The sequence below is a fragment of the Vibrio sp. Isolate25 genome (assembly GCF_022398025.1).
Classification (GTDB): Bacteria; Pseudomonadota; Gammaproteobacteria; order Enterobacterales; family Vibrionaceae; genus Vibrio; species Vibrio coralliilyticus_A.
Window position 1 is genome coordinate 1464452 of record NZ_JAKEUT010000001.1, and the last position, 57671, is coordinate 1522122.

Below are 57671 nucleotides of genomic sequence, written 5' to 3' on the forward strand. Positions count from 1 at the left end.
CAAAACTCTTTTCGGTCGATTGAAGCAAAGGCAATGAATAGAGTAGAGTCTCGCTATTGTTACTCAATACAACAGGTAAGCATTGGCTATCCATCACCTGACTTAACCATAATACATAATCATCAACGGCTCCTTGCAAATTGAAATGACCGCCATGTTGCCATGGATAACCACTTTCCTGACACATCCACTCAAACATCTCTTCTAAGTTTTGATCGGCCACTTCAAAGTCGATTTTTGACATGGGCTTAAGGTATTCACTGACACTGGCTAACGTTAAACACTGTGGAGCGATTAACGCAGGAATACTTTGATGACGACGAAATAGCCCAAACATACACAATTTACCTCTCTGGGGGCAAAGCCCTCGCTGCCTGTAGAACATGCAAAATAATTCTTTGCTGATTCTGTTGGACACGATGAGCAGGCGCCATTACGGACACCGCCCCCATCAGCTTAGAGCCTTTCATGACTGGTGCGCTAATACCGGATACACCAGCATCAGTCTCTGATGTGCTGAGGGCATAACCTTGATAGCGAATTTGATCTAACTCCAATTGCCATTGCTCAAAGCGATGGTACTCACCAAAATGATGTAGAATCTTCTCGCATCTTGGTGCAGGCATATATGCAAGCATCACTTTGGACGATGCACCTTTAAGCAACGGCTGACTCTGCCCTTCCACATAACTGCATCGTAATGCTTGCATACTTTCCTTACGGCTAACACATAACGCGCGATAGCCAACTGGCACCATGTAAGCCGCCATTTCTTGAGTCTGTTTTTGTAAGCGATTCAATACTGAGTCGACCGAATCAAGGTTATGCTGCTTACTCTCGTAGCTCCTCATCAGCATCAATGCTGCCGGACCTATGATCAAGGTTTTGTCACTTGCACTTTCTTCAATCAAATTCCATTCTCTGAGCAATTTCAGATGACGATATAAACTGCTGATTGGCGTCCCCAGCTGCTCACTTAACACTTTCGCTGTGACTGGCTGTTCATTGACGGCGACCTGCATCAAAAGCTGGAGTACCTTCTCATTCACTTGCCCTGAGCTTTGCTTCATCGTGTTCACTTTCGGTTTTACCGCCTTATTGGATTGACGCGCAAATTATATTCTCACTCGATGAGGATTTATAAATAAATCAAACCTATCATTCTCATTTAATGGGAAACAGACCGCTACTCAGTATCTTTCAGCTCACTCATTGCTGTACCAATGGATACAGTAAAGGAGCCAAATGGCTCCTTTAATTCAAGATTTCAGCGATGCTCCGTGAGTTCGGATAACGTCCTGATACCAGAAAAAGCTTTTCTTGCGCTTACGCTCTAATGTGCCACTTCCATCGTCATGGCGATCAACATAAATGTAGCCGTAACGCTTACTCATTTCTGCAGTGGAATTAGCTACTAAATCAATCGGTCCCCAACTGGTGAAGCCCATCAGCTCCACTCCATCCAATACGGCTTCTCTGGCCTGAACCAAGTGGTCATTGAGATAGGCAATGCGATAATCATCTTCTATCTCCCCATTGGCGTTGATTTCATCGCGCGCCCCAAGCCCATTTTCAACAATGAACAACGGCTTCTGATAGCGGTCATAAAGAAAGTTAAGCAAGATGCGTAGCCCTTTAGGATCAATCAGCCAACCCCACTGACTTTTCTCTAAATGCGGATTTGGCACGCTGTCGACAATGTTACCGACCTCTTTCTGCTTGGGATCCGCACTAGCACAGCCACTCGCATAATAGCTGAATGAAATGAAGTCAACGCTGGCGCTCGCCAGTTCCTCTACATCACCTGGCTGCATGTCAATCTCAATCCCTTTTTCACGGAAATAGCGAAGCATGTAACCTGGGTAACGACCACGAGTCTGGACATCACCAAAAAACAGCCATTTGTTATTTTCCTGCATCGCCGCGATGACATCGTCAGGATTGCAGGTGTACGGATAATTGATCGCGCCAAGCAGCATGTTGCCTATCTTGGCATCTGGAATAATCTCATGACACAATTTCACCGCTTTTGCATTAGCGACAAGCTGATGATGTATTGCCTGATAAATGGCCTGCTCACTGGCCTCTTCAGCCAATCCCACACCGGTAAACGGCGCGTGTAGGGACATGTTGATCTCATTAAACGTCAGCCACAGTTTAACCTTGTTCTGATAGCGCTCAAACACGCTACGAGCATAGCGTTCAAAGAACCCAATCAGCTTACGGCTTGCCCAACCGCCATAGTTTTCTACCAACGCATAAGGCATCTCGTAATGAGACAAGGTGACAAAAGGCGTAATGTTATGTTTCGCTAGTTCGTCGAAGATACGATCGTAATACGCCAATCCCGCTTCATTAGGCTCTGATTCGTCACCATTCGGGAATATACGCGTCCAAGCAATGGACAAACGCAAACAGTTGAACCCCATTTCATTAAACAGAGCGATGTCTTCTGGGTAACGCTGGTAAAAATCTATCGCCAGATCTTTGATACCATCAGTGCGTTGCTGACGCGTCTGATGCGGACTGAGAATCCCATTGGGTAACATGTCAGACGTCGATAGCCCTTTGCCATCGAGGTCAAAACTGCCTTCCACCTGATTCGCCGCAATCGCGCCGCCCCACAGAAAATGCTTAGGAAAAGTTGTCATCATATTCTCTCTCACTTCGAGCCTAAACTGAGTGTAACTCACATTTTAGGAACAAAATGAGGCTGAGGTGTCTGAGCGTTATTTCCTAGTTTTACTGACTATCAACACGCGCCAACCAATGCAATTTGTCGCATTTCCGCGATCTCTTAGACAACATTTTTCGGTAATTCGCTCTATGATGAAATGAGTCAGTTCAATAGGAGGACATGGTAATGAAATATCGACATATTCTGGTCGCGCTAGAGCTTTCTGAAGAGAGCAATGTGTTGATTGAAAGAGCGGTATTTATGGCTAAGCAGCATGACGCGGAGATATCGCTCATCCACATTGATGGCACCCATGGAGAAATCTATCCAGAGCTGGTCGACATTCACGCCGACGCCAGCGTCAGGCCACTCAATGAACACTCAATGGAATGGTTGCGAGCGTTCCAAGCCAAGCTAGATTTTCCTGTGAAGCATTTTTTAGTCGGGACTGGCGATCTGGGCGATAAGCTTAATGACACCATTACAGAAAACGGCGTTGATTTGCTGATATGTGGCCACCATAAGGACTTCTGGAGCAAGATCATTTCTTATTCAAGGCACCTGATCAACAAATCTCCGGTCGACATTTTGGTTGTGCCAATTCCAGATTAAATCAACGAGTAAGAGAACCAAAAAGCCATCCTTCACGGATGGCTTTGTCATTTTATGTGCGGCTACACAAGGGCTTGCTCAGTATCGATATCAAAAATATGACACTCAGAGACATTAAAATTCAATAACGTCTCTTCACCATTAAACACCATGCGATCTGCATCAAACGGCACACGAGCAATCAATTTATCTCTGCCAACTTGGAAATAGAGGTATAGTTCATTGCCCATCGATTCCACAACGTTAATAGAGTGGTGCTGAGTGTTAACATCTGAGAATGGCGCATCATGGTTCGCCAGTTGAATATGCTCTGGGCGAATACCAAACCACACCCACTGGCCGATTTTTTGCCTTGCTAAGTCTTGCTTACTTTCTGGCAACGTCCATCGAGTACCGCTTTCTGCGAGTACATTGATGACACCATCAATTTCCTCAATACGCGCTTTAATGATGTTCATCGCCGGAGAGCCAATAAAACCTGCCACAAATTTGTTGGCTGGGTAGCGGTATAAGTTCATTGGGGTATCCACTTGCATGATTTCCCCCTGATTAAGCACACAAATGCGATCCCCAAGCGTCATAGCTTCCACCTGATCATGGGTCACATAAATCATGGTTGCATTCTGCCCCTCCGCTTTGAGGTCCGAATGCAGCTGAGCAATGCTTACTCTGGTTGACACTCGCAATTTGGCGTCAAGATTCGACAACGGCTCATCAAACAGAAAAACATCGGGCTTGCGCACCATCGCACGTCCAAGTGCAACACGCTGCCTTTGACCACCCGACATTTCACCCGGTTTGTTTTGCAATAAATGTTCAATCTCTAACGTTTTTGCCGCTTCAGAAATGCGCTGATCAATTTCCGACTTTGCCAGTTTTTGCTGTTTAAGCCCGAATGCCATGTTTTCATACACTGACATATGTGGGTATAGCGCGTAGTTCTGAAACACCATTGAGATACCACGGTCTTTCGGCGGTAAATCGTTGACGCGTTTGTCACCGATGTAGACATCACCATGAGAAATCTCCTCCAGACCAGCGATCATTCTTAAAGTGGTCGACTTAGCACAGCCAGACGGGCCAACGAACACCATAAATTCGCCTTCGCGAATGTTCAGGTCAACACCATGAACCGCTTTGAAACCATTGGGGTAGATTTTTTCCACCCCTTTAAGCGTGACTTCCGCCATAGCTTATCCTTAAATCAACTCGTTAAATGCGTGTGGGTCAAAATGGGCTACCGATGGAATCACCAGATCTGCAACAGGCGTCAGTTCGCTTTCCAATGCGGTTCCAGTCAGAACACCGATTTTCTTCGCCCCTGCATTAGTGCCAAACTCCATATCTGACACCGTATCGCCAAACATGATCACTTCGTGTGGCTCAACACCGCATTGCTGACAAAAAGCATTCAACAGTGCTGGGGCTGGCTTTGGTTCAATGTCACCGTCCGAGTAACCGACATAATCAAACATTTCGCTCAAACCAGATTGCTGCAAAGTGTAAAGTGTTGAGTCTTTGGTATCTGCGGTAGCAATGCCAAGAATCATGCCTTGCTGTTTAAGTGAATTCAGTTTTTCTGTTACCCCGGGCAGTGCTTCAATCCATTCAGGATGATTGGCGACATGATGGTTAAACGCCTCTTTGGTCACACGGGTAAACATTTCCAGAGAAACGACTGGGCGTAGGATCTCGAACCAAGCTTTGGCCGTGTCTTCCACCGGATTAGACGCCAACAGACCATGGTTATCGACTGAGTCGCCCTCTACGCCGATGGCTAAGAGTAACTCCGCAACTGTGACGTTTTGATGACCCTGGTTTGTGTCACTGAAATCCTTTACCGTCTGACACGCACTGCGTGAAGCGTTGAGCCACATGTTGTGGAATTCCAGCAGAGTGCCATCTTTATCAAACAATAGTGCTTTAAACTTCATCACTATTAAATCGCTCCATAAGTTCACCCCAGGTTTGGACCAGAGGCGTAGTAAAAATAGGTTGGTCGCCGTCATAAACGGCGTTAATGCAACCTTCAAATTCATCATTCTCAGCGCGGCGGATATCGATGCGGCACCAAGAGTAGCCTGCTTCTACAAACAGCATTTGCTCAGTGCTTTGCAGTGTGATGTTGGCAACAACAACGCCATCGACAACGCATTCGGCGTAATAAGTATGCTCAACATCGTCCACAGCCAATTGGTAGCACAATGCCTGCCCTTTAGAATCGCAGCCAGGTAATAATTCACTGTTGTTGATAGCAAAAGATAAGCCGCAGCGACGCTCTAAATAGACATGTCCACTACGTAGCCCAGCGAGAATACCTTCACCACTGAGCCCATGACTAAACACAAAGGTCGACGGGTCACCGTAGAGTGAAGGTTCCGTCGCTTTCGGATTGCGCTCATGAGGTTCTAGGTGGGAATCACTGCCGCCAATGGCGCTGATTCTATGACCGCAATTCCACATTTCGCTCAATACCTTAAGCGCTGAGTTTGTCGCTTTAGGTGATGTTGACCAAGTCGGATCGCAACACACCTCAAATGTCGATACTTTATCGAGTTCAAGTGAGGCATATTTCCAGTGCCATGGCTTCATCATCGGGTGGTTGACACTGATAGAGCTATGAGAAGCGTTGGCCAATGCCAATCCTGCTTCCATCACACTTTGGCTGCTATGCTCAACATGACGCAAATCCAGCGCAGATTGTGGACCATGAACATTGAAGTGCCCAAGGTCTGTAGTCACTTCAAGGGCAGGCATAAACAGGCATTGCTCAGACAAAGGTAATCTTGGCTGGCAGATGTTGTGCTCCGTAAGAAAGAAAAAATCTAAGCCCTGCGCTTCGACTATCTGCTTGGCTGCCGCAAGGGTGTTGTGTCCATCCGATAACTGAGTATGTGCATGTAGATCACCTCGATACCAGCGAGACTCTGAGCTTAATAACCGGCTGTAATCAAAAGAAATCTGATGATCCAAACCTACAGTCGCGACACTGTCTATAGCTAGAGTATCAACCGGTTGATCAAACGCGATATTCACCTGATACTGCATCGCCCGCTCAGAGCGAAACTCACCTTCAAGATTATACAGCTCCAGAGACCACTCCCCAGCAACCAGCTCACCGTCAATCGCGCCAAAACCTGACTGCTCTGCACAGATATTCAGTGACTTATGAGCCTTTTCAAACAATACCTTGCCGCGAAAATGACCATGACTATCGTACGCTGCTGCGTATAAGAACCCTTTAGTCACGGTCGTGCCCGTAATTTGAACGGCCTCAGCACCGTGCGGAACCCTAAACGGCAACGACACTCTGCCGAAGGTCAGTTCACCTTGAAATTCTGTCATCGGTTTCACCAATTAAGTCCACTGTAGGATGGAGGAGCCTACCCAAGCAGGCTCCTTATCAAGATTAAGAGCGGTTGACTCTGTCCAGCGCACGCTGCGCTTTCTTCGCCGCTTGTTTCAGCGCTTTCTCAGCAGGTACGTTCTGAATTTGAATCTGATCGGCGGCCACTTTCAGCGCATCCATGATCTTGCCATTGGTTGGGTCTAGGAAATCCTGGCTGGCGAAGCTTGCCTGCTTTAACGGAATCAGCGCTTGTGGGTTATCTTTGGTGAACGCCTGATACTCAGGCACGCTTTCTACACTCATACGTACAGGGATGTAACCTGTGAACATAGACCACTTCGCTGTGTTCTTAGCGTTGGTATAAAATTCCATAAACTCAAACGCACCTTGTGCTGCCTTGTCGTCGGTCCCTTTCGGCATTACATAGACAAGAGCACCAGCTTGAGGTGCGGATGGGTGAGAACCCCAACCTGGCTGCGTGGTTGCAGCAAGTTTAGTGAAATCGAGATCGCCCTGATCACCCGATGAACCTGTGTAACCTAGTGCGTTGTCTTTCATGACATCATCAATGGTCTTGTACCAGTACTCCCAGCCCTGACCACCGTGGTGAATACGCATGATTTGGTCTTCGTGAATCCATTTGCGGAAGCTGTCCCACACTTCAACCCATTGCTTTGAGTCAATCAGTACTGTTTTGCCATCATCGCTGATCACCTTAGCGCCATTAGAGAACGCGGCGTCGATCATATTGTCCTGACCCCACATCGGTTCCCAGCCATAAAAAGTCGTGTTGCCTTTCGCATCTCGCTGAGTCACTTTCTCAGCAACTTTAGCCACACCCTGCCAGGTACTCAGGTCTTTCTCTGTAAAGCCATTGTCTGCCAACACTTTCTTGTTGTAGTAAAACACCTGAGTCGTACCATAAGCTGGTAAGCCAATCACTGTTCCATCTTCAGCCGTCACCTGATCTTTAAACGCCCCGACAAAATCCGAGAAGTTGAACTCTGCGTCCATATACGGTTTAAGATCACGACTCAAGCCACGCTCATACATCGCCTCAGCTCGGACTGAATCAAGCAGAACCACTTCCGGAGCGGTTTTTGAAGCCAAACCTGCCTGCAGTTTCTGATACGTTTCGGTGTAGTTTCCTTGCAATGCTGGCTTGATGACATATTCATCTTGGCTGGCATTAAACTCTTCAATCAGCTGAGTCATCAGCTTCTGAGGTTTTGTACCGCCGGAATACCAGAAATTCACTTCCGTTTTTGCCAGAACGCTACCCGAGACCATTGAAGCGCTCGCTGCGCCAGCACACACTAGTGCGAGAGTTTTTAGTTTCATTTCCATTTACTCTTTTACGCCGTTATCGGCGATACCTGAAAGAATCGTCTTTTGACACAAGACGAATAGAATCAACAAAGGCAATACGGCAATCGTGCTGGCTGCCATGATTTGCGACCAGTTAAGACCGTAATTGCCTTCGGCGATGAAGTAGTGGCGAATCCCCGTTGCAATCAGGTTCAGATCTTGTGAAGTGATCACCAGACTCGGCCACATGTAGCTGTTGTAGTTCGTGATAAAGGTAATCAAGAACAAGGTTGCGACTGCTGCTCTGCATTGAGGCAGCAAAATCGCCCATAAGATTTTCAACTCACCCGCACCATCAATACGTGCCGCTTCGATCAGTGACGGATGGATTTTGATGAAGACCTGACGCAGGTAGAAAACGCCAAAAATAGACGCAGCATTGGACACTACTAGCCCCATGTGTGAGTCGAGCAGCCCCAACTTCGCCAGCGTGATGTAAGATGGAATGTAAGTCACCGCCCCCGGCAACATGTAACAGCCCATCACAACAAAATAGAGCACCGTCTTTGAGCGGAACTTCAGCTGAGTCAAGGCATAAGCGAACATCGCTGAATTGATGATCACTAGCAATGTCGTAAAAAGCGCGACACTGAAGCTGTTGAAAATGTACAAACCAAATGGTGCACTTTGGAACGTCTCAACAAAAGTCTCCCAGCGAAATTGCTCCGGAATCAAATTCAGTGGGCTGGCGAAAATCTCATCGTTCGATTTCAGAGAACCAGACAACATCCAGAGAAAAGGGAACACCATTAACGTGCCGCATATAGCAAGAAACAGGTGCTTACCTATCGAAGTCAGTGTTTGTATTTCCAATCGCTTGCTGGTCTTTTCCTGAGTAGCCGGTATTGACTTGTCAGTTATCACCGCTTGAAGTGACCCATTTGTCTGGCGTAATCGTGGCGCGCTACCCATAACTTGTGTCGTCATATTCCTATCCTCAGTAGTAAACCCAGCGTTTACCAATGTAGGTATTTGCCAAGGCCAATAATCCAGTGATCAGGAAAATCACCAATGATGTCGCCGCTGCCGGCCCCATTTCATAACGCTCAAAAGCTTGCTGATAGAAGAGGTAAAGTAGTGTGCGAGTCTCACCACCAGGCCCGCCTTGGGTCAGGATCTGGAACTGGTCAAACGCCTGAACCGCATTGATAATGTTGACCACCAACAAGAAAAAAGTGGTCGGCGACACTAGCGGTAACGTGATTTTGAAAAAGCGAGTCAGACTGCTACAACCGTCAATCAGTGACGCTTCATAAAGGGAACTGGGGATTTTGTTGAGCGCGCTGATGTAAAACAGCATGGTCCAGCCGATGGCCTGCCAAATAGTGACAATAATCACCGCGACCATGGCAGTATCGCCCTGCTCCAGCCACGCAATCTTGTCGAACCCTATCGACATCAGTATTTGATTCGCCAGACCGGATTTGGACTCAAACACCCAAGACCAGACAATCGACACCGCAACCGTTGGTGTAATCCAAGGTGAGAAGATCACTGCACGATAGAATTGGCTGCCCGCAAAGTTTTTATGCAGCAGTAAAGCAAAGATCAGCCCCAACACCACAGTCGGAATAACCACACCAAGAGAAAACCAAAATGTGTTGAGTAACGCCTGAGTGAACTCAAAGTCCTCGATCATATACTGATAGTTTTCCAAGCCGATGAAATCGTATTCAGGCGAAATGTAATCCCAATCTGTAAAGCTTATATAAATGGAGTAGCCGAACGGCACTAACCAAAAAGCCACCAGTGGAATCAGCAGTGGTGCAGTGAACAACAGCACTTTGAGATGGTTCGATATTTGTTGTGAGATGGTACTCATGGTTTGACCTTAGTACTTCCGTGATATGTCAATAAACTAAGTGCGCTATATGACAAGCCTGTTGGAGTGCCCCTCATTTTTTTTATGGGCACTCATAAGAAAATCTTTAAGCCAAGCCATCATCTTTGATCTGATGGTGCAGCCAGTCACAAAAGAAATTAACCTTGGCATTACGACTGTTTTTGGTGATCAGATAATGGCCCGATTCCGCTGGCATAGAGGCATCCACCGCCAATACCAGCTCTCCACTCTTTAACAGTTCTGACACCGCCAGCGACCTTACCAACAACACACCGACACCATGTTTGACCGCTTCCAAAGCATGCAGAGAGTTACTGATTTCGAGTTGAACCTTAGGCAGCACCGCATCGAACTGATTGTGACTGAGCCACTGAAGCCAATTCTCCTGATACCCCTTTACTTGCACGGCAGGAAGCTGTGAAAAATCACGCTCATCAAGCTGAGTTTGATAGCCACGTTTGAACTCAGGACTGCACACCAGTTGCCAGTGTTCCTGAAAGAGTCGCTCAGCACTGGTGTCTTCACTTTCCACTTTGCCATTGGTCAATTCGATATCAACGTTCTGGCAAGGGGTAGTTGAAGGCCAATCGACCAACTGAATATCAAGGCGAATGAAAGGGTATTTGTTATAAAAATGCGGTAAGCGCGGTAGGAGCCAGTTATGGCAAAGGGTGTGGTTTACTCTGAGGCTCAGTACGTCAGTTTCCTTTTCACCAAACAACAGTTGAGTCTGAAGTTTAAGGTGAGCTAGGGAGCCAGAAACAATCGGTTGGTACTGCTGAGCAGACGACGTCAACCTGACGCCCTTTTGTGTTCGCTCGAACAACGTCGTATCAAGAAACGCTTCCAGACTTTTCAACTGTTGACTCACAGCGGCCTGCGTAACACACAGCTCCCGAGCGGCAGCGCCAATTGAGCCAAGCCGGGCAACTGCTTCAAAAGCGACCAAAGCACGTAAAGGAGGTAACATGGCGTTCACCTGATTGAAATAAAAGTGAAAATTACTTCAATCAGGTTGCAGATTTTCGACGCTAAGATGACAGATTAATGACTAATGGAGGTGGAGAACAGATTTATGATCACCGTCCCGCACAGGATAAAGCCGATACCAACCAAAGCATACACATCCAATTTTTGCCCATAGACCAGCCAAGAAAGTGCTGCGACAAGAACAATACCTGCGCCACACCAGATCGCATAAGCCACGCCTAACGCCATGCTCTGCACCGTCAACGAAAGTAGATAAAACGCTAATCCATAACCCACTAACACGCCTAATGTAGGATATAACGCCGTAAACTTCTGCGTTTTTGGCAACCAAGAAGTAGCAAAGACTTCAAGGACAATAGCGATAATTAGGGTCATTACAGGTGGAAAGGACAACAACATATTTAACCCGCATTTATAGTGTAAATAGCACAGGGTAATGACTTTGCATGTCATTACTGTGTCGAAACTCAATAGAAAATATAAGCCAAGTACCTAAGATTGCTTAGATTAAAATAACACGAATCATACAAAAAGCTCATTTGGTGTTGAATTAATTAATGAACCAATCTACATTTATGAACCATAACATCAAATAAACCATAAATTTCTTTGTATGACTATGTATCTTTACTCTCGGTTTTCTCCAAAAAACCAGGCTTATTCGCAACACCTAGAGCAAATGCAAGCTGCCGCTCCTGAAGCTATACATTTTCAGGACAAGGTATATGGGTATATTCCACCTATGGAAAGACCTGAATTCGTCAAACTTTTCAATGTATTAAAAGCGAATGATACGGTTGTAGTCTGGTGGCTAAGTGTATTTGGTCATGATTTTAGTCAAGCGCTTCATGTCGTAGAACGACTTTATAAAAAGGGCGTTAATGTACAAACCGTATGTGAACCATTACGACTTGAACCAAACACAATACAAGGCCAAACCGTACTCTCATTGTTGTCTGGTTACGGACAAGTACAGACTCAACACCGCTTATTTGCCGCAGAGATGGGGCGAAAACAACTCAAAGAAAACCCTGAATTATGGAAACAAAAATTCCGCGGTCGCCCTGCTGATAAGCAGAAACACCGACAAATCGCTGAACTCTTGATGCAAGGTGAAACCCTGCAAAACGTCGCCGAACAATGTGGTGTGAGCCTATCAACAGTAAAAAGAGTCAAAGCCAAGTTACAGAGCCATGATGACGAAGGCTGTCTTAAACGTCGTGTAAAAGGCCAGCCAGCTTGTGGAGAGAATGATGAGTAACACAATCCAACCAAGAACCATTCTACTCGCCTGTTTGATCATCAGTATCGGCCAATTAAGTATGGGGTTGGTATTCCCATCCTTGCCTTGGATAGCTCGCGACTTCAATATTTCTCTCGACCAAGCTCAGTTATTAGTCAGTGTGTACTTACTCGGCTTTGGACCTTCACAATTCTTATATGGTCCCATTTCTGATTCACTGGGCCGCAAGAAGGTGTTGCTGGCAGGGCTACTACTCGCGCTAACGGGCTTGATACTCATCCTCTTACTCAGCGACTCCTTCACTGGAATGGTATTCGGAAGGCTACTTCAAGGTTTGGGAACCGGTTGCTGTGCAGTGTTAGCACGCGCTTCGACCAGAGATCGCTACAATGGAGCTCAGTTGCCTACCGCCCTTTCTTATATAGCCATGGTAGCGTCAATCACGCCTTTGATCGCTCCTGTTTTAGGAGGCTTCATCAACTTCCATTTTGGCTGGAGTATGGTGTTTGTCTCATTACTCGGTTATGTGGCGATTGCTTGGGCTACTTTGGCGATATTTTTCGACGAAACATTAAGTCACACTAAACCACTGCTTTCACCGACCAGCATGCTGAGACAATATCGTGAACTGCTCACCTCTCGGTATTTCATAAGTTTCGCCAGTATTGGCTGGTTAAACTTCAGCCTGATGATCACCACAGTCTCCGTGATGCCCTTTATCATGCAAGATCAGATTGGAATGACATCCGATGAATACGCCATGTGGGCGTTAATTCCAGCGTTAGGCATGTTAACGGGGACCAGTATCTGCAATCGGATAAGGCCCGTGACGGGCAGTAAGAAAATGCTCCTGTGTACACCTGTATTGCACCTTGCTTCCGCACTATGGTTTTTCTTCTGTCCGCTTGAGCCGCTCTATTTAATGCTTGGCCAGCTACTGATGATCTTAGGCAATGCAATAGCCCTTCCCTGTGCGCAAGCGATGGTGATGCAGCCATACAAAAAACAAGCAGGGGTCGCCGCCGCTATGTCTGGTGGCGGTCAAATGATCATCTCATCTATCGTCAGTATGGCGCTGGTAACATTGGGCTTGAATCAAGCATGGCACTTGAGTTTTGTCATTATTGCCTTCGCTGTCATTACCCTGAGCAACATAGTGCGTGGATTCAGCACTCAGGAGGCCGTAGCTCAAAATGAGGATCAACTGGCTTAAAATCAAAACGCCCAATGAGGGACATCGGGCGTTTTAGTCAACAATATCAACCCATAATAAATGGGTCATTCTAAGCAAAAGCACTTATTCTTGCTCGAGCGCTTCTTCATCTATAGCGTAAGCACAACGAATCTCATACTGGTTAAAAGAAAATGTACTCGCACCATGTACTCGCTTAGTGATGACTTTTTCATCACCAAACTGAACTGTAACGTGAGTAAAAACTTTACTTTTCACCTCAACAACATTCTCTTCAAGAGCTTGCTCAAACTCTAGTTCATGTCTATCTCGCGCCGCTTTCACTTTCTCTAACCGAGCATTCGATTCTGTCTTGAGTTTCTCGATGTTGGCTTCTTCTTCATCACTTCGTTCAGATTTCGGTGTTTTCTTGAACTCTAACTCCTTGCGAACCACATCCATGGTCGCCTCTTGAGCAAGCTTATATTGCTCTTTGTACTTTTGCTGACGCTCTTTGAAATTTTGATAACGAGCAAAGGCATTGACATAAGTCGGTGTATCACCTTCGACACCAAGGTTTACACAGGTAACTTTGCCACCCACCTTGGCTTGCCCCCCACTTAAGGTGCCTTGCTTCTCTGCCTCATCTGATACCATTAGGTCTTTGCCACAACGGATTTCGTTATTCATGCAATGTACTGACAGGTTAATATTCTCCGCAGCTTGCAGCTCTGAGAATTGAGCATAGTTTGCAGTAATAGAGCCGCCCGCTTTTACATGGCAGCTTTTGGCTTCATCTTCTGAAACATTGTGGCCAATAATACCTTTGGCAACATCAATATTGCCCTGCGCCTGAACATCCGCAGACTCTATGAACCCCCCCACAGTTAAATTACCGGTAGCTCGAACCATCATGTCAGACTCGATATTACCCGTAACAACAACATTGCCTTTGAATTTTATGTGCCCCGTAGCAACACCTATGGTCGGTAAACAAAGCGCATCTTCAACTTCGACGGTACGCTCTTTAATCACAGGCATTCCTGACACCGCTGCAATCAGCACATTCGGGTCATCCGGAGAGATTTCTGAGCCTTTGCCGGCTTTGAGCATTGCATCATTACCAGCTTTGGGAGGAATAGGTTTGCCTTGAACTGTGACACCAGGTGTACCTTTTGTGGCCGGAATGCGCTTCATCAAACGAGCTTTTTCTTCGACCGTTACGGTTCCTCCAAGATCAAGCATATCTACTTTACCATTCTGATCTTGTGTAGGAGCGAGAACTTGCTTGGTGACGTCTTTTACGAGTGGAATAAATTTGGCGTCTTGCCCTTGAACAGGATCCTTACCTTTTGCAACAGGTTGTGTAAAAGTTTCTCCCGGTTTTAGCTGATGGCTCATCATTAGCACTTTTTTGAGGGCTAATTTATTGATTCCTTTCGTGACGTGCGCTTGAGCTAAGGCGTGTACGATCTGAGGGCCTTTAAGTGGTGACCCTCGATAAGCACCGGTGACAACCATACTGGCCAACATGTCATGCTCAGAGAGTACGACTTCGACCATTGCATCTCTGACTTCAGCGATAGGAAAACCTACCTGAGCTTCACTCTTACCTTCCTTTGCACAATTAATAAACCGAGTAATTTCTTCCTCTAATATGCAAAAGTCCGTGGCACCTATCTGCTCTAATGCCTCTTCAACACCCTTACTGTCAAAACGACCGTCAATGTTCATATCTGGTCTTAATTTAGCAATAACCTGTTGATTATCATCAGATAAGCTGACTAATTTTTCCCACATTTACAGCCTACTTAGTCAATCCCTATAACTTTAGTTTATATAATCCTCACGAATTACAGTATCAAAATTGTGACAAAGTAGGGCGTAGGTCACTTCTAGGCTCCGTTTACAGTGTAAATGTCATCAAGCAGAGCTCGGGAAGTGATGCTGAGCATCTAAACTATACACCGCTGTCACGCATTTCCCTTGTTTTGAATACTCCAAAGAGTCACATAATTCAGAAGCAAGAACTATTCCTCTCCCATGAGTGAGTGTTTTCTCATCTGGTTCACGATTTATTTCTTCATAATCGAAGCCAGTACCGTTATGCTCTAAATTCATAACCAACTGCTTCTGCTCTGGCTTATAGTCAATAGCCAAAGAAACCCACAGATCTTCAGGCAACTCTTTCAATTTATCTTCACGCATCTGATAAAAAGTAAAAAATCCGTCCGGTTCCTCCTTAATCTTAGAATCAAGTCGCAATAGACCATGCTCTATCGCATTAGCAAAGAGTTCAGAAAGAACTGAACAGACCAAATCTAAATGAGGTCCAGACATTACTCCTGTTAATATCTGACGAACTTCCGTCATGATCGTTACCGATTTTAATACTGAAGCTGGAAATTGCATCTTAGATTGAGTCGGTGTTTTACTCAGGTAAAAGCTATTTTGCTTAACAACGTGATCATTACTATTAGAGATTGGGAATTCCATATCCAGAATAGAAAGATCATCACCGACATTGCGATTAGCAAATTTTCTCACAGATTCAAACAGGGTAGGAATGAGAGCTCGCCCAGAGGTGATCGCTTCTTCCAACCTTTCTTGACCAAACTGCTCCCCAGTACCATTCCCTGCCTCAATAACACCATCTGTATAACAGACGATTTTCTGATCAGGCTCCATTTTTAAATGAATAAGGTCTGTTTCAAATTCATGAGCTTCGAGCACCCCCAGCGGCATATGCCTAGATACCAACTTGCGGACAATTGAACCATCTTTATCAAGAAGGTAACCGTCAGGAAGACCGCCCCCCCACCAAGAGACTTCAAATCCATTAGCCCTGACCTCAAACACACTCGCGGCAAGCATCATTCCCATAGGAAGAAAGCGCACCAGTACATCGTTGAGTTCTCGCACAATCTCCCCTAACGATAAACCTTTTGATGCCATTGAAAAAAATGCTCTCGTGGCAGGTATTGCCGATATCGCAGCGGGTAAACCATGTCCGGTAGCATCGGCGATCATGACGTAAACACCACCATGCGGGCGATTGGCGACAACAATCAGGTCCCCGTTAAAGATCGTAGAGGGTGTAGAAATGTAGTTGACGCCATAGATGCTTTTCACTTGGGCGCTCATTTCATCCATCAAATTGGAGAAAATGGACTCAGCGATGGCATAGTCATAGCGGACCTGTTCATGGAATTTACTCAACTCATCCCTTTGCTCCTTAACCTCATTGTGCATCTTCACGGTTCGATAATGCGCCTGCACTTTAGCAACAAGTACACTTCTTTCGACAGGTTTAGGGATAAAGTCTTCACCCAAGGTCAGGCAACGCTCAAACGAGTCGTGGTCATCTAAAACGGTCAGAAAAATAATAGGGATATGTAAATTTGGAAATGCATCTCGGATTTCCTGAGCAGTAGCAAAACCATCTTTGACTGGCATCATTACATCAAGCAAAATAACGTCAGGAAGCGATGACATCTCCTGCATCGCCTCAACCACACCTTCGCCATTTTCAAACGTTGTGACTTCCTCAGCCATCTCACCAAGCATGAACCGACATAATTCTCGATTTGTCGCGTGGTCGTCAACTATCATGACGTGCATACGACCCTCCTTAACCGCTATTCAATAGCAAATTTTTTATCAAAACGAGAAATTGTCAGTATCTTTCGTACCTGTGGTAGCGTATTAGTAATACGGATCATCCCATCATCCTGTTCGAGATAGTTGTGCATATTAAGCAGCATCCCTAGCCCGGCGCTGTCGATATAGTCGACTTTGCGCAGATCGATAGTAAATTGAAAATCTCGTTTATCTGAATAACAGCGACGAAACTCCTGCACTAAGTTAAAACCAAAAGCGCCCTCAATCAGGATGGTAACGTGCTTAGCATTCACATCGACTTCCGACTCTACTGACATAGTATCTCCTTGTTTACGACAAGAGCCTTACTGGCTCATGCAGACTCAAACTCACTTGCTTAAAAAAGTTCAACTTCACCTTCTTCAATACTTTCTTGGGAAGCGGCTGGCGCCCCTCTATTCTCAAGGCTGTTCTTTAGCTCATAAACCGCAAGGTTAAATTCTTCACCGCTAATTTTCCCATTGGCGTATTCCACAAAGAGATGGGCCATTTGCTCAAGGAACCCGACACTCATCTTGGCATAATCGCCTTGCTGAACAATAATATCGGTAAATTGAAGAGCTCGGACACCATCTCCAACACGGCGGTGAAGGGTGACACCAATGGATTTAATTTTTTGCACTTCTTGCTCAACGGACTCATTCGCTCTTTGCACTCCCTTCAACATATCATCGACCTTATCTTTAGATTCGATGGCCTCTGTCATGTCGATGGATGCCATTTCACCAACCGTCTTATTCGCTTCCTCGACCGTGTTCTGAGCAATGTTAATCTCTTTCTCAATCTGGCTATTAAGCTCCTCGGCTTTAACAGACAGATTTCTCACTTCTTGAGCGACGACAGCAAACCCTCTCCCAGCTTCCCCCGCCCTTGCCGCTTCTATGGCAGCGTTCAGTGCAAGTAAGTTGGTTTGTTCTGATAACCCTCTAACTTGCGCTAATAATTTGAAAACCGAGTCCAACTTTTCGGACATATCATGGATACTGTGCACCGCAGAGATGCTCTTTTCTGACACATTGATTAGCGTATCGACAAATTGGCGAATAATGCCTTCAGTTTTAGGTAGGACTTGCGCAATGTCGTAATCCCCTTGCTTATTCCCAACCATGTTGCTGACGAGCGCCTCAGCTATCTCATTCTGTCCTTCAGCAAGCTTTTGCACCTCAAAGAAGCTTTCATTCAACGTTTCAACGGACTCATCCACAACGCTATGCTGGTGATCAAGTGGTTCATTAAGCTGCAAGGAGATTTTGCCGAGAAGTTCACTAATATCCTTAGCGGCCGTTTTGGTATTTGGGACCGGTTTAGTCTGTTGAATAGACGGCTCATCTTGATTGTGCTGCGCTTCTCGGCGAGGAATCACAAACCATGGAACCGCAGCAGCCAGTACCATGACAGCGACATGTGCGATCGAGGAAGAAAGGGTCATTCCAATGGACAGCAATATGACCTGCGTGCTAATCGCAATACCATATCGATATTTTGGTGCCCTTATTATTTTGCTCATAGTTCTTTCCTGACGTTGTTTCTCATCACTCAATCGCTTGCTTTAAACAGTCACAAATCTGTTGAGGTATTTTTTTCAGGCCTAATACTTTTTGCGCAGCATTAAGCTCAACAGCGACTCTGGGCATTCCCCAAACAACAGAAGAGGCTTGATCCTGAGCAATGGTCACTGCTCCTGCTTGCCTCATTCTCAACAAACCTTTTGCTCCATCCTGCCCCATCCCTGTCAAAATGATACCAATCGCATTACTCCCCACCGTCTCTGCCACGGCATCAAACATGACATCAACTGAAGGCTTGTGCCTGTTAACCGTGGGTCTATCATCAAGCTGGCAATACAGGTGCACACCTTGCTTGACCACCACTAAGTGCTTATCTCCAGGCGCCACATACGCACAACCATTAACTAGTGGTGCTTTACTCACAGCCAGCTCCTTGACTTGAATATTGCTGTTGTCATTTAGCCGTTGTGCAAAAGGCGCGCTAAACATAGCGCTAATATGTTGCGTGATCACAATTGGTGGTAATCCTACGGGTAAGGCTGACAAAACCAACCTGATAGCTTCAGTTCCTCCCGTTGACGCACCAATGGCGACTAACTCAAACTTGGTTTTTCCACTATGGGCATTCACAAGCTTCGAAGGCATAAGCCTCGCTTTGTCTTGGAGCACATTCGCCCCTGCCGCCATTTTTATTTTGTCATTAACCAAATCTTTATAGGTGACCATCTCACCCGTGTTATCAACCGAAGGTTTAGGAAAGTAATCAACAGCCCCGAGTTCTAGAGCCGTCAATGTTGGTTCCGCACCATGTTGCGTCAAGGTTGATATCATCACCACTGGCATAGGGCGTAAGCGCATCAAATTCTTGAGAAACTGTACGCCATTCATTTTGGGCATTTCTATATCTAAGGTTAGTACATCTGGGTTATGAACCTTGATTAAATCACGTGCTTGATAAGGGTCTCCGGCCATCGCAACTACTTCAAGTTCAGGATCCGAGTTAATGATCTGTTCAAGCAATGCTCTAAACACTGGGGAATCATCGACGATCAACACCTTAATTTTTTTCATGAAAACAACTCCACATCGTCGTCATGAGGGCGATGGCTTTCTTTATCCAATTGACTGGCATACTTGTCTTCTTCTTGCTGAAGATGATGAACCTCGGTATAAGGGATTCGCTTGAGCCAAGCCTGACCTGTTAAGGGATTAAAAATAATCTTTCGGGGCTCTAGCCCACCGAGATCTTGGGCAATAACATCTAGGTTCTCCTGCTTTACGTAATTTAAAATGAATGCGATGTTCTTCTCTCCAATCATAGAATGATGTCCCAGCATCTGAGCCCCACCAAACAGCTTAACTTTGAGAGATGAGCGCGTTGCCCCATAGGCAATCAATGCGTTAATTAACATTTCCATCGCATGGCTGCCATATCGAGAAGCGGTAGACACAACTTCATCAGGGCTCCACGAGTTGATTTCTGAGTGATTATGAAATGGCAGCAGAAAGTGATTCATCCCTCCGACAGCAGCAGAGTCATCCCAAATACAAGCCGCGATGCATGAGCCTAACCCCGTTGCAATCAATTCATCTTCTTGTGTCCAATAGACCCCTCCAGGAAATACCTTAATCATATGCCTCTCTTTTTGAGGGTGATAAAAGCGATTGAAATGGCTATTTTCATATTTTGGTTTCGAATCTTTTAGCCCAATCATAATTCCCCCTACTGTTTCACATAGATGGTTTTGCCTAAGTGACGGAAGATATTGCTACACGAGCCGACACTTTCCGAATGACCAAGAAATAAAATACCATTAGGTTTAAGTTGTTGGTGAAAGCGCCGAATCAATTTCTCTTGGGTAGGTTTATCAAAATAAATCATGACATTACGACAAGAAATCAAATCAAAAGGCCGTTGCCACCCCCATCCATCTAACAGGTTTAACTGCTCAAATTGAACGTACCTCTGCAGGCCATTGGCAATTTTGATTTTTCCTTCCTGAGCCCCCCTTCCTTTAAAAAAACAGCGCTGTAGATACTTAGCCGGAATGGTAGAGATCGCCTCTTCGCTATAAATGCCCTGCTTCGCATGAGACAACACTTTGGTATCGAGATCTGTCGCAGAAATTTCAACTTGCTGAAAACGGCTGAATGCGTTTGCACAATACAAAGAAGACACAAAACTGTAGGGCTCCTCTCCAGTTGAACACCCTGCCGACCAGATGTTCACTCTATCGATGCCTTGCTGCTGCCACTCTTCTAACAAAATTTTTTCGAGAAACTCGAAGTGATGATATTCGCGGAAAAACTGCGTCTTATTAGTGGTGAGACTGTTGATAAACCTAACGCGCTCTTTACTGTCTTGCTCTATCAGCAGCTTATATTCAGAGAATCGCGTCAGGCCAAGCCGCCTAAGCTGGCGGCTTATGCGGCCGTACACCATAGTTCGTTTTCGATCAGAAAAGTAGATACCGGCGTGTTTATGCATGAACCACTGGATAAACTTGAAGTCTCTATCCGTCAGTTCAAATTCTTCACTCGGTAGCGCCCCCTCGTCTCGGCTTAGAACTCTTCCCATTCGTCCCCTTCCTCACTGGCCTTAAATCCTGAGTTTGCTACACGCGGTGTTCTTATCTCCCTAACATTACTACTCTGCCCAGAGTCTGCCGTCCTTCTGGAGTCAAATGTCGCGACGTTATCATCTGTCGCGAAGAAGTTCATTAGATGAAGCAGCTGTTTGCCTTCATCTTTCAAGGACTGACTTGCTGCCGAAGTTTCTTCAACTAAGGAAGCATTCTGCTGTGTCATTTCATCCATCGTCGTGATGGCACGATTTATCTCATCAATCCCCGTCGACTGCTCTAAGCTAGACGAAGCAATCTGAGCAATCAGCTCTGTGACTTTCTCGACGGCATCGACAATTTCATTCAAAGTTTCGCCGGACTCATCAACAAGTCGTGAACCCTCATCGACTTTTTCTACGCTGTCTTTAATCAGCCCTTTAATTTCTTTGGCAGCTGCGGCACTTCGTTGAGCCAAGTTACGAACTTCGCCTGCTACAACCGCAAAGCCGCGCCCTTGCTCACCCGCTCTTGCTGCTTCTACCGCTGCATTCAGAGCTAATAGGTTAGTCTGGAAGGCAATTTCATCAATTACACCAATAATATCGGCAATTTTCTTACTCGCGGTGTTAATTTCGGACATAGCCGACACTGCCTGACCAACCACTTCCCCACCTTTGCTGGCTTTCTTGGTTGCATCCTCCGCTAGTGTATTGGCTCCTTTAGCGTTGTCAGCATTCTGGCGTACAGTTGCCGTCATCTGTTCCATGCTTGCCGCGGTCTCTTCTAGGTTTGAGGCTTGAGCTTCAACACGCTGACTCAAGTCATTGTTCCCCTCTGCGATCTCAGTAGAAGCAGTGGCCACCCGAGCCGAAGAATGGGTGATTTTTTCAACCATATTGCGAAGGTTAATGATCGAAGTGTTTACCGCATCAGAAAGCCTGCCGAACTCCCCTTTGTTATCGGACATATTGGTATTGAGATCGCCGTCTGCGACGCGACTCATAACATCAATACACTGACCAATAGGTTCTACCATGGTATCCAGCAAATTATTGATACCATCACCTAGCTCTTTCATAAACCCACTGTAGACTGATGTATCAATACGTTCATTAAGCTCACCAGAGATGGCACGTTGGATCAAAGCCTCAACCTGACGCTGGCCATCTTGTTGCTCGGTAATGTCCTCCCATTGCAGAGCTGGTCCAATATAATTGCCCTTAGTATCATGCATCGCAATGCAAGTAAGATTAAACTCAAGCCCACCAACAGCGATATTAGAACTAAAAGGAAGACGTTCAGGATTGTTGATGATATTGCGCTGATGGCTTGGGTTCTTATGGAAGACGTCGATGTTTTTCCCTACAAGGTGACTCGCATCAAAGCCTGGCAGGGCTTTTTGTAAGTCACTTTCTCGCGATTTCAATAAACTGGATAAGGCAGGATTAATATATTGGATAATGCCTTCTTTATCCGCCATCATCAGGTTGGTCGTCATACCTTTGACCGCTGATGCTAAACGTCCTACTTCCTGCTCTTTCGCTCTCTCTTCAGTGACATCACGCCATTCCAACGTGTTACCTATATAGTTACCTTTTGCATCGGTGATCGCGGCAACGTTGAGCTCAATTTTTATATCGGCAATGTCAATATCCGTTTTGTAAGGTAAGTTATTCGGCGTCGATAATAGCTGTCTCTGATGAGCAGGATTTTTGTGGAACTCATCTATACACCTACCCATTAGCCACTCTTCTGAAGCTGTAAATCCTGACCAAACCGTACGTAAGGTCGCTTCATGCTTACTAAATAATTGGACTGTCTCTTGGTTGACATATGTGATTTGAAAGTCACGATCAATCATCACCATCGCTGTTTGAGCTTGATCAACCGCCGCCTGCAACCTTGCGATATCATTTTGTTGAGCGAGTTCTGCTGTCACATCAGACCACTCCAATGTATTGCCGACATATTGCCCTTTTCCATCAATGATGGCTCCCACATTAAGCTCAATTTTGACGTCTTTTACTGTAATCGTTGTGGTATATGGCAGATTGGAGGGGTTGGAAAGCATATGGCGTTGATGCGCCGGGTTGGCATGAAAACCGTCGATGCAAAACCCCATTAGAAACTCTTCATCAGCTCGAAAGTTGGGCCAGAGCGATTGAAACAGAGCTTCATGTTTTTTCAAAAGTTCGAGAGACTTTTGGTTGATGTAAGTAATATTGAAGTCTCGGTCAATCATCATCAAGGCTGTTTGCGCTGCATTCAATGCAGAAAAGAGCTGATCCTTCGATAACCCTTGCTCACTTGTAGGCTCATATTCTTCCATTAGGCTATCCTGAGCAGAGGCGGAAAATTGTTCCGCTGCATCAGGCTGTGGTTTCCGATTCCAAAATGCCATGAGTCACCTCTCACTGGTTGCTTTGTCTGATTTGCTAGGCCCAACTCTCTTCAGCTCGGTCAGGTACTGCTAACTCTGCCACGTCGAACAGAGCTTCAAGTTTTATTAAAATCAGATGGCCATTTTCTACAGAAGCAATACCTCTGATATAGCTATGGTCAACTGAATGCGATACGTGTGGCGCCGGCTTTATTTGTTCATCCAGCAATGAATAGACTTCTGAAACGCCATCAACGATGATGCCTAATGGATGCATCTCAGCATCATTGAGCACAATAACAACCGTGGTAGTACTTATTTCAGCAGGCGGTAATCCAAAACGCGCGCGTAAATCAACAATAGGCACGTACTCCCCACGAATTTCCAGCACCCCGAGCATATACTCTGGAGAGTTCGGAATTTCCCGAATAGAGCTCCAGCCACGAACTTCTCGGACATCAAGAATAGGCACACCGTATTCGTCATCGCCGAGAACAAAACTCAAAAACTCTTGTGGCATGATCATGTCTCTCTCCTCAAAATTCGGTCGATATTGAGAAGCTCTTCCGTGTTCAGCAAAGACATAACCTGATCACCCACATTCATCAAACCTTGTAGGTAAGGGGTAACTAGAGACTCCCCAACGCTTGGGTAGAGCTCATTTTGTCCCTGGCTGACTACATCGCTGACAGCATCAACGACAAGCCCCATCAGTCGCTCACTTTCTTCGGCCCGTAGACGAAGCACAATCACAACGGTCGTAGGAAAATATTCACATGTACCAATCTCAAATCGGCAGCGTAAGTCAATCACAGGTACTATCATGCCCCTTAGATTAATCACCCCTTTCACATATTGAGGCGCACGTGGTATTGGCGTCGGTCGCTCCCAGACTCGAATTTCTTCTACATCCTTTATTTCAACGCCATATAACTCATTTTCGAGTTTAAAACTTAAAAAATCGGCACTTTGCGACACTCCTTCTTCACTCACTTGTTCAAGAATAGCCTGAGTTTGCGCTTCAATAACTTGTCGCGAGTCGGTGGTACTTCCTGTCACTAGAGCTGTTTCCATCCATCCTCCCTACGCTGCTAAGCCGCTATGGGCTGAATCCGAGGTACGTTTGAGAAAGTTCGTAATCAGCCCCTGAATATCGAGAATCAATGACACAGAGCCATCACCTAGAATGGTCGCACCGGATATCCCAGAAACTTTACTGTAGTTGGACTCAAGGCTTTTAATCACCACTTGCTGTTGATCAAGCAACTCATCAAGCAAAAGCCCAACTCGATTGCCAGCAGCTTCAACAAAGCACAGAATTCGTTCATCTAAAGCGCCACTTTTCCCCATTTCTAACTCTTCTTGTAAGCGCAATATAGGAATGTTTTCCTCACGCAGTCGATACAACTCAATGCCTCCAGAAGCTAACTTGATACAACTTGTATCAATCTGGATGGACTCCACTATGGTTAATAACGGGATCACATACACTTCCCCACCAACTTTGACCAGTTGGCCATCCAGTATTGCCAGAGTTAAAGGGAGGTTGATCGTAAAGCAGCTACCAACGCCCAGTTCAGATTCAACTTCAATGTGCCCACCCAGTTCTTCAATGTTTCGTCTGACCACGTCCATACCCACACCACGTCCAGAAATATCTGACACTTCCTCTGCTGTAGAAAAACCGGGAGCAAAGATCAGATTCATGATCTGTTTGTCGCTGATGTCTTCTCGGCGAGCATCTGGCGCTAATACGCCTTTCTCTGTCGCTTTGTTCCACAACTTGTCACAATCAAGTCCAGCACCATCATCCTTAATTTCTATCACTATGGCGCCACCTTGATGGTAAGCATTGAGTTTAATGACACCTTGTTCAGGTTTACCGCGTTCTAAGCGAGTTTGAGGTTGTTCGATACCATGGTCGATACCATTTCGGACTAAGTGCACGAGAGGATCCACAATGCGTTCCAATACGGTTTTATCCAATTCAGTCTGTTCGCCCTGAATTTGTAAATCGACCTGTTTTTCAAGACGGTTAGATAAGTCGCGAACAAGTCGTGGAAAACGACTAAACGCAAAGCTCATAGGTAACATTCGGATATTAAGAACATTCTCCTGAAGATCTTTACTATTTTGTAGTAACTGCGCTAAGCCGACTTTGAGTTTTTCTAGCTTATCAATCGTAAAGTCGTTGCCAATTTCGGTAAGCATAGATTGAGTAATAACAAGCTCTCCCACTAAGTTGATCAGGCCATCGACCTTATCGATATCCACTCGAATAGAGCTCACACTGGTTTCGGATTTGGCGGCTTTGGGTGACTTTGGCTCTGTTGTCGCCAGTGATGGCGGTGCTGCTTGTTGAGCCATAATTTCTTCTTCTGGTGAGCTTTCAACAGAATCTGGAGATTGCGAGACAAGTTCAATCCCTAGTTCACACTCGTCTTCAACCCATTCAAATATTTCTCGGATATTCTCCTCTTCAACCGCTGCATCAAGGCTCGCTTGCCATCGCAGGTAACACAATTCGGCTTCTATCGCCTCGATCTCAGGTAAGAAATCAGTATTTACGGTAATAACGCACGAAGGGTGAAGATCTTTGAGTTCACGTAAGATTCTGAGGGGATCGTTTCCACTGAAGAACATTTCTGGGTGAGGTTCGAAAGTCACAAGCCAGTCACCTGCATTTCCAGAAGCATCAGATAAAGCTTCGTCATTATTCTCCAACGAGGACATTAAGCTGCCAGATTCGGGCTCTGAATTGATCGCCTCTGCACCCAATAATCTTTGGAGTTGCGCGCTGACTTCTTTTTGCAGCTCAGTATCTACGGCCCTACCAAGCTCGTGTCCTTCCAGCATGCTTTGAATGCAATCGCCACTTTTGAGGAGTAAATCCACGGTTTCTGCGGTGAGTTCTCGTTCATTATTCCGAACTAAATCGAGATAAGCTTCTACAGAATGGGTAAATTCACTGATATCGAACAAGTTGAACGTAGCTGCACCACCTTTAATGGAGTGAGCGGCACGAAATATAGTATTAATCGACTCCTGCTCGAGAGACGTAACATCCAGATTGAGCAGTACATTTTCCAACACTTCAAGATTTTCACGACATTCTTCGTAAAACATCTTGCGCAATTGTTCCATATCTAAAGCCATAAGCTTTTCCTGCCAGACGACGTTGTAAGTGAATTATTGTTTTATTTGTGTCTTAAATAACGCGTTTTAGCGTTTTAAGTAATGTTTCAGGATTAAACGGCTTGACCAGCCAGCCCGTTGCACCGACTAATTTTCCTTGCTGTTTTTTCTCAGTGCTGGTTTCTGTCGTAAGCATTAAAATGGGAGTAAATTTGTACTGTGGTTTATCTCTTAATGCTTTGACCAGCTCAAAGCCCCCCATATTGGGCATATTGACATCCGAAATCACCACATCAAACTTATTACTAGCAACCTTGTTTAGTGCTTCTCGTCCATCATTCGCGGTTTCCACATCGTAGCCAGCATCACGTAATGTGTGACTCACCATCTGACGAATGGAGACCGAATCATCTACTGCAAGAATCTTAGTCATTTGGATTACTCTCCGACTTTAGGTTTAACTCAAACACCTCTTGCAAACCTAGCGTCTCAATTCCCTCGAGAAGGACATCGCTCGGTTTTAGCAATTGGATCGTTCGTTGATTCTTCTTTGCGGAAATAAAAAGAGAAGAGAGGAGCTGTATGCCAGCGGCATCCACTCTGGCAACTTTATCTGCGCCGAGATGGATAGCCTCATGAGTGGCAAGCCATTCTTGATATTGAGTCGTAGCATCTAGTACCGTCGAAATGTCTAGAGACTCAGGAAGTAAACATTCCATGTTTCAACCTACACTTTTCTTATAGTTTCCTAGCCGTTATGGAAGCTTTTCGCTTAATTTTGAGTGTAGGAAGGAATAGATATTTAGCAAACAAACCCTGACATTTTATGAATCCAAAATCATATCTTCATCGTTTGATAAAATTTCAATACTTTGTTTTTTAAACACTTAAAGCTGAAATACTCACCCAAAAAATTTCCATACTTTTTTCAGGTCAATAGCATTTTTTATGCAAATCAAAAGCATTATTTAAGTTTGTCATCATTAACTGAACTCAAGTATCGAATGTTTACACTGTAAATAGCACATTCATAGCGAAGAGGTTTCAGCTTTATGAACACAAAAACCTTAGAAAGGACTAATAAGAGGATGAATGAATAAGATGATTAATCACTGTCCGCCGCTTTAAGGCGAGCAGGAAGGTGACATCAATTATTTTTACAGTGTAAATTATCGCACACTACACTAAGGTTGAATCAAGCAACGATTGAATATCGGCTCTTAACTGGAGTTCCGTTTGCTTTCTACCACTCAACTCAAACTCTTCACAGCACATTTGCCAACTACGTTGCTGTATCAATTTACGAATCATCAAATCTGAACTATTTTGTAGCGCGGCTGGTGAAGATAATAGCCATGAGGCGATAAAAGAGGCAACGCTCTCGTACCCAACTCCACCTTCACAATAACGACGAATTAGCGTAAAAAACTCACCAATCTCAACGGAAGCATCTTCTTTACGCAATAGATTACGTACAATGTCAGTTTCAATGTCATTGAACACATTGCCTAATAGGTAAGGCATCGAAAGCTCAAAATGACGCTCTGCACTTTCCATCCAATCAGGGCTGCCCTTTATCATAAGCACAGAATGGCATCCACTCGCTTGATCACGCTGAACACCAAGCCTGACTGGAGAGAAGCCATTCTTGCGCCAAAAATGAAGTAATTCTTTAGTCGCACCAAAGCTGGTGGAGATAAATGCCTTATCACAGTGCAGAGACAACTGCTCCAACATAGCGGAACCGATCCCTTGGCCCTGGTAATTTGGGTGAGTCGCTATACGCATAATACGTAAACTCATCTGCCGAGCAGCATCACTCAAGCCAAGTTGTGCGGCCAATATAACAGGCACTAGGTGCCCTTTAGGTCGACGAACACCTTGTTGAATGGAGTCAATCAATGATTGCTCTAATCCCCCTTCAGTAATGGTGAGTATGCAGCCAAGGCAATCCTGATGACTAAACGCAGCAAAAAGTGCAATGGACTCATCTTCCAATAACAGCATTAAATCATTAGGTGATGTTTGATAGTGCGCGTTAACTAACAAGGCAAAACAAGTACGCAGCAAATCAGAGTTATTTAGGAGTTGCTTTTTATCGAGCTTTCGGAGCATTATGCGCGCTGTCGAGGCAACATTAACTGGCGCGATTTCCGTATTGAGGAGAAAAGTGTCAAACAGCCAGCTTTCCAAAGGGTCATTCGCATTCCAACGAATAGGCTGTTCTAGATGGTAAAACACTGAACCAGCTCTTTTCTGCTTTAGCCAATGCTGAAACTTGAGCGTGAAACCTCGACCACAGCCCTCATAACCATGAACTGTCGTCGAAAATACGCAGCGATGATGGCGCTCAACCATCTTCTGCAACATAGGAATGGGAATTGCCGATGCTTCATCGACTAAGAGGAAATCACACTCTGGCCCCTGTCTGAGTAGCTCATCAGGAGCGATGAATTCGAGTGAAGCGGCATTAAAGCGAACCAGGCCTTTTTTGTGCAACGCATCAGGTAACAAACGCCGAGCATGTTCAAATACAGGCGCGACAGTAGCCAAGCTTGGTGCCGTGACCAAGATACGAATATCACGGGATTGCATCAGTTCAGCAGCTGCAATCCCCAACGCACTACTCTTCCCTCTTCCTCGGTCAGCAGTCATGACCAAAGGTCGTTTACGATGGCCTTCTACCACTTTACGAATCTTCTCCACAGCAAGTTTTTGCTGAGAAAAAGGCTCTGCGTCAAAACTATCAACTAAAGGAGGTGGAGGTAATGGCCGAGTTTGATCGATATTAATTAGACGCCTCAATGCGACACTTAACCATTGCATGGATAGCGATAAAGGGTTGGAGGTCGAAGGTAGAATCACAACTATACCTCCACCTTTGACGCAGCCTAGTGCTGCACTAAAAGAATTAGCATCAAAGCCAGAAGAGAAATCGCAAATCAACAACGAACATTCTTGACCAAGTAAACGCTGACCATGCTTGTAAGGAACACTATAGATATTGTCATCACAACTTTCTCCGCCAAGCTGAAAAATACTCGAGTTAGCGTACAAGGCTTTAATGATGGACAAGGCATTGTCTTGCCATGGCAAGTCACCATTAAGTACAACGCCAAACCTATGATTTGCCTGACTAGCAGAGTGAACCAACTGAGAGAAATAATTGTGCATGACCGGTGTCAGATTTCGGGAGATAAGCGAATTATAACAATTCAGAGCGATAAATGAGAGATAGAAAAAAAGCCGCTCATCGCGGCTTTCATCTACTGATTCTGATTACTTCAACTTAGACGAAACAAAGTCGAGAATTTCCTGCATAGTGGCGTCGTCCACTTTCTTTAGATTGAGCGCTAAATCAGCCCCTTTACGACTATAACTGACTCTTCCCTTGATCAGCTCAACCTTACGCGTTGTCGAACGTTTACTTGGAGAAAACTCTTCAATCCATTGTTCGATCGTTTCAGACACATCTTTGGTGATGCGTGCCACGCCTTGAGCTTGGCTGCGTTGCCAAACAAAACCGTCAGTTGACTGGCATTTATCCAAAAGCTTAGCTCGATTTTCATCACTCAGCGCGTTAAATTGTTTATGTAACTTCACGATGGTAGGACGACCTAAGTCTGCGACATTGGGGTAGGCCTGAAGCAGAGTTAAAGGCAAATCCGCCGCTTTCAATGCTCCGCTGACCAAAGCTTCGCTGCATTGGAACATCTTCGCCAAAGCTTTCTGATCTTCAGCTTCACCACTTTCCAGTTTCGCTTTCATCTCTTTACCTTTTTCGTACAGAGATAGAGGCTTATGCGCGTTTGCAACATCAGACAGGAACTTGGCATGACCGCTATTGATGTTTTCGGCAACGTAAATCAGGAAGTCTTTTTCAGCTAGAATACAAGACATGCGACGACGACTACCATCGAGCACTTCGATCTTGCCATCTTCACGTTTGCGACCCACTGCTGGGTACTGCTGCCCACGCTCTTTTAGCGTAGCAAGAACATCCGATAGAGCATGTTCATTCAAGAACGACTGTTCGCGTGCGTTTTCAGCAAATACTACGGTTTCATCAGCAACTTGGCTAGCGGGAATACGCAATAGCTCAAAGGTCACCATCTCTTCGCCCGCAACGGACAATTCAATCACCTGAGCCTGCTCTTTCGCTGCTTTCTGTGCTTCCTGCGGGGTCGCCACATGGCGCTTGTTCGTTTTACCAAACAGTCTTGCGTTTAAATCTGAAGTCTTAATTGCCATAGTCTAATTACCCCTGATTGAGTGATGACCAGTTGCTATGAAGGACACGCTCAAGCTCTAAAGCACTCTTTTGTACCGCATCTTGCGCTGTGGCTAATGTCTTTTTACCACCTTCAAAATCACCTGTCGTCAAATCAAAAACAGTGCTATAGGTATCAGCACAGGTTTCAAATGCACGGCTACGCGGAATCGTGGCCATTGTCACCTGATCACCCAACAAATAGTTCATTTCCGTCAATACAGCGACCTGCTTCTTGTTGTCATCTTCAAACATAGTAGGCATCAAGCGAACAAACTCAAGCCCCTGCCAATCGTCTGGGAACATCTCATACACTGTCGGTAAATGCTGGAAGAAGTTAACCGTTGATGCCCAGTCTAAGCGTTTCGCCGCACATGGGATCAGCAGCGCATTCGAAGCATACATCGCATTCCACACCAATGGATCAACGTGTGGACCAGTATCAATCATGATGATATCGAAATCATCAGCAATTTGATCGATGAGCTTCTCTTTTAGTAGCTTTACGATATCAAGCGATTGATTTTGCGATAAGTTTTGCCACGCCTCAGCATTAAACATTGCATCTTCAGGGAATGCCGATACTGTTTTCAGGTTTGGGTATTGAGTTGGTAACAAGACATTTTTATGTAGAAATTCTTTGTCGACTTTCACACCTTCAGGCACGTTGTCGAGCATAACATCTACAGCTGAGTAAATGTTATCGTGGTCAGTCAGACTGATTTGTGGATTAAGGAATAAACGCAGAGAGCCTTGAGGATCCAAGTCAATCAAACAGATACGGTAACGTTTATCAAGATTTAATGCTAAACAAGCGGCTAAATGTACCGCCGTCATGGATTTTCCTGTTCCCCCTTTTTGGTTTTGAACATTGATAATCCATGGTTTGTTGTCATTATTCTTCTTACGCTCATGGAACTTTGCAACTCCAGCAGCATCCATTAACATATGAGCTTCTTGCAGTGAGATCGAATAGTGGTTTGCATTATTCTTAGTAAACTGGTGACCCGCTTCTTCAAGTTTACTAATCGCATCATCCAACTTACGACGAGTCAGACCAGAACGAGTCTCCATCAAAGCTTTTGACATTGGCGGGAAATGCTCATCGCTGCGCTCTTCTAAAACAATCTCAATTCGATCGGCTTGAACCTGAGCAGTTTGCTCAGCCAGTTGAATGAGACTTTCAATTGTCTGTTCTCTTTTCATTGCCAAGTTCCATTATTAGTGACGGAAACCAATTGTACAGCATAACAAACCAAAAACAACAAAAAGGTGAACGTACATTCACAGACGATAATCACATTAATAAGAGAATTTTTTATCAATTAAATGAATTTGCAATTAATTCATCATTATTCGTCTTGCTAATTTTGCGCATAATCACCCTCTTAAAACACATTAGATTTAAAGTGTTACAACATCACTTATTTACAATGTAAAGGAAACATCTCCAAAAAATAAGAAATTAACTCGGAACGATTGATATCTGCCCATAATTTACGGTCTGTGTCATTTCAATTCGTGAGCCCTTAATTCAGCGCCTATATTCCATACAATAGGACAGACCTTAATCGGAAAGCTTGGAAATAACTTTTGCTAAGAAATACGCTAGGAATCGAAACGATGATCAAGGCGTTTACTTTGATCATGCTTTCAAGGTGAAATCATCTTCAAAGAAGCATGATCAAGGAAAAATAGTGCTTCGTTAAAAGTTTAAAGCTCTCACTTTCAAAAGATCCTTACTCGGATCAATGATCAAGTAATTCCATGCTTCGGAAGCATGTAAAAAAGGAGATAAATTACGGAAGAATGCAGACGAACTAAGGCATTGAGTCAATAAAGCAAATCAAGAGTACAAATCGAGGGACAAAAGTCATAATATTCTAAGCTGGTGTTCCTACATGATCATGCTTTCGTTCGATAGGCTAATCAATCAAAGTAATGCCAGTGGAAAGGAAAGATGTCAGATGGATTTCAAATTGATGAATAAACCAACAAGTTTAATCGTATTCGGTCATTTTCTTCCTACATCTTGATCATCGTTTCGTTGTTAAAACCAAAAATACACACTAAACAGGGCTCATTACTTACAGCAAATCGCTTTTCACTGTGGATAAAGTGTGAGTCTATGATGATCATGCTTCAGACGTAGTAATGATCATGCATTCGCTAGAGTAATGATCATGGTTCTGTAAGTATCTGATCATGCTTTCCTCTTTTTTATGATCATGCTTTCGTACATATCATGATCATGCTTTCAGATGTGGATAAAAAAAGTTCATTAATAACATGAGCTTGCAATGACAACTTGGTTCAGATCATTAGATCATATAATCAATAAAGATCATTTAAATCAGAAAGATCAGTTATTCAAAACAACAAGTTTTCTCTTTATTTATAAGGCTTTTTTCTTTATCCTGTCGGAACCATAGCAATATTACGGCTAACGTGACACGGATCATAATAAATGAGCTCAGAAGAAAAAGTATTGATCAAAGCTCCTAGGAGTCATAAAGATGGACATATGTTTGAAGTGTCCGAAGCCGCCGTAAATTGGATCGAGCAATATCAGCATTTCAAAGGCGTGACTAAAAGCATCGTTGAGCTTTTGAATCTAATTTCATTACAAGGTTTTAGTAGTAAAGATGGTTTAGTATCTACTACAGAACTGATTGAGGCGACAGATGGTCAACTGACTCGAGCCGCAATTCAACAGCGTTTGCGTGCAGCTGTAAATATTGGCCTCTTTCAGCAAATTCCGGTCCGTTTTGAAGAAGGCCTCGCCGGGAAAACCATGTTGCACCGCTTTGTAAACCCAAATCAGTTGATCTCTGTTCTTGGAGCCACCAGCTTGATGACAGAGTCGGTAAAGCAAAGCGAGAAACAAAAACGATCTAAAGCTCTGGCACAGACACACGTCAATAAACGGTTATTGAATGAGCATGGCCTAAATACACCACCAGCGATGAAAGATGAAGCAGACCAGTTTGTGGTTTCACCGACTAACTGGGCGGGTATTATTGATCAAGCTTTAGCGCCTCCGCGTACTCGTAAACAATATCAAAAGAGTATGGTTTTGATCTCTGGCACCAAAGCTGTGATCGAAACACGTTCTTCGAAGAACATCATGACCGTCGATGATCTTATGACGCTGTTCGCGCTATTCACTTTGACAGTTCAATATCATGATCATCACCAACATCAGTACCAGCTGGACGCAAAACAAACCCCTAATAAAACCCCACTGTACATTACTGATATCTTGTCTTTACGGGGTAAGAAAGACAGTGGACCGGCTCGTGATTCGATCCGTGACAGCATTGATCGAATCGAATTTACCGACTTTCAATTACATGAGCTGACAGGCCGTTGGTTGAGTGAAAATATGCCAGAGGGTTTCAAGAGTGATCGTTTTCGCTTTTTGGCCCGCACTATCACGGCATCGGAAGAAGCACCGACAGAGGGGGCTGACGGCGAAATTCGTATTAAACCCAACTTATATATATTGGTATGGGAACCTTCTTTCTACGAAGAGTTGTTGACTCGTGACTATTTCTTCCTTTTCCCTCCAGAAATCTTGAAACAGCACACTTTGGTTTTCCAGCTCTATAGCTATTTCCGAAGCCGCATGTCTCGTCGTCATACCGACGTGATGTTGCTTAGCACACTCAATCAGAAGTTAGCGCGTAATATTGAATGGCGCCGATTCTCGATGGATTTGATCCGCGAATTGAAAAAGTTATCGGAAGGGGAGGGCACGGACGATCTGTTTAAGGTCAATCTATGGGGTTATCACCTAACGATCTCCACGATCGTAGAAGGCGGTAAGATCAAAGACTACCAGTTTGACATCAAGTGTGATGCTGAAGAAGTGCTTCGTTACTCGCGTGCTCGCACGACCAACGCAGGTAAACGTAATATGGCCCCTACGTTGCCTAACCCACTGCGTAATGAAATGGTCACTAAGCAGCAGTTAGATGAAATGTCGCAGATTATTGATGGCGAGTTTGAACCCATCCAGCGCAAAGAACGTTCTCCAAAAGGAAAATTGGGACGTAGAGTTAAAATCCGTAAGCATTTAGTCGAGATCAATGCAGACGAAATTACCATTACCTTATCCAAGTATACCTCTCCAGAGGCCCTAGAGCGCTCTATAATGGCTTTGGCTGCGATGACAGGGCATTCACACAACTCGATTCAGGAAGAGTGTCAGGAGCTCATAGAGAAGCTTGATTTCCTTCGTGTAGGAGACGAAATCATTCCGTACGAGACACTAAGCAAGTTGATTGAACTTTACAACGGGCAGAGTGAAAATAAACACTTATCCATTGAACGTCTAATTGCTGGTCTCGCAGTGAGACGCAAAGTGTGTAAACAAGTTCATGAAGGGCACCTTGATGAAGGTGTGTTTAGAGTACTTGATGAAGTGGCGGTATAACCCTAGATACTCGTACACATAATGAATTGCCAGCATGTGCTTGCTGGCTTTTTGATATTATTTCTCTGTGTTACATACCTAGTGTGAATAGACAAACCTACTACATTCCCCTGACAGTGAACTGACATTGCTCACCGGGGAGTTGGATATTATTTATCCCGAATAGACAACCTTTTGTCCTTTCTGATGAATAAGGGATTTGGATTATCCCTGATAGATTGGCTCATATTGTTACATTCATTCTGAATTGTTTGCGAGTTCTTTTGAACTCGCTTTTTTTTGTCTAAATTTCTTCAAGTATTGAAAGCATGATCAAGGGGGCTCTTGATCATTGTTCCGTCAATCAAGGATCTTTCATTTCTGTAGTTCTAATGACAAAAAACAACGATTTCTCTCCCTAAAAGATTCGTATTGTAAATGTAATTTTATTATTTAAATCAGATCCTTATTCCATCTATTTCCTCATAAATATTAATTAGCTCTCGTTCATTTTTTGTTAATGGAAATGTCATTTCTTACTTCAATGATATCCCCGCATTACGTGTGCAGTGTTTCAATTTACTTATTGGATATTAAGAAAAAATATGATGGATTTTGCCAGATTGGTACGCATAGTACTTATTGCACTCAGTTGTTTAGTATTGAGTGCATGTGATGAAACAGACAGTGAAATAGAGACAGAAATTACTGAGACCGTTCGCTCCCATTCTCATAATGACTACTATCGAGAAGAGCCTTTTCATGGTGCAGCCGAGTTGGGCTTTGGTAGTTTTGAGGCGGATGTTTACTATAAGGCTGGTTATGAGGAGGTTCTCATTGCTCATGATGAAGACGATTTGGTCAATGAATGGAAATTTGATGAGCTTTATGTCCAACCGATAGTTAACCATGTCAGAAATAACCAACAGCAAATGTATGATGGCTGGGACTATACGGCTGTTCTTCTGATCGACATCAAAACACAAGCTGCTTTCACTTGGCAGGCGGTAGAAAAGGTCCTTAAGCAATATCCTGATGTGTTTAGTCGCTACGAAAACGGTAAAGTATATCAAGGCCCTGTTACTGCGATCATTTCTGGTAACCGCCCAATAGAGTTGATGCAGCAGCAGCAAACTCGTTACTCGTTTGTCGATGGGCGTTTAAGCGATCTTGATAAAGGGTATTCTCCAACTCTTATGCCGCTGATTAGTAATAATTTTGATCATTTTGATCAAGAACAATTTGGTAATTTTGATGGGACAGGGGAATGGCCAGAAGAGGCCCTTGCGGAACTGGAGAGAATCATCACAACAGCTCATGCAAATAAGCAGAAGATTCGCTTTTGGGCGACACCTGAGGACGATGCCGAAACACGCGACACAATATGGGGTGAACTAACCAAAGCTAATGTGGACTACATCAACACTGACCTATTGCAGACCCTTCATGATTGGTTATTGGTTAATGATCCACACCCAGATATGCCGGGGTTGAATTGGCTAGATCATCCTGATTGGCAGCCGATGGATTAGTAAAAATGACGTAGTAGGGAGATTATGGCAGCGTTACTCGCTGCCATGTTATGAGGATTCAATGGCATAGTGTGGATGAACCTTGATCATTGTTCCGTGACTCATTCCAACTTTGTGCCGCCATAAACTGCACATGAGCATCTACCCATTGATGTGATGTCTCTAGCCAACGGCTATGAGTCTGTTGGCGACAAAACTCCAAGCCTATTACTGTTAGGTGTTGCATTTGCATCATACACCAATGTTTCAATGCCAGTTCACTGGCCGAGTTAGTAACCACTTTTTGTAGCTTACTGTAGGCAAGTTGTAAGAATTGGTAGGCCTTGTTAGGAGAGGTGTATCGCTCGCGCTCAAAGATACGCAAGCAACCATCTAACCAGCACGCAATAGCTTTACTTTGTTGTTGTGTGATGCGTGGTCCCCAAATTTGCTCTGGTGGTGATAGGATCAATGACTCGAGAAGCTCTCCTTGATCATGCTTTCGAGATTGATACCAGAGTCCCATTTGCTTCACCCACGTATCTAATTGATTCATATCGCCCTCGCTCAAGTGCTTCAACTTATTTGATCTACCTTTTCGATTGCAATTTTCTCGCAGAGCAGATCAACCTCTAGACAATAGTGTGGTTCATGGTTGAGTTATTAACCAAGTAGCAGGGCAGAAGGATGTGTTATTGGGTGGGCTGAAGCCGTGGCTTGATAAACATGTTTGAGGAGCATTTGTAGTTAATGAGTATCAAGATAGAGCGATTGTTTACCCAGTAAAAATGAGAGCTTGATCGCCTTAGAATTCTTAGGGGTAATCCCTTAAATGTACTTCGCCAGTTAGCTATGCGCAAAGCTTATTTATACAAAAAACACTAACTGTGTACGAACTATTAGCGTAATCACATTATGGAGCTAAAATTCTTAACAAGGGCAGTCAGCTTTTGCTACAGATTAGCTGTCCCTAGCATGGTTTGTCCGGAGGTTACAATGTCCATTAATTCTATTGACCATGATGAAATGACTAAAATCACAGACAAGTGGGATTTCACGGAAGAAGTTGAGTCACAAAAGCCAACCAAAAGTGTTAAGTCAGCGGAAGCTCGTCGTCGTATTGAAGCATTAAGAGAGATTCGCGAAAGTGGCTTAACTATTGAGGAAGCGAAGGATCTAGGCATATTACACTAGTCGTGATAACAGTAATAATTGACTTAAGGGTGGCTCAAATAGCCACCCTTAATTTTTCTTTTTTTGATCTCAATTAAGTCACTGTGTGTGCTTTGAGTGCCCATTTAACTTACGAGTGTGTTATATTTTCTCCCCATATTTTTACAGATACAGAACCCTTGTATGTCTATTAACCTATCGACACTCCCTGCCAATGAGAAAAATAAAATTGAGCTTGATAAGCAAGCGTCTTTCTTAGTTTGGAAAATGCGTGAAGCAAAAGCAGGTCCTGATGAGATAGATCAGCAGGCAAACAAGATCCAAAATGAAGAAGAGCGAACTGCATTTCTTGAATCTGTAGCCAAATACAAACGAGTAATGGGCGTCGCCTGACCCTTTTTCTCAGCAAAGCGAGAAATTGAAATGGTCTCGTTTTTTGCTAAAATCCTTCGCGTTTAATTGAATTAGAGAGAACATCCCGATGGGAAGAAGTTTTGAAGTGCGCAAAGCCTCTATGGCGAAAACAGCGGGCGCAAAAATTAAAGTTTATTCCAAATACGGTAAAGAAATTTACATGTGCGCGAAAAATGGTGGTGCAGACCCAGACATGAACTTGTCTCTTAAGCACCTGATCGCAAAAGCGAAAAAAGACCAAGTTCCTGCACACGTTATCGACAAAGCGATCGATAAAGCAAATGGTGGTGGCGGTGAAGACTACGTTCCTGCGCGCTACGAAGGCTTTGGTCCTGGTGGCACAAGCGTCATCGTTGATTGTCTAACTGACAACGGTAACCGTACTTTCCAAGATGTGCGCCAGTGCTTCGTTAAAACAGGGGCGAAAATTGGTGTTGAAGGTTCTGTTTCACACATGTTTGATCACCAAGCAGTATTCCAGTTCAAAGGCGACGATGATGAAATCATTCTAGAAACGCTGATGATGGAAGACGTAGACGTGACTGACGTTGAACTTGAAGATGGCGTGATTACGGTTTTCGCTCCTCACACTGAGTTCTTCAAAACTAAGACTGCTCTAAACGGTGCCTTCCCAGACCTGACTCTTGATGTAGAAGAGATCACTTTCGTACCTCAAACTCACACACCTGTTGCGGGTGAAGATGCAGAGAAATTCCAGAAGTTCTTAGACCTTCTTGATGACTGTGATGACGTTCAGCAGGTTTACCACAACGCTGAGTTGTAATCGCAGCGCTGAAAATTAGATAAATCAAAAAGGGATCGATTCGATCCCTTTTTTTGTTTTCGTGTATCGTCCTAAATATGGTTGATACCAAACTCGAAAGAGCATTCATTCTGCTCACTTTGTTATTGATGGACCAATAATGACCAAATTTATTCCGATTGTATTAGGTTGTAGCTTGGCTTTTTCCGCTGCTTCAACCGAGCTGGAGCTCGTGACGAAAGCGCAGAAGCTCTATGAAGCAGGCGATAAAAAACAAGCGCAGACTTTGTTTATTCAGGCGGCTGAGCAGGGCAGTGCAGAAGCGCACTTTAGACTTGCTTACCAATACGTTTTACCAGATGAAGAGAGTGTCTATCATTTGCAGCAAGCCGCGGCGCATGGTCACCAAGAGGCACTAAAATACTATCTAGATAAGGTCTTTTTCCGCGCTGGTAGTATTAGAATGTCTGACCCTAAAAGCGCATTAGAGACTTACTATAAAGCCAAACAGAAAAATCCTCGTTTGTCCCTCTATGGCGAACAAGAAAAGGTGCAAGTACTGACTTACGCTGCTGAAGTCCCTGAGCGTGACCCTGATACGTTCTTTAAAACTTTTCAGGTAGAGGATGAAGACGGAGATTGGCCCTTCTACGATGTATGGGAGTTAGCTGAGCAAGCTTCAAAAGAGGGAGGAAAGTTTGGTAAACCCGATCCGGAGCTTGTGTTTTGGTTGATCACGCGTGGTGGTGATGTGCCAGCAGAGGTCTCATTCGCGGTTACTGATTACTATAAGCATTGGAAAAATAATCAAGTGGAGCCTTTTAACCTTTGTCATTACGTGACCAGTGGCGCGGGGGCAGGGTATTGCGCTGATAGGGATGCCGTAGAGCAGGAGAAACGTCGCCAGAGTGAGCTTTCCTCATTAGGCCAAAAGCTGTCAGGGGAGAGCCTAGCTCTGTTGAATCTGGCCTATAAAGAGATGGAAGGTTTTGTCACGCTCAAAGCGCAGCAAGAGGAAATGCATGGTGGTACGGGGCGTACTGCTTGGATTATAGACTCGATTCAATCGCAGAAGGATCTTTACCTTTCAATACTAGATAAAGCCATTCAAGGCGATATAGAGGCAGTTTCCACGCCGCTCAGTGAAACAGACAGCCAATTAAATGCGTCATACAAAAAGCTAATGAGTGCGCTTAAACTGCCAGCTGAAGACTATGCGATGCTAAAACCAGAAGCTGATGATGTAAGAGAAGTGCAAAGGCAGTGGATTAAACATCGCGATGCGACATGTCGCCTGATTGCGTCAGTCGAGCCAAGGTTAAAAGAGCAATGCCTCAACTGGATAACGGCTCAAAGAGAGCAAGAGTTGCAAGGTATTATCACGCCATAATGGCACCAATAAAAATGAAAGGGGACGTGAGGTCCCCTTTTTGTTTTTTAAACGCTTTAAGCCTGCGAGACAGCGTTTGTGCCAGCTAACCAGTTAGACAACTTTCTAATTTGCGGTAAGACCGTCAAGTTAAGTGTTAGCGCTGCTGGCCATGCCAGAAGAAAGCTATCTAGCCAAATTGCTGGCCACTCGTTACTAAACCCCAGTTTATAGCCAGAAATTAATCCCGACATAATGATGGCCATGGTCAAAGACGAAAGCAGGGTGGAAATCCAAAAATGTTTGCGGCTCATAAATTCTCCTCTTGTTGTTGTTGTTTTGATGCTTTAAAGGATATAACTATCCATAAGTGAAAAAAATAAGCAGGTTTAGAAGTATGGATTCCATATTTGGAAATGTTGATGATCTCTATCTGTTTTGTTGTGTTGTCGAAGAAGGCTCTTTGCTTGCTGCTTCTAGGAAGCTTCAGCTGCCGGTTTCCACCATGTCCCGCCGGCTTTCAGCCTTAGAGCAACGTCTGAATATTCGATTGCTTGAGAAGAAAGGCAGGGAGCTAGTTGCTACGCAAAGTGGCTTACAGGCGTTTGAGTTGTTGCAGAGTGGTATGGAGTCTATTGAGTCTGGCTTTGGACAAATTGTCTCTGATACTCAACAAGTCTCAGGTAAGATAAAACTCGCGATACCACATAACTTTTATCGTGCTTTTGTCGGTGATGTCGTTGAACAGTTTTTGGTTGATTATCCACTGGTTTCGCTCGATTTAGTCCTTAGTCAAGAGCAAGCGGTACCACAAACAGATAGAGATTTACTGATTACCTTCGATTTGGCAGATATGAACGACATGATTGCCAGACCTTTGTTTAAAGCACGACATGCTTTCTTTGCTAGCCCCGAATACATAGAAAAAGTGGGTAATGTGGAAGATTTACAACAACTCAGCAAACTGGACTGGATCAGTGTGGATCACGTATTGGATATCTCGGTTTACGACCAAGACCGCTTAATCGATGTGATGAGCGTGAAACCTAAGTTGATTGTTAACGATATTCTGGCGGTTTGCGGTGCGGTTGAAAAAGGACTTGGAGTAGCTTCTTTGCCGTTCAGGCATGTTCATAAAGAAATGAATATTGTACGGGTTCTGCCTCAGTATCAACGCAGTGTTAGACAAGCCTACTTGGTTTATAAGCAAAGGCGCTATCAGCCTAAAGCGCTGAGTTTGTTGGTAGAGCGTTTAATGGCTGGCGTAGAGAAGATGCAAGAGCCAACGGATTTTACACTGTAAAGTCACCTCAATTGAAATTGAAGAGTAAAGGAAATCAAATGGATAAAGTAGTCATCGTTACAGGAGCGGGAATAGGGATTGGAGCAGAAACCGCCAAGCTACTTGCGAGCCAAGGCTATGCCGTCGCTGTCAATTACCTTAGAAACCACCAGCGCGCTTATGAAGTGGTTGAGCAGATTACTTCCACAGGCGGAAATGCGTTCGCTATTCAGGCTGATGTTTCAGACCAAGAGCAAGTTGAAGCTATGTTTGCCCAAGTTACCCTGCGCTATGGCACGGTCACTCATTTGGTGAACAATGCAGGTATTCTGTTTACTCAATCAACCTTGAGCGAGATTGACTTAGAGCGATTCAAGAAGGTAATGGATGCCAATGTCATAAGCTGTTTTTTGTGCTGTAAGGCGTTTATCAATCAGCTTGATATTGATGGGGCTATCGTTAATGTTTCATCTGCGGCTTCAAGAACCGGAGCTCCGTTTGAATATGTAGACTACGCAGCTTCTAAAGGCGCGATGGATTCGTTAACCAAAGGGCTGTCACTTGAGCTAGCAGATCGCAATATTCGAGTGAATGGGGTTCGACCTGGTTGCATTTATACTGAAATGCATGCGGATGGCGGCGAACCTGGACGTGTAGACCGACTCGCTTCACAAATTCCGCTTGGAAGAGGAGGAACGGCATTAGAGGTGGCTCAATCGATAGCCTGGCTATTGTCCGAAGAAGCATCGTTTGTGACTGGTTCGTTTATCGATATAGCGGGTGGAAAGTAGGAGGACCTTGTTGATCCACGTTGGTGTTTACATTGTAAAGTGAAACGCCATGTTGATGTCATGGCGTTTGTTTTTTACCACTCAACTCGATTTACATTGGGTGGGTGATGGCTTGTTCTGTCGTAGTGCCAAGATCGCTTGAGGAAGAAGAGACATCACAATCATGCCAATCATTAAACTGTATTGGAAAGGCGTGAATGACTCACCAAGCAATATCAGGCCGGTTACTATGCCTGCGATTGGGTTGGCGATGCCACCAAAGGTAAAATCCACCACTGTCATGCGCTGCAGAAGCCATACATACATGCCATATCCCAACGCTGTGTTGAGACCGACCACCCACAATAAACCTAAGCTATTGCGCAGTGAGAAGTTCTCTAGTGCGTTGCTGTATTGAACCGGATCGATGAAGGATTGGAATCCTGCCGCGACTGACAAAATCGTGCCACCGAGAATCAGTTGCCACGTCAATACAGTCCACCAGTGCATGCGATTACCTAGTGATTTCGTCAGAGAGCTACCCGCAACAATACACATGATGGCAGCCAGCATAGCCCCCAGCCCAATCGGATTGAGGCTGATAGAGCCCGGAGAGAACAGCATCCATGCAAGGCCAATCAGTGCGGCGCCACAGACGGCTTGTATGTAGTTAGGACGGTGTTTATTCACCACCCAATGATACACCATGGCAAACACAGGTACCGATACCATACCGACACCCGAAATTGCTGAAGGCAGAGTCAATGCCATCACAAATATTAAGCCAAAGAAGGTCGCAATGTTGATCAATCCAAGGCTGAATAAAATTTGCCAGTCCCCTTTTTTCGGTAGAGACGGCTTAATCATCAGTAACAGCAGTCCGGCAGGCAGTGCTCGAATTGCCCCCAAAAGCAGAGGAGGCCAATCGGACAAAGTGAACTGTGTTACCGCATATGTTGTTCCCCAGAAGAAGGCGGGGATCATTGCCAGTAATATATTCATAATTATTTATCTTTACATTAAGATATTTTGCGTGAATGTACGCCTAAAAGTTCTGTTTGTAAAGTATCTTTATGTTAAGATACTTCGACACGTCATTTTGTTAGTGGAGAAATCTGTTCATGGACGCTATAGATAGAGTGGTCGATCAATGGGCAAAGGAAAAGCCCGAATTAGATACTGAGCCGATGGCCATCATGGGTAGGCTACTTAGAATTGCCAAATATATGGAAACGGAAGTCACGCAATTGCATAAGCGCTATGATTTAAAGCTGGGTGAGTTTGATGTATTGGCAACTTTGCGTCGCAGTGGATCACCGTTTCGTTTGACTCCTTCCGAGTTGATTGATTCTATGATGCTGACTTCTGGTGCGATGACCAATCGACTGGATAAATTAGAATCTAAGAACCTTATTGTGCGAGAGCACAGTAAAGAAGACCGCCGTAGTGTCACTGTGCAGCTCACAGATGAAGGTTTTACCTTGATTGATAAAATTATCGAGGAGCATGCAGAAGTGCAGCATAAACTGGTCAAAGGTATGAACTCAAACCAGAAGCGTCAGATTAATCAGATCCTCAAAGGTTGGCAGACTCAGTTCGAGTAATGTCATATTGTGCCCATCCAGTGGTGATTTTGCCGCTGTAGGTAGAAACCAAATGACAAAGAAAAACCAAGCCCCTACAAGTCAATAGGGGCTTGGTTTTTTAGTTTGGTCGAATCTCCAAGGTCAACATGGATGGATAGCTGTGGCTACAGTGAATGGTGTTTTTGGCCACTTGCTTGGTATATGCTTCACCTTCGGGTTCGCCGCTATTTGGGTTGACGTCAAACTTAGGGAAATTGCTGCTGGCAATGTCTAATCGCAGTTTGTGCCCTTGCGCGAAGCAATTCTGAGTGGCAAACGCTTCAACCTCAATTTCGTAAATCACCCCACGGCGAAGCAGCTCTGGCTGCTGCCAGCTTTTGTGGTAGCGACAACGAAAGATGCCATCGGAGATGTTCATCGCGAAGCCTTGCGGGTAGTCCTCGCTTGGCGGATAAACATCAACTAGTTTGATGGTGAAATCCGTATCCGGTGCGTCGGATTCAATAAACAGTTTCGCCGATACTTTTCCTGACACAATCATATCATCAGCGAGTGGTTCGGTTTCAAACACCAACACATCCGAACGTGCTGCAAGGGGAAGGTTATTGCCTTTGGCTCCGTAAAAGCGAGCATCTTCACGCTGATCGAACGCGCCTCCTTCAAACACCGGCTTACCCGAGGTTAACGCACCGCCAACAGTGGGGACTGGGTTACTCGGATCGGCCAGGTAGCTGATGCAATCATCTGTCACAGGAGCCTGCTGAGTCAGCAGGCCTTGTCGGTGCAGATACCAGTTCTGAGCTTCGGTGTTTTTCATTGGCCAGCGATCACTGCTTAACCAGTGCCCTCCGTGCTTGAGCCTGCCCAGCTCGCTTTTTTCACCTGAACCGCCGCCCATCTGGAACACCTGCACGTTGGCAAACGTATGACGGTCATCATTGAGCAGCCAGCGCTGGAACCACTTCACGCGAAAATCCAACCAGTTGTTGTCAATGTTGTCGTCAAATGAGGCGTCCTGACCGAAATCCACATCACCGCTATGTGTGGTATTTCGGTCTCCATGAAGCCAAGGCCCCATGATCAGTGCTGTCTGGGAGCGATTCTTTTCACTCAACACCGTGTAGTTTTCCAGCGTACTTTTAACGTATACGTCGTACCAGCTCGACATCAACAACACCGGAATATCAGCAATATTCTGATAGCTATCAAGCGCGTAGATGCCGGACTTTTTCCAGAAATCACTGAAACTGCCCTGTTTCCACTGCTCAAGCAAATACGCTTCATATTCAGGCACATGGCGCAGTGGCGACTGGCCCGCTTTCCACGGTAAGTACTTAAACCATTCGCGAATGTCTTCCTGCTCCAGCGCTTTTTTCACCACAGGATCTTGCTCGGCCTTGGGGCTCACCAGTGCCTGACGATAAGCCCATGTCGCCTGCTTGAGCTCAAACGCTCCGCCCTGACGAATACCGCATTGATAGGCATTGGAAAAGCCGCCTGAGTCCAGCACCATACTCGCCAGCCCCGGAGGATTGAGACATGCCAGTGCCAGTTGAGTGTGGGCGGCGTACGACAGCCCCATGGTGCCTATTTTTCCATTGCACCAAGACTGCTCAACTAGCCATGCACACGTATCGTAGCCATCTTCGGCTTCGTTGATGTACTTGGTAAAGGTGCCGCTGGACTGATAACGGCCGCGACAGTCCTGAAAGACACACACAAAACCTTTATCAACGAACGCCTGCGCCATTTCTGCACGGGAGACCTTATGCCCTTGCAACGTGACTTCAGAACGAGAAGGCGCCGTTTTGTCGTAAGGCGTTCGCTCCATTACCACGGGCCATGGGCCTTCACCGTTGGTTGGAAAGTAAATATCGGTCGCGAGTGTTTCTCCGTCTCGCGTACGGATTTTGACATCAGTTACTGCTTTCATGAGATGTCCTTAGGCGTAAACGTGTAGGCTGATGGATAGGAATACCAGAGCACACGCAATGGTGATGAGGAAGAATGGGAAGATGTATCTTGCCCATTGTCCCCATCCGACTTGTGCCGTCGCAAGGAAGATCAGTAGCCCGCTGGAAGTCGGTGTAATGATGTTTGTCGCCCCGTTACCCATCAGGAAGGCCAGTACCGTGGTGTGTGGGTCGACACCGGAAAGCTGTCCGAGTGGGCCAAGGATTGGCATGGTGACGGCGGCTTGCCCAGAGGTGGATGGAATCGCCACGTCGATGACCAACTGAGAGAAGAACATGCCATAAGCGGCAAGCGTTGGTTGGCCTTCACCGATGACTCCGGCTAAGTGGTAGATGATGGTATCCAGCACTTTACCTTGTGCAAGGACAATGGCGACAGAGGTGGCGAGCCCGATCAATACGCCTGCGATGAGAACCTTTTTCATACCGCTGATGAAAGCGTTGATGGTGTCATTGGCTGACAAGCCACCGATGACAGCGAAAATCACACCAAGCGAGATGTAATACGCAGATAACTCGTTGTATTTCCACTTCCACGTTTGTGAAGCATAGACCAGAAAGGCGATGCCCAGTCCAAGAACCGTCAGTACAAGCGTATGGCGAACTGGCAGAGGTTTGTTGTCCCATTGCGCGACGATTTCCGTTGTGCGTGCTTCTTTGCGAATACTATGCAGCACGTACGCCACACCGATTATCATCAGTACCACGTAAACGAAAATACGCATCCCCATACCGCTGAATATCGGCACATCAACCAGTGGCTGAGCGACGGATAGGGCATAAGGGTTAGTGATCGATGCTAAGTAACCGACTTTAACCGGAATAGTGACAATTGCCAGACCGATAATTTTTGACAGCCCCAGTCTTGTTGCCATGGCAACGACCATAGGTATCACGAGCAAGAACTCCTTCGCCATACCCATGAAGGTGCTGCCCATGGAAAACACCACCATCAGGATCGGTACCAATAAGTAGACGTTACCGCGAGTGGCAGAAAGCGTTCGCTCAAGGCCTGTTTCAATGGCGCCCACTTTGTCGAGTACGCCGAACATGCCACCAATAAACAGCACCATGAAAATCATGCCTGCTTGTTTGGTGATGGCTTGAGGAATACTGACTAACGCATCAAGCAAACTGACGGCTTGAGCTTCGCCTTCTTGAGGGTAAATACCAATCAGGTTGAGTGGGGAGACGTCTTTTTCCAGCACTTGGTAGGTGCCGGGAATGATTAGTTTGCCGTTACGTTCAAACTGTCCGGAATCGAAAAAATAGGTCATCAGTACTGCTACCACAACGACAGACAGCAGGATGATTACAGGGTTTAAGTTACCTTTCTTCTTTGGTTGTTCAGTAACATTTTGTTGAGCTGGTGATATAGCTTCACTCACTTTAAATCTCCATTTCGTCACATTCTATCCTACAACATTTCTGCAACATATTTTTTTGTGTTAGGGTTTTCAATTCAATGACAAATAATCATAGATGTATGACAGAAATGACTTATTTAAATGGAACCAGATGAATATAACAGCGAAACAACTTCGGGCGCTTAAAGCCATCAGCCAAGCTGGGACAACCAGTTTGGCGGCAGAACAGTTGAACTTATCTCAATCCGGTGTGAGTCGAATGTTGGCTCAGCTGGAAAAAGAGCTTGATCTGGATCTCTTTGAACGAGACCGAGGGCGATTGAAAATTAAACCCGAATCGCTCAATTTGTTATCAAACGCACTGCACGTTTTAGAGGGTATGGAGCAGCTCCAGACTCAGGCGTCGGAAATCAAAAGGGGACGCAAAGCGAAGCAAGTATTCAAGATTGCAATGCCTTATACCTTTGCCAAGTCACTGGCCCCCAAACTTATCAAGCAATTGGTGGCGCTATTTCCTGACGTGTCGGTTGAACTGTTTTCCAGCCATTATCAGTCGATTGAAGAAAGTGTCTATTCCGGTCAGGCAGATGTCGGGTTTACCCGCATCAGCAATCATTCTAAGTTTCGCTCCACGGCTCTGGATTCGGGGATTGCGATGTGTGTGTTTCCCGAGGGCCACGAGTTCGAGGCATTCCACTCGGTCAACGCTGACAACTTGCGCGATCAGAAACTGGTCATGATCGGGCGTAAGAGCAGTACTCGTCATGATGTGATGAACTGGTTCACTCGCAGCAATTTGTTTCCGGAAATTGTTGTCGAAGCGCACTCTGTCGATGTCGCTTGTTCACTGGTGGCGGAAGGGATTGGCGTGTCGATTGCTAACAGCACCATGCTCAAAGGAATGGACAATCACAAGATTCGTGCGTTGCCGATCTTGGACTTGCCTCGCTATCAGTACGGCGTGATCCAGCGGCCTGATGACATTGCCAATGAGCGCAAACAGCCAGTCATTGATGCGTTCTCGGATTTACTTCAGGAAATGTTGACAGAACTGCCCGTGTTGGGCCGTTAACGGTAATGAAAAAGCGGCCGGAGCCGCTTTTGATGAAGGGTTATGCCGCGTTCTCATCACAGAACAAGTCGGCGTGAGTAATACCACGCAGGGCGCAGCTTTCGTCGAGGTCAGAGATATCTCCACTGACACCGACCGCGCCGAGGATGTTCTGCTCAGCATCACGGATCAGTAAGCCACCAGGAACGGGGACCATATTACCGTGCGCCAGAACGTTTACGGCGGAGATAAACGCGGGGCGGTTGTCTGCGTCTTGAGCGAGCTTTCTTGAGGAGCAGCCGAGCGCGAGAGCACCCCATGCTTTTGCGATTGCGATGTCTGGCCGCATCATGCTACTGCCATCTTGTCGTTGCAACGTAATCAGCTTTCCTCCGCTGTCGAGTACAGCGACCGTCAGAGGGGCGCTTTGGCTCTTTTGTCCAGCCTGAAAAGTACCGTCAATGACGGCTAGTGCTTGTTCTAGAGTTAAACTTCCCATGTTATCTCCTGATTTTTTGTTTACGCGGCTCCTTGCAGAAGCTCGTAACTAGGTAAGGTCAGGAAGGTGGCGAACTCTTCTGCAGTAGACAACTTGTAGAAAAGGTCAGCAGTTTGTTCAAAGCGGCCTGCCGCATAGCGAGCCTCACCCACTTCCTGTTTGATAGTGTCGAGTTCCTGATACAACCACGTGTGGAATAATTCTTTGTTGAAGGTTTGGCCATCATCCAGCTTGACGCCGTGATGAATCCATTGCCAGATGTTCGCGCGAGAGATTTCTGCTGTCGCCGCGTCTTCCATCAGACCATAGATAGGCACACAACCTGAGCCCTGAATCCATGCCTCAATGTAGTAAAGAGCAATGCGAATGTTCTTGCGCACGCCAGCTTCGTCACGCGAGCCTTCACACGGTTTAAGCAGCAGCTCTGCGCCAATCTCGTGCGTAGGGCTGATAAAATCGAGCTGATTGACTTTGCCTTCAAGGTTTTTATCAAACACAGACATCGCCAAGTCGACTAAAGCAGGGTGAGCGACCCAAGTGCCATCGTGACCATTGCGTGATTCACGTTCTTTATCTTCAATCACTTTAGCGGTGACGCGTTCCATCTCCTGCGGGTCTTTGGCAGGAATAAAGGCCGACATACCGCCCATTGCCAACGCACCACGCTGGTGGCAGGTTCTGACGAGTAACTGGCTGTAAGCATTGAGGAATTCTTTATCCATACCAACCACATGACGATCTGGCAGGATGCGATCTGGATGGTTTTTCAACGTTTTGATATAGCTGAAAATGTAATCCCAGCGGCCGCAGTTCATCGCCACGATATGATCGCGCATGGCATAGAGCATCTCTTCCATTTGGAATACTGCTGGCAGTGTTTCAATCAGTACGGTTGCGCGGATGGTGCCACGTGCCACGCCGAAGTGATCTTCAGTGAAAGCAAATACGTCATCCCACCATTTTGCTTCTTCCATGCTTTCTAGCTTAGGAATGTAGTAGTAAACGCCCAGACCTTGTTGCGCTCGGGTCTGGTAGTTGTGATAGAAGTACAAAGCGAAGTCCATTAAACAGCCCGGAATCGCTTGTTGATTGAATTGGATTGATTGCTCTGGCAGGTGCAGGCCGCGTGGACGAGCGATCAGTAGGGCAGGGTTAGCATTCAGCTCATATTGCTTATTTTTTTTGTCGTCAAAGTAGCTGATGGTGCCTGCGTTGGCGTCTCTGAGGTTGATTTGCCCTTCGACCATGTTTTCCCATGTTGGTGAAGAAGCATCTTCAAAGCAGCACATAAAGACTTTCGCGCCGGAGTTCAGCGCGTTGATAACCATTTTTCTGTCTACTGGGCCGGTAATTTCTACTCGGCGATCCAATAGCTCTGGCGGTGGTGTTGCCACTTTCCATGATTTGTCATCACGGATCGCCTGAGTGTCAGTTCTGAAATCTGGCAATGCGCCTGCATCGTATTGCTTTTGCTGTTCCTCGCGTGCTTGCAGCAAAGCGTCACGACGGGCGCCAAATCGGTTTACCAATACTGTCAGAAAAGAAAGGGCTTCATCTGACAGAATCTCCTTATAGCCTGGGTTGTCTGTATGACCGACAACCTCCAGACAGGCAGTTTCTTCTCTTTCGGCTAGATCGTTCAAATTCATTGTTCGTCTCCTTTAAACAATATTGATCGATTTTGTGTACAAAAATTATTTACACGAATACTTATATGGGAAAATTTGTAAACAATCAAAGGGTATTTAACATTTATTTTTCATTTACTCGTCTGGGAAATTATTTTTACGTAAAGATATTTTATGTAAAGCAATGATTTCTTTGTCTTATGGGGTTAGCGACTACTTAGGGTAAATGTTCTATGTTGAAAAAATGTTGCAAATGGGGGTTGCTATATTTAGAAATTGATTCATAGTACACAAAGTATCTTTGAATTGTATACAATTGAAATGGAGGTTCGCATGGCAAAGATGAAGGCAATCGAAGCAGCGGTAGAAGTATTGAAAAAGGAAGGCGTAGACATTGCCTTCGGCGTTCCAGGCGCTGCCATCAACCCTATGTACGCGGCAATGAAAAAGCTCGGTGGTATTGATCATGTGTTAGCACGACATGTGGAAGGTGCATCGCACATGGCGGAGGGTTACACCCGTACTAATCAAGACAACATTGGTGTCTGTATCGGTACATCTGGCCCTGCAGGGACAGACATGATCACTGGCCTGTATTCAGCGTCGGCGGATTCCATTCCAATCTTATGTATTACGGGTCAGGCACCAAGAGCCCGTCTACACAAAGAAGATTTTCAGGCGGTGGATATTGAATCCATTGCGAAACCAGTCACCAAATGGGCAACAACGGTTCTAGAGCCCGCTCAGGTGCCGCGTGCTTTCCAGCAGGCATTCCACCTAATGCGTTCTGGTCGTCCGGGTCCGGTTCTAATCGACCTTCCACTTGATGTTCAGTTAACGGAAATTGAATTCGACATCGACACCTATGAGCCGCTAGAAGCGTATCAACCAAAAGCGACACGTGCGCAGGTTGAGAAAGCGATGGCGATGATGTGTGAGTCACAAAACCCAGTCATCGTATCAGGTGGTGGTGTAATCAACGCTGGTGCGGAAGAGCTACTGCAACAGTTCGCTGAAATCACTGGCGTGCCTGTTATCCCAACCTTGATGGGCTGGGGCTCCATTGCGGATGACCACGAACTGATGGCCGGTATGGTGGGCTTGCAGACTGCGCACCGCTATGGCAACGCGACTATGCTGGAATCGGATTTCGTGTTCGGTATTGGTAACCGTTGGGCCAACCGCCACACTGGTTCACTGGATGTCTACACCAAGGGCCGCAAGTTTGTTCACGTCGATATTGAACCAACTCAAATTGGCCGCGTGTTTTGTCCGGATCTTGGTATCGTTTCTGACGCCAAAGCAGCGCTGGAATTGCTGGTTGAAGTGGCTCGTGAGTGGCGTGATGCTGGCAAACTGCCTAATCGTGGCGCTTGGGTGGCGGAATGTCAGCAGCGTAAATCGAGCATGCTGCGTAAGACGCACTACACTGACGCGCCAATCAAACCAATGCGTGTTTATGAAGAGATGAACAAAGCCTTTGGCCGCGATACTTGTTATGTCAGCACTATCGGCCTGTCTCAGATTGCAGCGGCGCAGTTCCTTCACGTTTACAAACCACGCCACTGGATCAACTGTGGTCAAGCAGGTCCGCTTGGCTGGACAACACCAGCGGCTCTAGGCGTACGTGCCGCGGATCCAAACCGCGACATCGTGGCAATCTCGGGAGACTACGACTTCCAGTTCATGATTGAAGAATTGGCGGTAGGCGCTCAGTTTAACCTGCCATACATCCACGTATTGGTGAACAACTCCTATCTAGGTTTGATTCGTCAGGCGCAGCGCCAGTTCGATATCGACTACTGTGTTCAGTTGGCGTTTGAAAACCAAAATGCGCCAGAGCTTGATGGCTACGGTGTTGACCACGTGACGGTAGTTGAAGGCTTAGGTTGTAAAGCGATTCGTGTCACTGACCCAGAACAGATGCAAGCTGCGTTTGCACAAGCGAAAGAGCTGATGAACAAACACAAAGTACCTGTTGTGGTGGAAGTGATTCTTGAGCGCGTGACCAACATTGCTATGGGTGTAGAGATTGATGCCATCAACGAGTTCGAATCTCTGGCAGACAGCATCGACGACGCACCAACCGCGCTAGCCAATCAATAATCTGTTTATTGCAAAATACTGAAGCAGCCCTAAAGGGCTGCAAGAAAAAGGACATCACTATGGCAAAGTTTGCTGCAAATTTATCCATGTTATTTACCGAGGTTGATTTCCTTGAGCGCTTCGACGCCGCTGCTCAGGCTGGATTCAGCGGTGTGGAATACCTCTTCCCTTACGCATTTGATGCTGAGCAAATCAAACAGAAGCTGGAGCAAAACAACCTGACACAGGTGCTGTTCAACCTTCCGGCGGGTGATTGGGATGCTGGCGACCGCGGCATTGCGTGTGACCCGTCACGCATCGAAGAGTTTCAGTCTGGTGTTGCGTTAGCCATTCAGTACGCCAAGGTGCTGGGCAATACGCAGGTCAACTGTCTGGCGGGGATTACCCCGGCTGGTGTCAGCCAACAGGATGCGCATGCAGCCTTTGTCATTAACCTCAGATACGCCGCTCAAGCATTGCAGGAAGCGGGGCTTCGACTGGTTATTGAAGCGATCAACACTCGTGATATTCCGGGCTTTTTCCTCAACACTACTGAGCAGGCCAAAGCAGTGATTAAAGAAGTGGGCAGTGACAATCTGTTCATTCAGTACGACATCTACCACATGCAGATCATGGAAGGGGATTTAGCGCCAACCATGAGTGCCAACATCGGCCAGATCGCCCACGTGCAGCTGGCAGACAACCCAGGCCGTCATGAACCGGGAACGGGTGAGATTAACTACCCGTTTGTCCTCAAACATCTGGATGAACTGGGTTACCAAGGTTGGGTGGGCTGTGAATACAAGCCAAAAACCACCACAACTGAAGGCTTAGATTGGCTAAACCTATACCGCTAAGTGCGGTTAACGTTACGGAGAATATATTATGAAAATTGCATTTATCGGCACAGGTATCATGGGTAAGCCAATGGCGATCAACCTGCAAAAAGCGGGTCACGACATTGTTCTATCTGATCATTTCAACCCACCACCGGTTGAATTAGTAGAGGCTGGTGCACTGGTTTGTCATTCACCAGCAGAAGCGACCCGTCTGGCAGACGCAATTATCCTGATGGTGCCAAATACACCGCAGGTGGAAGATGTGCTGTTCGGCGAGAACGGTGTTGAAGCTGGCTTAAACGAAAGTGGTGCAGCAGGCAAACTGGTTATCGACATGAGCTCGATTTCACCAATCGCCACCAAGGCGATCGCAGCACGTGTCAACGAAAGTGGCGCGCAATATCTTGATGCGCCAGTATCAGGCGGTGAAGTGGGTGCTATTAATGCGTCACTGAGCATCATGGTTGGTGGTGAGCAATCGGCGTTTGATAAAGCGCTTCCTCTGTTTGAGGTGATGGGTAAAAACATCACGCTAGTCGGTGAAAATGGTGCGGGTCAGACGTGTAAAGTCGCGAACCAAATCATTGTTGCGTTGAACATCGAAGCGGTATCTGAAGCTTTAGTGTTTGCATCAAAAGCGGGTGCCGATCCAGCGCGTGTACGTCAGGCACTGCTTGGCGGTTTTGCTAATTCTAAGATTCTTGAAGTGCACGGCGAGCGCATGGTGGAAGGCACATTCGACCCAGGCTTTAAGATTACATTGCACCAGAAAGATCTAGACCTTGCGCTGACTGGCGCTAAAGAGTTGGATGTAGCACTACCAAACACCGCAAATGCTCAGGAGCTGTTTGAAGATTGTGCAGCAATGGGCGGTCAGAACTGGGATCACTCTGCGCTGATTAAAGCGATTGAGAAACGCTCAGGCCACTCAATCAGGGACTAATTCCTGTCGGGACGATGTGGATTCCTCTCCCGCATCGTTCCATGGTGTAGCGGTCCTGCTGATTCTCTCATGGCTTGAATCCGTAGTCGCTGCTCCTAAATGATTCATTACTAAATCGCGTAGCTTTTCGTCTCCTTTTATACGCGTTCCCGTCGTAAGACAGCAGGTTGGAGTTACACCTTCCTCGGGCTCCATATTGCAGGCTCCTGGTGTGCTTACTTCGGGATTTTTTATCCTCACCACTTTGTCTCTCTTAACATATTGTTTAGTATGTCGTTACACCAGATGTATAGGGAATAACAATGTCTCGTATCAGGCAGAAAAATCAGGGATTGATTATCGATGTCGCGAGTGAAGAATTTGCCACCCATGGCTACGCAGCGACAAAGATGGCGGATATTGCAAAAGCCGCAGATATCCCTAAACCTAATGTGTTCTACTACTTCAGCAGTAAAGACAAGCTCTATTATGCCGTGCTCCAGACGGTGACTCAGCCGTTGCTGGAAGCCTCACGCCCAATTGAAGAACTTGACGATCCAGTCGAAGCCTTAACTCAATACATTGAAGCTAAGCTGCGTATTTCGCGCGACCACCCACACGCGTCTAAAGTGTTCGCTAATGAAGTGATGTCCGGTGCTAAGGTGTTGCCAGAAGACATCAGGCAGGAGCTGTTCAAGCAGTCACAGATGATTTTGGATAAGTTCGCGACCTGGAGTGAAGAAGGGCTGATGGATAAAGTCCCTGCACACCACTTGATGTTCACCATCTGGGCAGCGACGCAGACATACGCTGATTTCAGCTGGCAGATCTGTAACGTTATGCAGAAAGATACGCTGGATAATGATGACTACCAACAAGCCGCGGAATTCATCACCCAGCTAGTGATTAAGGGTTGCGGGGTGACGGGTAAAGCCTAACTATTTTCATCGCAGTTTTCATCGCAGTTTTCATCGCAGTGGTGTCCGATATTATCTCTGAGGCTGATTTGACTGCCTCCTCTTTTGATTCCTCAATGTTTTATAAAACATATTGCTTATGGGGTTGTTTGCGCTACTTTAGAAGTAGGGAATTAAATTTCCCAAGTTAAGTTGTGTATCCAGATAGGCTGAGAGTCATTTGGATCTCCGAGGCTATCAGGAATAGCAGTCACAGGTCAGTTGGTAGGAGAAATGTTATGGATAACATAGCCATTAGTCGTAAACAGTTAGGTGGTGAGTCCCCCATGGTGGCCTCTGAAGTGTTTGATAGCTGTATTTATACGGGGTTATTTGGAACGATAGACTCAGCTCGGATGGAAGCGATCACCGCTAAGCTGACGGATATGGTTGAGTCATCAAACAGCGACTTTGTTGTTATAGACTTGTCCAATGTCGATGCAATAGACACATCGGTAGCGTCACAGCTAGTGCGTGCGGCTGATACCATAGTTTTAGTTGGGGCGAAGCCCGTGTTCTGTGGCTTAAGAGGCGTCATCGCAAGAACCATGTCAAGCGCTGGTGTTGCTTTAGGCCGCCATCTGATAGTACGAGATTTAAAAGCGGCAACGAAATTTTGCATCCAAGAATCTGGTTACGCTCTGGTACCGACGGCCCCTACTCGTAGTAATGAAGAATATTGAGCAATGCATTTATCCATTCTCAAATGAAGTGGAAGCGTACCTTATCGCATCACATTGTAAGATGCATGCGTTAGAAATTGGAATCTCTGATTACCAAGCCAGCCTTTTTAATGCAGCGGTTTCTGAAATAACCATTAATGCGGTTCGTTACGCTTCAGGTGGGTATATGTTTATATCCAGCACTTCTAACCATTTAGGAATTGAGGTCACCATTGAAGATAACGGTCAAGGTATTGCTGATCTCTCACAAGCGCTAATGGATGGCTATTCAACGTTTAAAGACCAAAGCTTAGGTCTCGGTCTAGGGGTGGCAAAACGCTGTTCTGATGAAATGGTCATTAATAAATCAGACGAAACGGGAACCTCGATTACGCTGCGAAAGTTTTTACCTGTCTCAGAAGATGATATTTTAGTGAGGGCGATCTCCTATCCTGCAGTGAATCAGATTCACAATGGCAATGCTTATGTTGTAAAGCAATACCACGGTGATACCTGCCTTATAGCCCTTATTGATAGCCATGATGATAACGACTTGACTCAAGAGCGTGGACGTTTGGTTGCCAATAAGCTTGCAGAGGAAATCACCCAACATATGGCTGAGCCGCTCGAAATGATCATGGATCAGTGCCTGAGCATGTTTGACCACAACGAAGACATCACCGGGCAGTTGAAACTCAGCCTGATGAGAATATGCCGTGACAATCTTGACTTCCTCGTGATGAATACCCCCCCTTTACATTGGCTGAGCTATGATGAAAGTACCTTAGTAAATGCACCGCTCTGTGAGACCAAACACTTTACTCATGGGGTGGCGAGCCATCTTCGCATTCCAAGGCCTAATCATTTTACCTGCCTGCTTCACTCTTCTGGGGTGAATATTGAACCATTAACCAACCAAGATTGGCACGAGTGGGATGTATATAACATCGCCACTACTATTTTCAACGACTGTGCATACGAAGATAAGGATGCGACTGTCATCGTTATAAGAGGGAATCGTTATGCCTAACCCATCAAAACAAACCGCTACGTTACTTGAGCTCATGTCTGGTATTGTTGGAGCAATACCTAATGGCTTGATCACTTTTTCTGAATCTGGTGAAGTTAACTTAGTAAATACGGCAGCGCTGAGCTTACTCGGGCTAGAGAATAAGAGCCCCAAAGACTTCTTGGATCGTCATTACTATAGCTTGCTTGCAGATGTTTCAGATGTAAGAGATAAAATTGATCGATTACTCCTGAGTGGTAAGCATAGTGAATTGGAAGTTAGAAACGTCGTTGTTGATGGACAAAGTCTGAATATACAGTGTTATAGCATGCTCAAAGGCGTACTGATTGTTATTAGTGAAATAAGCGATGAAACCGCTCTGCTGTATCGAGAAAATAATGATATGTTGACGCAGTTGAACAACCGACAGTTTTTTGAAACACAGTTTTTGGAACTGGTCAGTCAAACCAATCACCTCCATCAGAATGCAGCGCTGGCTTTTTTTGATATTGATAATTTTAAAACCATCAATGACTCTTTTGGTCATTCTCTGGGTGATGAAGTGTTATGCAAAATTGCCAATATCCTTAAAAGCCGAACATCAAAAGGTCAGCCTATTGCTCGT

54 protein-coding genes (2 of these 54 running past the window's edge) are annotated in these 57671 nt (G+C 45.5%); 20 read left to right on the top strand and 34 right to left on the bottom strand.

All coding sequences use genetic code 11. The features are described from left to right. From L1D15_RS06375 to ascB, 3 genes are all read right to left on the bottom strand, one after another. Nucleotides 1–337, bottom strand: partial view of an arginase family protein gene (locus tag L1D15_RS06375; protein WP_239875043.1) — the 5' portion only. It extends 491 nt beyond the left edge of the window; 337 of the gene's 828 nt are visible here — the first part of the coding sequence; it begins with the start codon at nt 335–337; the stop codon falls past the left edge of the window. A gap of 7 nt (nt 338–344) precedes the next feature. After that, entirely contained in the window at nt 345–1079 is a 735-nt protein-coding gene (locus L1D15_RS06380; protein ID WP_239875044.1) for an IclR family transcriptional regulator, read from the bottom strand. Nucleotides 1080–1259: 180 nt separating this feature from the next. Beyond that, nucleotides 1260–2651, bottom strand: a complete 1392-nt coding sequence (gene ascB, locus L1D15_RS06385) for a 6-phospho-beta-glucosidase (RefSeq protein WP_239875134.1) — start codon at nt 2649–2651, stop codon at nt 1260–1262. 212 nt (nt 2652–2863) lie between these two features. Between ascB and L1D15_RS06390 the strand changes: the two genes are divergently transcribed. Continuing rightward, entirely contained in the window at nt 2864–3289 is a 426-nt protein-coding gene (locus L1D15_RS06390; RefSeq protein ID WP_239875045.1) for a universal stress protein, read from the top strand. 62 nt (nt 3290–3351) lie between these two features. Here the strand turns inward: L1D15_RS06390 and ugpC are convergent, their stop codons facing one another. The 8 genes from ugpC to L1D15_RS06430 form a co-directional block, all read right to left on the bottom strand. Continuing rightward, entirely contained in the window at nt 3352–4479 is a 1128-nt protein-coding gene (gene ugpC / locus L1D15_RS06395) for a sn-glycerol-3-phosphate ABC transporter ATP-binding protein UgpC (protein ID WP_239875046.1), read from the bottom strand. A gap of 9 nt (nt 4480–4488) precedes the next feature. Then, entirely contained in the window at nt 4489–5223 is a 735-nt protein-coding gene (locus L1D15_RS06400) for an HAD family hydrolase (RefSeq protein WP_239836368.1), read from the bottom strand. Next, on the bottom strand, nt 5213–6634 hold the full coding sequence (locus L1D15_RS06405) for a CehA/McbA family metallohydrolase (RefSeq protein ID WP_239875047.1): 1422 nt from the start codon (nt 6632–6634) through the stop codon (nt 5213–5215). Before L1D15_RS06405 ends, L1D15_RS06400 begins: the two co-directional genes overlap by 11 nt. A 64-nt stretch (nt 6635–6698) precedes the next feature. Further along, nucleotides 6699–7979, bottom strand: a complete 1281-nt coding sequence (locus L1D15_RS06410) for an extracellular solute-binding protein (protein WP_239875048.1) — start codon at nt 7977–7979, stop codon at nt 6699–6701. 6 nt (nt 7980–7985) lie between these two features. Continuing rightward, nucleotides 7986–8933 carry a carbohydrate ABC transporter permease gene (locus L1D15_RS06415; protein ID WP_239875049.1) on the bottom strand — a complete coding sequence of 316 codons (948 nt, stop codon included), beginning with the start codon at nt 8931–8933 and terminating at the stop codon, nt 7986–7988. A 10-nt stretch (nt 8934–8943) separates the two neighbouring features. Further along, on the bottom strand, nt 8944–9828 hold the full coding sequence (locus L1D15_RS06420) for a sugar ABC transporter permease (RefSeq protein ID WP_239875050.1): 885 nt from the start codon (nt 9826–9828) through the stop codon (nt 8944–8946). 106 nt (nt 9829–9934) lie between these two features. After that, nucleotides 9935–10819, bottom strand: a complete 885-nt coding sequence (locus L1D15_RS06425; protein WP_239869159.1) for a LysR substrate-binding domain-containing protein — start codon at nt 10817–10819, stop codon at nt 9935–9937. 74 nt (nt 10820–10893) lie between these two features. Continuing rightward, complete coding sequence (locus L1D15_RS06430; protein ID WP_239875051.1) at nt 10894–11238, bottom strand: multidrug efflux SMR transporter; 345 nt, start codon at nt 11236–11238, stop codon at nt 10894–10896. Between the two features lie 214 nt (nt 11239–11452). On the opposite strand from L1D15_RS06430, the gene L1D15_RS06435 reads away from it, so the two are divergent. Then, nucleotides 11453–12100, top strand: a complete 648-nt coding sequence (locus L1D15_RS06435) for a recombinase family protein (RefSeq protein ID WP_239875052.1) — start codon at nt 11453–11455, stop codon at nt 12098–12100. Beyond that, nucleotides 12093–13295, top strand: coding sequence for a multidrug effflux MFS transporter (locus L1D15_RS06440; protein ID WP_239869146.1), 1203 nt, complete (start codon nt 12093–12095; stop codon nt 13293–13295). Before L1D15_RS06435 ends, L1D15_RS06440 begins: the two co-directional genes overlap by 8 nt. Nucleotides 13296–13379: 84 nt before the next feature. Here the strand turns inward: L1D15_RS06440 and L1D15_RS06445 are convergent, their stop codons facing one another. The 16 genes from L1D15_RS06445 to L1D15_RS06520 all read right to left on the bottom strand — a co-directional run bounded on the left by L1D15_RS06445 (nt 13380) and on the right by L1D15_RS06520 (nt 31976). Continuing rightward, the gene (locus tag L1D15_RS06445) at nt 13380–15053 is read right to left on the bottom strand and encodes a FapA family protein (RefSeq protein ID WP_239869144.1); all 1674 of its coding nucleotides are present in this window, start codon (nt 15051–15053) and stop codon (nt 13380–13382) included. Between the two features lie 123 nt (nt 15054–15176). Continuing rightward, nucleotides 15177–16874: a fused response regulator/phosphatase gene (locus L1D15_RS06450; RefSeq protein ID WP_239875053.1), complete on the bottom strand. Its 1698-nt coding sequence runs from the start codon at nt 16872–16874 to the stop codon at nt 15177–15179. A gap of 17 nt (nt 16875–16891) precedes the next feature. After that, on the bottom strand, nt 16892–17191 hold the full coding sequence (locus L1D15_RS06455; protein ID WP_239835725.1) for an STAS domain-containing protein: 300 nt from the start codon (nt 17189–17191) through the stop codon (nt 16892–16894). A gap of 59 nt (nt 17192–17250) precedes the next feature. Next, the gene (locus tag L1D15_RS06460; protein ID WP_239875054.1) at nt 17251–18420 is read right to left on the bottom strand and encodes a methyl-accepting chemotaxis protein; all 1170 of its coding nucleotides are present in this window, start codon (nt 18418–18420) and stop codon (nt 17251–17253) included. A 25-nt stretch (nt 18421–18445) separates the two neighbouring features. Continuing rightward, entirely contained in the window at nt 18446–19492 is a 1047-nt protein-coding gene (locus L1D15_RS06465) for a chemotaxis response regulator protein-glutamate methylesterase (RefSeq protein ID WP_239875055.1), read from the bottom strand. Then, a complete protein-coding gene (locus tag L1D15_RS06470) occupies nt 19489–20136 on the bottom strand; it encodes a chemotaxis protein CheD (protein WP_239875056.1) in 648 nt (215 codons plus the stop codon). Before L1D15_RS06470 ends, L1D15_RS06465 begins: the two co-directional genes overlap by 4 nt. Nucleotides 20137–20144: 8 nt before the next feature. Continuing rightward, complete coding sequence (locus L1D15_RS06475) at nt 20145–20999, bottom strand: protein-glutamate O-methyltransferase CheR (RefSeq protein ID WP_239875057.1); 855 nt, start codon at nt 20997–20999, stop codon at nt 20145–20147. Continuing rightward, a complete protein-coding gene (gene aer2 / locus L1D15_RS06480; RefSeq protein WP_239875058.1) occupies nt 20984–23386 on the bottom strand; it encodes an aerotaxis transducer Aer2 in 2403 nt (800 codons plus the stop codon). The genes L1D15_RS06475 and aer2 overlap by 16 nt, the downstream gene beginning before the upstream one ends. A gap of 34 nt (nt 23387–23420) precedes the next feature. Next, on the bottom strand, nt 23421–23891 hold the full coding sequence (locus L1D15_RS06485) for a chemotaxis protein CheW (RefSeq protein WP_239835719.1): 471 nt from the start codon (nt 23889–23891) through the stop codon (nt 23421–23423). Next, nucleotides 23888–24439, bottom strand: a complete 552-nt coding sequence (locus tag L1D15_RS06490) for a chemotaxis protein CheW (protein ID WP_239875059.1) — start codon at nt 24437–24439, stop codon at nt 23888–23890. The genes L1D15_RS06485 and L1D15_RS06490 overlap by 4 nt, the downstream gene beginning before the upstream one ends. Before the next feature lie 9 nt (nt 24440–24448). Continuing rightward, nucleotides 24449–26521, bottom strand: coding sequence for a chemotaxis protein CheA (locus tag L1D15_RS06495; protein WP_239875060.1), 2073 nt, complete (start codon nt 26519–26521; stop codon nt 24449–24451). A gap of 52 nt (nt 26522–26573) precedes the next feature. After that, on the bottom strand, nt 26574–26933 hold the full coding sequence (locus L1D15_RS06500) for a response regulator (RefSeq protein WP_239835716.1): 360 nt from the start codon (nt 26931–26933) through the stop codon (nt 26574–26576). Continuing rightward, nucleotides 26926–27219, bottom strand: coding sequence for an STAS domain-containing protein (locus L1D15_RS06505; protein WP_239875061.1), 294 nt, complete (start codon nt 27217–27219; stop codon nt 26926–26928). Before L1D15_RS06505 ends, L1D15_RS06500 begins: the two co-directional genes overlap by 8 nt. Before the next feature lie 460 nt (nt 27220–27679). Next, nucleotides 27680–29674 carry a GNAT family N-acetyltransferase gene (locus tag L1D15_RS06510; protein ID WP_239875062.1) on the bottom strand — a complete coding sequence of 665 codons (1995 nt, stop codon included), beginning with the start codon at nt 29672–29674 and terminating at the stop codon, nt 27680–27682. Between the two features lie 105 nt (nt 29675–29779). After that, nucleotides 29780–30751 (bottom strand): ParB/RepB/Spo0J family partition protein, encoded by a 972-nt coding sequence (locus L1D15_RS06515; RefSeq protein ID WP_239875063.1) that lies wholly within the window; start codon nt 30749–30751, stop codon nt 29780–29782. 7 nt (nt 30752–30758) lie between these two features. Continuing rightward, entirely contained in the window at nt 30759–31976 is a 1218-nt protein-coding gene (locus L1D15_RS06520; protein WP_239875064.1) for a ParA family protein, read from the bottom strand. A 1261-nt stretch (nt 31977–33237) separates the two neighbouring features. Between L1D15_RS06520 and L1D15_RS06525 the strand changes: the two genes are divergently transcribed. After that, nucleotides 33238–35208, top strand: a complete 1971-nt coding sequence (locus L1D15_RS06525) for a replication initiator protein RctB domain-containing protein (protein ID WP_239869094.1) — start codon at nt 33238–33240, stop codon at nt 35206–35208. Between the two features lie 584 nt (nt 35209–35792). Then, on the top strand, nt 35793–36719 hold the full coding sequence (locus tag L1D15_RS06530) for a phosphatidylinositol-specific phospholipase C/glycerophosphodiester phosphodiesterase family protein (RefSeq protein ID WP_239875065.1): 927 nt from the start codon (nt 35793–35795) through the stop codon (nt 36717–36719). Nucleotides 36720–36777: 58 nt separating this feature from the next. Here L1D15_RS06530 and L1D15_RS06535 read toward each other — a convergent pair whose 3' ends face one another. Beyond that, nucleotides 36778–37254 carry a transcriptional regulator gene (locus L1D15_RS06535; protein WP_239875066.1) on the bottom strand — a complete coding sequence of 159 codons (477 nt, stop codon included), beginning with the start codon at nt 37252–37254 and terminating at the stop codon, nt 36778–36780. 440 nt (nt 37255–37694) lie between these two features. On the opposite strand from L1D15_RS06535, the gene L1D15_RS06540 reads away from it, so the two are divergent. The 4 genes from L1D15_RS06540 (at nt 37695) to L1D15_RS06555 (ending at nt 40438) form a co-directional block, all read left to right on the top strand. Beyond that, nucleotides 37695–37892 (top strand): hypothetical protein, encoded by a 198-nt coding sequence (locus L1D15_RS06540; RefSeq protein ID WP_239869087.1) that lies wholly within the window; start codon nt 37695–37697, stop codon nt 37890–37892. Nucleotides 37893–38054: 162 nt separating this feature from the next. Continuing rightward, the gene (locus L1D15_RS06545) at nt 38055–38264 is read left to right on the top strand and encodes a DUF3283 family protein (protein ID WP_239869078.1); all 210 of its coding nucleotides are present in this window, start codon (nt 38055–38057) and stop codon (nt 38262–38264) included. Between the two features lie 88 nt (nt 38265–38352). Continuing rightward, nucleotides 38353–39069: a YebC/PmpR family DNA-binding transcriptional regulator gene (locus L1D15_RS06550; RefSeq protein WP_008074122.1), complete on the top strand. Its 717-nt coding sequence runs from the start codon at nt 38353–38355 to the stop codon at nt 39067–39069. Nucleotides 39070–39208: 139 nt separating this feature from the next. Further along, entirely contained in the window at nt 39209–40438 is a 1230-nt protein-coding gene (locus L1D15_RS06555; protein ID WP_239875067.1) for a lysozyme inhibitor LprI family protein, read from the top strand. A 56-nt stretch (nt 40439–40494) separates the two neighbouring features. Here the strand turns inward: L1D15_RS06555 and L1D15_RS06560 are convergent, their stop codons facing one another. Next, a complete protein-coding gene (locus L1D15_RS06560; protein ID WP_239875068.1) occupies nt 40495–40731 on the bottom strand; it encodes a DUF2798 domain-containing protein in 237 nt (78 codons plus the stop codon). 83 nt (nt 40732–40814) lie between these two features. On the opposite strand from L1D15_RS06560, the gene L1D15_RS06565 reads away from it, so the two are divergent. Next, nucleotides 40815–41720, top strand: a complete 906-nt coding sequence (locus L1D15_RS06565; protein WP_239875069.1) for a LysR family transcriptional regulator — start codon at nt 40815–40817, stop codon at nt 41718–41720. A 38-nt stretch (nt 41721–41758) separates the two neighbouring features. Next, a complete protein-coding gene (locus L1D15_RS06570; RefSeq protein WP_239875070.1) occupies nt 41759–42490 on the top strand; it encodes an SDR family oxidoreductase in 732 nt (243 codons plus the stop codon). Between the two features lie 81 nt (nt 42491–42571). Here L1D15_RS06570 and L1D15_RS06575 read toward each other — a convergent pair whose 3' ends face one another. Continuing rightward, nucleotides 42572–43471 (bottom strand): DMT family transporter, encoded by a 900-nt coding sequence (locus L1D15_RS06575; RefSeq protein WP_239875071.1) that lies wholly within the window; start codon nt 43469–43471, stop codon nt 42572–42574. A gap of 119 nt (nt 43472–43590) precedes the next feature. On the opposite strand from L1D15_RS06575, the gene L1D15_RS06580 reads away from it, so the two are divergent. Continuing rightward, the gene (locus L1D15_RS06580) at nt 43591–44073 is read left to right on the top strand and encodes a MarR family transcriptional regulator (RefSeq protein ID WP_239869058.1); all 483 of its coding nucleotides are present in this window, start codon (nt 43591–43593) and stop codon (nt 44071–44073) included. 100 nt (nt 44074–44173) lie between these two features. On the opposite strand, the gene L1D15_RS06585 is transcribed toward L1D15_RS06580, so the two are convergent. Then, nucleotides 44174–45988, bottom strand: a complete 1815-nt coding sequence (locus L1D15_RS06585) for a CocE/NonD family hydrolase (protein WP_239875072.1) — start codon at nt 45986–45988, stop codon at nt 44174–44176. A gap of 9 nt (nt 45989–45997) precedes the next feature. Beyond that, nucleotides 45998–47416: an AbgT family transporter gene (locus L1D15_RS06590; RefSeq protein WP_006959847.1), complete on the bottom strand. Its 1419-nt coding sequence runs from the start codon at nt 47414–47416 to the stop codon at nt 45998–46000. A gap of 130 nt (nt 47417–47546) precedes the next feature. On the opposite strand from L1D15_RS06590, the gene L1D15_RS06595 reads away from it, so the two are divergent. After that, nucleotides 47547–48467, top strand: coding sequence for a LysR family transcriptional regulator (locus L1D15_RS06595; protein WP_019277434.1), 921 nt, complete (start codon nt 47547–47549; stop codon nt 48465–48467). A 40-nt stretch (nt 48468–48507) separates the two neighbouring features. On the opposite strand, the gene L1D15_RS06600 is transcribed toward L1D15_RS06595, so the two are convergent. Together L1D15_RS06600 and aceB are read right to left on the bottom strand one after the other, a co-directional pair. Then, a complete protein-coding gene (locus tag L1D15_RS06600; RefSeq protein ID WP_006959844.1) occupies nt 48508–48945 on the bottom strand; it encodes a heme-binding protein in 438 nt (145 codons plus the stop codon). A gap of 20 nt (nt 48946–48965) precedes the next feature. Then, nucleotides 48966–50594 (bottom strand): malate synthase A, encoded by a 1629-nt coding sequence (gene aceB / locus L1D15_RS06605; RefSeq protein WP_239875073.1) that lies wholly within the window; start codon nt 50592–50594, stop codon nt 48966–48968. A 312-nt stretch (nt 50595–50906) separates the two neighbouring features. On the opposite strand from aceB, the gene gcl reads away from it, so the two are divergent. The 7 genes from gcl to L1D15_RS06640 all read left to right on the top strand — a co-directional run. Further along, the gene (gcl, locus tag L1D15_RS06610) at nt 50907–52679 is read left to right on the top strand and encodes a glyoxylate carboligase (RefSeq protein WP_095559998.1); all 1773 of its coding nucleotides are present in this window, start codon (nt 50907–50909) and stop codon (nt 52677–52679) included. 59 nt (nt 52680–52738) lie between these two features. Continuing rightward, nucleotides 52739–53515, top strand: a complete 777-nt coding sequence (gene hyi / locus L1D15_RS06615) for a hydroxypyruvate isomerase (RefSeq protein ID WP_006959839.1) — start codon at nt 52739–52741, stop codon at nt 53513–53515. A gap of 25 nt (nt 53516–53540) precedes the next feature. Beyond that, on the top strand, nt 53541–54440 hold the full coding sequence (locus tag L1D15_RS06620; protein ID WP_239875135.1) for a 2-hydroxy-3-oxopropionate reductase: 900 nt from the start codon (nt 53541–53543) through the stop codon (nt 54438–54440). A gap of 302 nt (nt 54441–54742) precedes the next feature. Beyond that, nucleotides 54743–55357, top strand: coding sequence for a TetR/AcrR family transcriptional regulator (locus L1D15_RS06625; RefSeq protein WP_239875074.1), 615 nt, complete (start codon nt 54743–54745; stop codon nt 55355–55357). 257 nt (nt 55358–55614) lie between these two features. Further along, nucleotides 55615–56058, top strand: a complete 444-nt coding sequence (locus L1D15_RS06630; protein ID WP_239835689.1) for an STAS domain-containing protein — start codon at nt 55615–55617, stop codon at nt 56056–56058. Then, entirely contained in the window at nt 56045–57067 is a 1023-nt protein-coding gene (locus tag L1D15_RS06635) for an ATP-binding protein (RefSeq protein ID WP_239875075.1), read from the top strand. The genes L1D15_RS06630 and L1D15_RS06635 overlap by 14 nt, the downstream gene beginning before the upstream one ends. After that, nucleotides 57060–57671 carry the beginning of an EAL domain-containing protein gene (locus L1D15_RS06640; RefSeq protein WP_239875076.1) on the top strand. Its footprint extends 1050 nt past the window's final position, so only the first 612 of its 1662 coding nucleotides appear in the window; its start codon is at nt 57060–57062; its stop codon lies beyond the right edge, outside the window. The genes L1D15_RS06635 and L1D15_RS06640 overlap by 8 nt, the downstream gene beginning before the upstream one ends.

Coding starts and splice junctions, on each gene's coding strand:
- L1D15_RS06585 (WP_239875072.1), bottom strand. CDS start 45,988: ATGAAAGCAGTAACTGATGTCAAAATCCGTACGCGAGACGGAGAAACA.
- gcl (WP_095559998.1), top strand. CDS start 50,907: ATGGCAAAGATGAAGGCAATCGAAGCAGCGGTAGAAGTATTGAAAAAG.
- hyi (WP_006959839.1), top strand. CDS start 52,739: ATGGCAAAGTTTGCTGCAAATTTATCCATGTTATTTACCGAGGTTGAT.
- L1D15_RS06430 (WP_239875051.1), bottom strand. CDS start 11,238: ATGTTGTTGTCCTTTCCACCTGTAATGACCCTAATTATCGCTATTGTC.
- L1D15_RS06485 (WP_239835719.1), bottom strand. CDS start 23,891: ATGATCATGCCACAAGAGTTTTTGAGTTTTGTTCTCGGCGATGACGAA.
- L1D15_RS06475 (WP_239875057.1), bottom strand. CDS start 20,999: ATGGGAAGAGTTCTAAGCCGAGACGAGGGGGCGCTACCGAGTGAAGAA.
- L1D15_RS06435 (WP_239875052.1), top strand. CDS start 11,453: ATGACTATGTATCTTTACTCTCGGTTTTCTCCAAAAAACCAGGCTTAT.
- L1D15_RS06525 (WP_239869094.1), top strand. CDS start 33,238: ATGAGCTCAGAAGAAAAAGTATTGATCAAAGCTCCTAGGAGTCATAAA.
- L1D15_RS06540 (WP_239869087.1), top strand. CDS start 37,695: ATGTCCATTAATTCTATTGACCATGATGAAATGACTAAAATCACAGAC.
- L1D15_RS06495 (WP_239875060.1), bottom strand. CDS start 26,521: ATGGCTTTAGATATGGAACAATTGCGCAAGATGTTTTACGAAGAATGT.
- L1D15_RS06575 (WP_239875071.1), bottom strand. CDS start 43,471: ATGAATATATTACTGGCAATGATCCCCGCCTTCTTCTGGGGAACAACA.
- L1D15_RS06390 (WP_239875045.1), top strand. CDS start 2,864: ATGAAATATCGACATATTCTGGTCGCGCTAGAGCTTTCTGAAGAGAGC.
- L1D15_RS06440 (WP_239869146.1), top strand. CDS start 12,093: ATGAGTAACACAATCCAACCAAGAACCATTCTACTCGCCTGTTTGATC.
- L1D15_RS06580 (WP_239869058.1), top strand. CDS start 43,591: ATGGACGCTATAGATAGAGTGGTCGATCAATGGGCAAAGGAAAAGCCC.
- L1D15_RS06625 (WP_239875074.1), top strand. CDS start 54,743: ATGTCTCGTATCAGGCAGAAAAATCAGGGATTGATTATCGATGTCGCG.
- L1D15_RS06630 (WP_239835689.1), top strand. CDS start 55,615: ATGGATAACATAGCCATTAGTCGTAAACAGTTAGGTGGTGAGTCCCCC.
- L1D15_RS06445 (WP_239869144.1), bottom strand. CDS start 15,053: ATGTGGGAAAAATTAGTCAGCTTATCTGATGATAATCAACAGGTTATT.
- aceB (WP_239875073.1), bottom strand. CDS start 50,594: ATGAATTTGAACGATCTAGCCGAAAGAGAAGAAACTGCCTGTCTGGAG.
- L1D15_RS06505 (WP_239875061.1), bottom strand. CDS start 27,219: ATGGAATGTTTACTTCCTGAGTCTCTAGACATTTCGACGGTACTAGAT.
- L1D15_RS06410 (WP_239875048.1), bottom strand. CDS start 7,979: ATGAAACTAAAAACTCTCGCACTAGTGTGTGCTGGCGCAGCGAGCGCT.
- L1D15_RS06420 (WP_239875050.1), bottom strand. CDS start 9,828: ATGAGTACCATCTCACAACAAATATCGAACCATCTCAAAGTGCTGTTG.
- L1D15_RS06405 (WP_239875047.1), bottom strand. CDS start 6,634: ATGACAGAATTTCAAGGTGAACTGACCTTCGGCAGAGTGTCGTTGCCG.
- L1D15_RS06535 (WP_239875066.1), bottom strand. CDS start 37,254: ATGAATCAATTAGATACGTGGGTGAAGCAAATGGGACTCTGGTATCAA.
- ascB (WP_239875134.1), bottom strand. CDS start 2,651: ATGACAACTTTTCCTAAGCATTTTCTGTGGGGCGGCGCGATTGCGGCG.
- L1D15_RS06520 (WP_239875064.1), bottom strand. CDS start 31,976: ATGAAAAGAGAACAGACAATTGAAAGTCTCATTCAACTGGCTGAGCAA.
- L1D15_RS06510 (WP_239875062.1), bottom strand. CDS start 29,674: ATGCACAATTATTTCTCTCAGTTGGTTCACTCTGCTAGTCAGGCAAAT.
- L1D15_RS06490 (WP_239875059.1), bottom strand. CDS start 24,439: ATGGAAACAGCTCTAGTGACAGGAAGTACCACCGACTCGCGACAAGTT.
- L1D15_RS06400 (WP_239836368.1), bottom strand. CDS start 5,223: ATGAAGTTTAAAGCACTATTGTTTGATAAAGATGGCACTCTGCTGGAA.
- L1D15_RS06555 (WP_239875067.1), top strand. CDS start 39,209: ATGACCAAATTTATTCCGATTGTATTAGGTTGTAGCTTGGCTTTTTCC.
- L1D15_RS06595 (WP_019277434.1), top strand. CDS start 47,547: ATGAATATAACAGCGAAACAACTTCGGGCGCTTAAAGCCATCAGCCAA.
- L1D15_RS06470 (WP_239875056.1), bottom strand. CDS start 20,136: ATGATTGGGCTAAAAGATTCGAAACCAAAATATGAAAATAGCCATTTC.
- L1D15_RS06415 (WP_239875049.1), bottom strand. CDS start 8,933: ATGACGACACAAGTTATGGGTAGCGCGCCACGATTACGCCAGACAAAT.
- L1D15_RS06450 (WP_239875053.1), bottom strand. CDS start 16,874: ATGCACGTCATGATAGTTGACGACCACGCGACAAATCGAGAATTATGT.
- L1D15_RS06600 (WP_006959844.1), bottom strand. CDS start 48,945: ATGGGAAGTTTAACTCTAGAACAAGCACTAGCCGTCATTGACGGTACT.
- ugpC (WP_239875046.1), bottom strand. CDS start 4,479: ATGGCGGAAGTCACGCTTAAAGGGGTGGAAAAAATCTACCCCAATGGT.
- L1D15_RS06560 (WP_239875068.1), bottom strand. CDS start 40,731: ATGAGCCGCAAACATTTTTGGATTTCCACCCTGCTTTCGTCTTTGACC.
- L1D15_RS06500 (WP_239835716.1), bottom strand. CDS start 26,933: ATGACTAAGATTCTTGCAGTAGATGATTCGGTCTCCATTCGTCAGATG.
- L1D15_RS06635 (WP_239875075.1), top strand. CDS start 56,045: ATGAAGAATATTGAGCAATGCATTTATCCATTCTCAAATGAAGTGGAA.
- L1D15_RS06455 (WP_239835725.1), bottom strand. CDS start 17,191: ATGTCAGTAGAGTCGGAAGTCGATGTGAATGCTAAGCACGTTACCATC.
- L1D15_RS06515 (WP_239875063.1), bottom strand. CDS start 30,751: ATGGCAATTAAGACTTCAGATTTAAACGCAAGACTGTTTGGTAAAACG.
- L1D15_RS06545 (WP_239869078.1), top strand. CDS start 38,055: ATGTCTATTAACCTATCGACACTCCCTGCCAATGAGAAAAATAAAATT.
- aer2 (WP_239875058.1), bottom strand. CDS start 23,386: ATGGCATTTTGGAATCGGAAACCACAGCCTGATGCAGCGGAACAATTT.
- L1D15_RS06425 (WP_239869159.1), bottom strand. CDS start 10,819: ATGTTACCTCCTTTACGTGCTTTGGTCGCTTTTGAAGCAGTTGCCCGG.
- L1D15_RS06465 (WP_239875055.1), bottom strand. CDS start 19,492: ATGAAAAAAATTAAGGTGTTGATCGTCGATGATTCCCCAGTGTTTAGA.
- L1D15_RS06530 (WP_239875065.1), top strand. CDS start 35,793: ATGATGGATTTTGCCAGATTGGTACGCATAGTACTTATTGCACTCAGT.
- L1D15_RS06550 (WP_008074122.1), top strand. CDS start 38,353: ATGGGAAGAAGTTTTGAAGTGCGCAAAGCCTCTATGGCGAAAACAGCG.
- L1D15_RS06460 (WP_239875054.1), bottom strand. CDS start 18,420: ATGAGCAAAATAATAAGGGCACCAAAATATCGATATGGTATTGCGATT.
- L1D15_RS06570 (WP_239875070.1), top strand. CDS start 41,759: ATGGATAAAGTAGTCATCGTTACAGGAGCGGGAATAGGGATTGGAGCA.
- L1D15_RS06565 (WP_239875069.1), top strand. CDS start 40,815: ATGGATTCCATATTTGGAAATGTTGATGATCTCTATCTGTTTTGTTGT.